The sequence below is a fragment of the Streptomyces sp. NPDC028305 genome (genome assembly GCF_055569495.1).
Window position 1 is genome coordinate 331,083 of sequence record NZ_JBVHTN010000004.1, and the last position, 56,424, is coordinate 387,506.

52 protein-coding genes (2 of these 52 running past the window's edge) are annotated in these 56,424 nt (G+C 69.9%); 27 read left to right on the forward strand and 25 right to left on the reverse strand.

Annotation, left to right across the window (positions count from 1 at the left end):
* From ACZ4WQ_RS17755 to ACZ4WQ_RS17775, 5 genes are all read right to left on the reverse strand, one after another.
* Positions 1–745 carry the 5' portion of an MAB_1171c family putative transporter gene (locus tag ACZ4WQ_RS17755; protein ID WP_398371098.1) on the reverse strand. It extends 497 nt beyond the left edge of the window, so only the first 745 of its 1,242 coding nucleotides appear in the window; its start codon is at positions 743–745; its stop codon lies off the left edge, out of view.
* Positions 742–1,320 (reverse strand): ParH-like protein, encoded by a 579-nt coding sequence (locus ACZ4WQ_RS17760; RefSeq protein ID WP_352129652.1) that lies wholly within the window; start codon positions 1,318–1,320, stop codon positions 742–744. The genes ACZ4WQ_RS17755 and ACZ4WQ_RS17760 overlap by 4 nt, the downstream gene beginning before the upstream one ends.
* 37 nt (positions 1,321–1,357) lie before the next feature.
* Positions 1,358–1,789, reverse strand: coding sequence for an XRE family transcriptional regulator (locus ACZ4WQ_RS17765; RefSeq protein ID WP_398371101.1), 432 nt, complete (start codon positions 1,787–1,789; stop codon positions 1,358–1,360).
* Positions 1,790–1,903: 114 nt separating this feature from the next.
* The gene (locus ACZ4WQ_RS17770; protein ID WP_398371103.1) at positions 1,904–3,538 is read right to left on the reverse strand and encodes an FAD-binding oxidoreductase; all 1,635 of its coding nucleotides are present in this window, start codon (positions 3,536–3,538) and stop codon (positions 1,904–1,906) included.
* Between the two features lie 53 nt (positions 3,539–3,591).
* Positions 3,592–4,491, reverse strand: a complete 900-nt coding sequence (locus ACZ4WQ_RS17775; protein ID WP_311727564.1) for a LysR family transcriptional regulator — start codon at positions 4,489–4,491, stop codon at positions 3,592–3,594.
* Between the two features lie 94 nt (positions 4,492–4,585).
* Here ACZ4WQ_RS17775 and ACZ4WQ_RS17780 point away from each other — a divergent pair, with 94 nt between their 5' ends.
* Entirely contained in the window at positions 4,586–4,927 is a 342-nt protein-coding gene (locus ACZ4WQ_RS17780; protein ID WP_358845229.1) for a DoxX family protein, read from the forward strand.
* 114 nt (positions 4,928–5,041) lie between these two features.
* Positions 5,042–5,857, forward strand: coding sequence for a nitrilase-related carbon-nitrogen hydrolase (locus ACZ4WQ_RS17785; RefSeq protein WP_398371106.1), 816 nt, complete (start codon positions 5,042–5,044; stop codon positions 5,855–5,857).
* 15 nt (positions 5,858–5,872) lie between these two features.
* On the opposite strand, the gene ACZ4WQ_RS17790 is transcribed toward ACZ4WQ_RS17785, so the two are convergent.
* On the reverse strand, positions 5,873–7,294 hold the full coding sequence (locus tag ACZ4WQ_RS17790) for a M1 family metallopeptidase (protein ID WP_398371108.1): 1,422 nt from the start codon (positions 7,292–7,294) through the stop codon (positions 5,873–5,875).
* A gap of 290 nt (positions 7,295–7,584) precedes the next feature.
* Here ACZ4WQ_RS17790 and ACZ4WQ_RS17795 point away from each other — a divergent pair, with 290 nt between their 5' ends.
* From ACZ4WQ_RS17795 to ACZ4WQ_RS17820, 6 genes are all read left to right on the forward strand, one after another.
* Positions 7,585–8,337, forward strand: coding sequence for a GntR family transcriptional regulator (locus ACZ4WQ_RS17795; protein ID WP_311727569.1), 753 nt, complete (start codon positions 7,585–7,587; stop codon positions 8,335–8,337).
* A gap of 464 nt (positions 8,338–8,801) precedes the next feature.
* Positions 8,802–10,475, forward strand: a complete 1,674-nt coding sequence (locus ACZ4WQ_RS17800; protein ID WP_311727570.1) for an APC family permease — start codon at positions 8,802–8,804, stop codon at positions 10,473–10,475.
* Positions 10,476–10,695: 220 nt separating this feature from the next.
* Positions 10,696–10,881 (forward strand): SPOR domain-containing protein, encoded by a 186-nt coding sequence (locus ACZ4WQ_RS17805; protein WP_352129668.1) that lies wholly within the window; start codon positions 10,696–10,698, stop codon positions 10,879–10,881.
* Between the two features lie 59 nt (positions 10,882–10,940).
* Positions 10,941–11,333 (forward strand): (deoxy)nucleoside triphosphate pyrophosphohydrolase, encoded by a 393-nt coding sequence (locus tag ACZ4WQ_RS17810; RefSeq protein WP_311727572.1) that lies wholly within the window; start codon positions 10,941–10,943, stop codon positions 11,331–11,333.
* Positions 11,334–11,471: 138 nt separating this feature from the next.
* A complete protein-coding gene (locus ACZ4WQ_RS17815; RefSeq protein WP_311727573.1) occupies positions 11,472–11,927 on the forward strand; it encodes an ATP-binding protein in 456 nt (151 codons plus the stop codon).
* 169 nt (positions 11,928–12,096) lie between these two features.
* Positions 12,097–14,871: a SpoIIE family protein phosphatase gene (locus ACZ4WQ_RS17820; protein WP_311727574.1), complete on the forward strand. Its 2,775-nt coding sequence runs from the start codon at positions 12,097–12,099 to the stop codon at positions 14,869–14,871.
* A 33-nt stretch (positions 14,872–14,904) separates the two neighbouring features.
* Here ACZ4WQ_RS17820 and ACZ4WQ_RS17825 read toward each other — a convergent pair whose 3' ends face one another.
* From ACZ4WQ_RS17825 to ACZ4WQ_RS17840, 4 genes are all read right to left on the reverse strand, one after another.
* The gene (locus tag ACZ4WQ_RS17825) at positions 14,905–15,678 is read right to left on the reverse strand and encodes a succinate dehydrogenase/fumarate reductase iron-sulfur subunit (protein WP_385345461.1); all 774 of its coding nucleotides are present in this window, start codon (positions 15,676–15,678) and stop codon (positions 14,905–14,907) included.
* On the reverse strand, positions 15,675–17,636 hold the full coding sequence (locus tag ACZ4WQ_RS17830) for a fumarate reductase/succinate dehydrogenase flavoprotein subunit (protein ID WP_358845223.1): 1,962 nt from the start codon (positions 17,634–17,636) through the stop codon (positions 15,675–15,677). Before ACZ4WQ_RS17830 ends, ACZ4WQ_RS17825 begins: the two co-directional genes overlap by 4 nt.
* Before the next feature lie 17 nt (positions 17,637–17,653).
* Positions 17,654–18,499, reverse strand: a complete 846-nt coding sequence (locus ACZ4WQ_RS17835) for a hypothetical protein (RefSeq protein WP_358845222.1) — start codon at positions 18,497–18,499, stop codon at positions 17,654–17,656.
* A gap of 141 nt (positions 18,500–18,640) precedes the next feature.
* The gene (locus tag ACZ4WQ_RS17840; protein ID WP_311727578.1) at positions 18,641–18,925 is read right to left on the reverse strand and encodes a hypothetical protein; all 285 of its coding nucleotides are present in this window, start codon (positions 18,923–18,925) and stop codon (positions 18,641–18,643) included.
* Between the two features lie 321 nt (positions 18,926–19,246).
* Between ACZ4WQ_RS17840 and ACZ4WQ_RS17845 the strand changes: the two genes are divergently transcribed.
* From ACZ4WQ_RS17845 to ACZ4WQ_RS17880, 8 genes are all read left to right on the forward strand, one after another.
* Positions 19,247–21,277, forward strand: a complete 2,031-nt coding sequence (locus ACZ4WQ_RS17845) for an ABC transporter family substrate-binding protein (protein ID WP_385345458.1) — start codon at positions 19,247–19,249, stop codon at positions 21,275–21,277.
* Between the two features lie 93 nt (positions 21,278–21,370).
* The gene (locus ACZ4WQ_RS17850) at positions 21,371–22,033 is read left to right on the forward strand and encodes a hypothetical protein (protein WP_361183411.1); all 663 of its coding nucleotides are present in this window, start codon (positions 21,371–21,373) and stop codon (positions 22,031–22,033) included.
* A 146-nt stretch (positions 22,034–22,179) separates the two neighbouring features.
* Positions 22,180–24,075 carry a translational GTPase TypA gene (typA, locus tag ACZ4WQ_RS17855; protein WP_311727581.1) on the forward strand — a complete coding sequence of 632 codons (1,896 nt, stop codon included), beginning with the start codon at positions 22,180–22,182 and terminating at the stop codon, positions 24,073–24,075.
* A 518-nt stretch (positions 24,076–24,593) separates the two neighbouring features.
* Positions 24,594–26,240 carry a peptide ABC transporter substrate-binding protein gene (locus tag ACZ4WQ_RS17860; protein ID WP_311727582.1) on the forward strand — a complete coding sequence of 549 codons (1,647 nt, stop codon included), beginning with the start codon at positions 24,594–24,596 and terminating at the stop codon, positions 26,238–26,240.
* Between the two features lie 158 nt (positions 26,241–26,398).
* A complete protein-coding gene (locus tag ACZ4WQ_RS17865) occupies positions 26,399–27,325 on the forward strand; it encodes an ABC transporter permease (RefSeq protein WP_311727583.1) in 927 nt (308 codons plus the stop codon).
* Positions 27,318–28,283: an ABC transporter permease gene (locus ACZ4WQ_RS17870; protein WP_311727584.1), complete on the forward strand. Its 966-nt coding sequence runs from the start codon at positions 27,318–27,320 to the stop codon at positions 28,281–28,283. Before ACZ4WQ_RS17865 ends, ACZ4WQ_RS17870 begins: the two co-directional genes overlap by 8 nt.
* An 11-nt stretch (positions 28,284–28,294) precedes the next feature.
* A complete protein-coding gene (locus ACZ4WQ_RS17875; protein ID WP_311727585.1) occupies positions 28,295–29,353 on the forward strand; it encodes an ABC transporter ATP-binding protein in 1,059 nt (352 codons plus the stop codon).
* Positions 29,346–30,491, forward strand: coding sequence for an ABC transporter ATP-binding protein (locus ACZ4WQ_RS17880; protein ID WP_358845216.1), 1,146 nt, complete (start codon positions 29,346–29,348; stop codon positions 30,489–30,491). The genes ACZ4WQ_RS17875 and ACZ4WQ_RS17880 overlap by 8 nt, the downstream gene beginning before the upstream one ends.
* A gap of 70 nt (positions 30,492–30,561) precedes the next feature.
* On the opposite strand, the gene ACZ4WQ_RS17885 is transcribed toward ACZ4WQ_RS17880, so the two are convergent.
* Positions 30,562–30,879, reverse strand: coding sequence for a hypothetical protein (locus ACZ4WQ_RS17885; RefSeq protein ID WP_398371116.1), 318 nt, complete (start codon positions 30,877–30,879; stop codon positions 30,562–30,564).
* 493 nt (positions 30,880–31,372) lie between these two features.
* Between ACZ4WQ_RS17885 and ACZ4WQ_RS17890 the strand changes: the two genes are divergently transcribed.
* Both ACZ4WQ_RS17890 and ACZ4WQ_RS17895 read left to right on the forward strand, forming a co-directional pair.
* Positions 31,373–32,263, forward strand: a complete 891-nt coding sequence (locus ACZ4WQ_RS17890) for a helix-turn-helix domain-containing protein (protein WP_398371118.1) — start codon at positions 31,373–31,375, stop codon at positions 32,261–32,263.
* Between the two features lie 11 nt (positions 32,264–32,274).
* The gene (locus ACZ4WQ_RS17895) at positions 32,275–32,472 is read left to right on the forward strand and encodes a DUF397 domain-containing protein (protein ID WP_311727590.1); all 198 of its coding nucleotides are present in this window, start codon (positions 32,275–32,277) and stop codon (positions 32,470–32,472) included.
* Positions 32,473–32,485: 13 nt separating this feature from the next.
* Here ACZ4WQ_RS17895 and ACZ4WQ_RS17900 read toward each other — a convergent pair whose 3' ends face one another.
* Entirely contained in the window at positions 32,486–32,767 is a 282-nt protein-coding gene (locus ACZ4WQ_RS17900) for a hypothetical protein (RefSeq protein WP_398371120.1), read from the reverse strand.
* A gap of 56 nt (positions 32,768–32,823) precedes the next feature.
* Positions 32,824–33,642, reverse strand: a complete 819-nt coding sequence (locus ACZ4WQ_RS17905; protein WP_398371121.1) for an MmyB family transcriptional regulator — start codon at positions 33,640–33,642, stop codon at positions 32,824–32,826.
* 120 nt (positions 33,643–33,762) lie between these two features.
* Here ACZ4WQ_RS17905 and ACZ4WQ_RS17910 point away from each other — a divergent pair, with 120 nt between their 5' ends.
* Positions 33,763–34,776: an NAD(P)-dependent alcohol dehydrogenase gene (locus tag ACZ4WQ_RS17910; protein ID WP_398371122.1), complete on the forward strand. Its 1,014-nt coding sequence runs from the start codon at positions 33,763–33,765 to the stop codon at positions 34,774–34,776.
* Positions 34,777–34,953: 177 nt separating this feature from the next.
* Here ACZ4WQ_RS17910 and ACZ4WQ_RS17915 read toward each other — a convergent pair whose 3' ends face one another.
* Both ACZ4WQ_RS17915 and ACZ4WQ_RS17920 read right to left on the reverse strand, forming a co-directional pair.
* Complete coding sequence (locus ACZ4WQ_RS17915) at positions 34,954–36,105, reverse strand: epoxide hydrolase family protein (protein WP_398371124.1); 1,152 nt, start codon at positions 36,103–36,105, stop codon at positions 34,954–34,956.
* A gap of 87 nt (positions 36,106–36,192) precedes the next feature.
* On the reverse strand, positions 36,193–37,026 hold the full coding sequence (locus ACZ4WQ_RS17920) for an NAD(P)H-binding protein (RefSeq protein ID WP_311727594.1): 834 nt from the start codon (positions 37,024–37,026) through the stop codon (positions 36,193–36,195).
* 91 nt (positions 37,027–37,117) lie between these two features.
* Here ACZ4WQ_RS17920 and ACZ4WQ_RS17925 point away from each other — a divergent pair, with 91 nt between their 5' ends.
* The 7 genes from ACZ4WQ_RS17925 to ACZ4WQ_RS17955 all read left to right on the forward strand — a co-directional run bounded on the left by ACZ4WQ_RS17925 (position 37,118) and on the right by ACZ4WQ_RS17955 (position 44,637).
* Positions 37,118–38,008 carry an AraC family transcriptional regulator gene (locus ACZ4WQ_RS17925; RefSeq protein ID WP_398371126.1) on the forward strand — a complete coding sequence of 297 codons (891 nt, stop codon included), beginning with the start codon at positions 37,118–37,120 and terminating at the stop codon, positions 38,006–38,008.
* 116 nt (positions 38,009–38,124) lie between these two features.
* Complete coding sequence (locus ACZ4WQ_RS17930) at positions 38,125–39,789, forward strand: peptide ABC transporter substrate-binding protein (protein WP_398371128.1); 1,665 nt, start codon at positions 38,125–38,127, stop codon at positions 39,787–39,789.
* Between the two features lie 3 nt (positions 39,790–39,792).
* Positions 39,793–40,716 carry an ABC transporter permease gene (locus ACZ4WQ_RS17935; RefSeq protein WP_311727597.1) on the forward strand — a complete coding sequence of 308 codons (924 nt, stop codon included), beginning with the start codon at positions 39,793–39,795 and terminating at the stop codon, positions 40,714–40,716.
* The gene (locus ACZ4WQ_RS17940; protein ID WP_311727598.1) at positions 40,709–41,716 is read left to right on the forward strand and encodes an ABC transporter permease; all 1,008 of its coding nucleotides are present in this window, start codon (positions 40,709–40,711) and stop codon (positions 41,714–41,716) included. Before ACZ4WQ_RS17935 ends, ACZ4WQ_RS17940 begins: the two co-directional genes overlap by 8 nt.
* Before the next feature lies 1 nt (position 41,717).
* Positions 41,718–42,776: an ABC transporter ATP-binding protein gene (locus ACZ4WQ_RS17945; protein ID WP_398371131.1), complete on the forward strand. Its 1,059-nt coding sequence runs from the start codon at positions 41,718–41,720 to the stop codon at positions 42,774–42,776.
* Complete coding sequence (locus tag ACZ4WQ_RS17950; protein WP_398371133.1) at positions 42,748–43,809, forward strand: ABC transporter ATP-binding protein; 1,062 nt, start codon at positions 42,748–42,750, stop codon at positions 43,807–43,809. Before ACZ4WQ_RS17945 ends, ACZ4WQ_RS17950 begins: the two co-directional genes overlap by 29 nt.
* A 45-nt stretch (positions 43,810–43,854) precedes the next feature.
* Positions 43,855–44,637 carry a GNAT family N-acetyltransferase gene (locus tag ACZ4WQ_RS17955; RefSeq protein ID WP_311727602.1) on the forward strand — a complete coding sequence of 261 codons (783 nt, stop codon included), beginning with the start codon at positions 43,855–43,857 and terminating at the stop codon, positions 44,635–44,637.
* A 14-nt stretch (positions 44,638–44,651) separates the two neighbouring features.
* Here ACZ4WQ_RS17955 and ACZ4WQ_RS17960 read toward each other — a convergent pair whose 3' ends face one another.
* From ACZ4WQ_RS17960 to ACZ4WQ_RS17975, 4 genes are read right to left on the reverse strand one after another with little or no spacing between them, the layout of a single operon-like run.
* The gene (locus ACZ4WQ_RS17960) at positions 44,652–45,854 is read right to left on the reverse strand and encodes a Gfo/Idh/MocA family protein (RefSeq protein WP_385345428.1); all 1,203 of its coding nucleotides are present in this window, start codon (positions 45,852–45,854) and stop codon (positions 44,652–44,654) included.
* Between the two features lie 41 nt (positions 45,855–45,895).
* Positions 45,896–47,239, reverse strand: coding sequence for an ABC transporter substrate-binding protein (locus tag ACZ4WQ_RS17965; RefSeq protein WP_398371136.1), 1,344 nt, complete (start codon positions 47,237–47,239; stop codon positions 45,896–45,898).
* Positions 47,240–47,249: 10 nt separating this feature from the next.
* Positions 47,250–48,167 (reverse strand): carbohydrate ABC transporter permease, encoded by a 918-nt coding sequence (locus ACZ4WQ_RS17970; RefSeq protein WP_311727605.1) that lies wholly within the window; start codon positions 48,165–48,167, stop codon positions 47,250–47,252.
* A gap of 19 nt (positions 48,168–48,186) precedes the next feature.
* Positions 48,187–49,143 carry a carbohydrate ABC transporter permease gene (locus ACZ4WQ_RS17975; RefSeq protein WP_398371139.1) on the reverse strand — a complete coding sequence of 319 codons (957 nt, stop codon included), beginning with the start codon at positions 49,141–49,143 and terminating at the stop codon, positions 48,187–48,189.
* 167 nt (positions 49,144–49,310) lie between these two features.
* Here ACZ4WQ_RS17975 and ACZ4WQ_RS17980 point away from each other — a divergent pair, with 167 nt between their 5' ends.
* A complete protein-coding gene (locus ACZ4WQ_RS17980; protein ID WP_385345423.1) occupies positions 49,311–50,471 on the forward strand; it encodes an ROK family protein in 1,161 nt (386 codons plus the stop codon).
* Between the two features lie 3 nt (positions 50,472–50,474).
* On the opposite strand, the gene ACZ4WQ_RS17985 is transcribed toward ACZ4WQ_RS17980, so the two are convergent.
* The 6 genes from ACZ4WQ_RS17985 to ACZ4WQ_RS18010 form a co-directional block, all read right to left on the reverse strand.
* Positions 50,475–50,864, reverse strand: coding sequence for a cupin domain-containing protein (locus ACZ4WQ_RS17985; protein WP_358844520.1), 390 nt, complete (start codon positions 50,862–50,864; stop codon positions 50,475–50,477).
* A 40-nt stretch (positions 50,865–50,904) separates the two neighbouring features.
* Positions 50,905–51,783 (reverse strand): phage baseplate protein, encoded by an 879-nt coding sequence (locus tag ACZ4WQ_RS17990; protein WP_468022281.1) that lies wholly within the window; start codon positions 51,781–51,783, stop codon positions 50,905–50,907.
* A gap of 281 nt (positions 51,784–52,064) precedes the next feature.
* Positions 52,065–53,204: an ABC transporter ATP-binding protein gene (locus ACZ4WQ_RS17995; protein ID WP_385345417.1), complete on the reverse strand. Its 1,140-nt coding sequence runs from the start codon at positions 53,202–53,204 to the stop codon at positions 52,065–52,067.
* An 11-nt stretch (positions 53,205–53,215) separates the two neighbouring features.
* On the reverse strand, positions 53,216–54,277 hold the full coding sequence (locus tag ACZ4WQ_RS18000; protein WP_468022282.1) for an ABC transporter ATP-binding protein: 1,062 nt from the start codon (positions 54,275–54,277) through the stop codon (positions 53,216–53,218).
* A 13-nt stretch (positions 54,278–54,290) separates the two neighbouring features.
* A complete protein-coding gene (locus ACZ4WQ_RS18005; RefSeq protein WP_311727614.1) occupies positions 54,291–55,268 on the reverse strand; it encodes an ABC transporter permease in 978 nt (325 codons plus the stop codon).
* A 151-nt stretch (positions 55,269–55,419) separates the two neighbouring features.
* On the reverse strand, positions 55,420–56,424 hold the 3' portion of the coding sequence (locus ACZ4WQ_RS18010; RefSeq protein ID WP_311727615.1) for an ABC transporter substrate-binding protein. Its footprint extends 795 nt past the window's final position; the window shows 1,005 of its 1,800 coding nt (coding positions 796–1,800); the start codon falls outside the window, past its right edge — the gene reads right to left on this strand; the stop codon is at positions 55,420–55,422.

Consider the following 56,424-nt stretch of genomic DNA (forward strand, 5'->3'; position numbering starts at 1 on the left):
GCCGGCGCAGCGGGGCGGTGATCCGGTCGCCCCATCGAGTGGCCGTGGCGCCGGCCGTGGCGAGGACGGCGGTGACCATGCCGAGAGTCGTGGAAACGACGTCCTCGCCCAGGCCCTGGCTGCCCTGGGCGAGGTTGGCGGCGGCGTCGTCCAGAGCCCACAGGGCCCACACCGCCGCGGTGGCCGTGGCCAGCGTGGCCAGCCTCAGGCCCGTGCGCAGCGAGCCCGGTGGCGTGCGCCGCGTCTGCCGGATGACGGCTTGCGCGAGGACGTACAGGCACCAGCAGGAGTAGCCGGCGAAGAGGACGTTGTACGAGGCGAGGACCCAGCCGCGGCCGGGCGCGGCCACCGCCGACGCGCCGACGGTGGTGACGCCGGCGCCGAGGAACAGTCCCAGCGCCGCGGCCTGGACGAGGACGGCGGCGCGGATGCGGCGCCGGCGGCATAAGGCTTTCCGTTCGGCCGCCGGCGGATCGATGGTCAGCGCGATCAGTACGAGGAAGGCGGCGGCGGCGACGTTCAGCTGGTACGTGAGGAGCAGCTCGGCATCGGGCGACGGAAGCAGCCGGTCCAGCGAATCCATCACCGCCGGGGCGTTGAGCAGCATCGCCGTTCCCGCGCACAACGCGAACCCGGCCACGTCGCGGTGGGCCGGATCCACTCTCCCGCCGCGGGTGGTCACGAGGCGGTGCACGGCGAACACCAGGAAGACGAGGGCGGCGAGAGACGCGGTCAGGTTCGTCACGGGTGCCGCCGCCGGTGCGCGTTGCGGGGCGAGTCCCGGTGCTGTCCGCGTGGGCCGAACAGCGAGTGCAGCCGGGCCTGTTCCGGGTCGGCCGACGACGCCTTGGCGTGTCCGGCCCGGTCGAGCTGAGCCGCACGGCTCAGGATGAGCGACGCCACCAGCTCGGCCTCTTCCTCCTGCGGCTCGCTGTAGACGGTGCGTCCGAGAACCCGCTGGACCAGCGAAGGCGGCAGATGGGGCAGTAAGACCTCGACGGCCGAGGACACCGCGGGAGACGTCTCGTGATGACCGCACAGCAGGTGGGCCACTTCGTGCAGCTGGATGTGCTGCTGGTGGAGTGGTGTGGTGTCCGCGGGGAAGAGGATGCGGTCGGCGCGGTCGGTGGTGACGAGCAGCCCGCACGGAAGATGCGGTCGGGCCGCGACCGGTACGAGCTCGATCGGCCGGCCCCGGGCCTGTGCCAGCATGCCGATGAACGTGGCCGTGTCGAACGGGGTCGGCAGGTCGAGGTCGTCCACCAGACGCCGACATCGTTGCCACAGGTCCTTGCTGCTCAGGCCGCTGCGCACGCGCATCCTCTTCCCCCGGTCGCTGTGTGGCCGTTGTCGCGGGTCAGCCCTCGGTGCGGTCCGCGCCCTCACGGCGGGCGAGGACGTCGATCATGTCGCTGATCGTGCTGACCGCCTCCGGCGAGAGGTTCACCGCGCGCAGCGCCATGCTCCGGACCCCGGCGTCCCGCAGGGCTCCCAGCAGCTCCAGGTCCTTGGCGATGGCCGCTCCCTTGTCGTCGTCGAAGAAGTACGCGACCGGGACGTCGAAGAACTGGGCGAGCGCTTCGAGGTGCCGCTTGGTGGGGTTGTCGCGGCGGCCCGTGCGCAGCTGCCACAGGTAGGTGGTGGAGAAGCTCTCCCCGGTGACCTCCCGGCAGGCGCGCGCGACCTCCTCGTGGCTGAACTGTTCGCGGTTGGGGCGCCGGACGATGCGGAACAGCGCGTCGATCTTGTCCGCGAGAGTCGTCGGCGCGGACGGATCGGTGTCGCTCACGTGCGACTCCCTTCCACCACGGGGTCAGCCTGAATGAAGCACCCACGAAAACACGTCCATCTTAGCTTGTGTCCGCGGCGGGGGCTGACCTGGGACACCGAGTGGCCGGCCGGTTCAGGCCGGCTCGATGGACAGGCTGTGGCGGAAGGCGTTCGTGGGGTCGTACTTCGCCTTCACCTGCTGGAGGCGCCGGTAGTTGTCCTTGTAATAGAGGTGGTGCCACGGCGTGTCCGAGGTGTTCCAGGCCGGGTTCCGCAGGTCGGCGTCGGGGTAGTTGATGTACGCCCCGTCGTTGATCTCATCCGGGACGGGGACCCCGCCCGTGCCGGCGTACATCGCCCGGTAGAAGTTCCTGACGCCCGCCTCGAACGCGTCGGTGTCCGAGGGGTTGGCCCAGGCCGTCACATACCCGATCTTGAAGCGGGCCCCCCGGTGGGCATACGCGGTGGCGTCGGGGGCGATGTCTCCCACCCTGGCGCCGTACGTCGACAGCGTCATCACGCCCGGTACGCGGCCCGGGTCGGGGTCGGTCATATGCGAGAACGCCACCTCGGTCTGGGCGCGGCTGAGCGTCTTCTTCGCGTAGGCCGACTTCATCTTCGTATAGCGGCGGCTCACGCCCTCCCCGGTGCCGATCAGCGCGGCCTGGAGCCAGGGCACTTCCTTCCGCAGCTGGGTGAGGGAGTAGGCCGCGGTGCCCGCGCTGATCGCGTCGAGGTGGTCGCGCATCAGCCGCTCGGCGTTCGACTCGGCGGAGACCTGGCCCATGATGTACGGGGCGCCGAGCACGGACGGCATCAGGAGGAGGTCGGAGTGCAGCGCGGCGGCGGGTGAGCCGGAGTCGCTGTTGGCCTCGACCCAGGCGCCGTGGTTCTCCAGCAGCCGGGTGAACGCCGCCCGGTCGAGGTCCTGCCAGCGCCACGCCGCCCTGAACGTCAGCACGTGCCGCGGCGGGGCCGGCAGCAGCCGTGCCGGGTCCGAGCCGCCGGCGCCGGGGGAGCGGAACCAGTAGCGGGTCACCACTCCGAAGTTGCCGCCGCCGCCCCCGGTGTGCGCCCACCATAGATCCCGGTGCGGGTCGTTGTCCTCGCGGGTGGCCACGACCGTGCGCACCCGCCCGCCGCCGTCCACGGTGACGACCTCGACCCCGTACAGGTGGTCGACGGTGAGCCCGTGCAGCCTGCTCAGCGTGCCGAAGCCGCCGCCCTGTACATGCCCGCCCGCGCCCACCGAGGGACACCAGCCGCCCGGGATGGTCACGCCCCAGCCCAGGTACAGCCTGCGGTACACCTCCCCGAGCGTGGCGCCCGTCTCGACCGCGAAGGCGTTGCGGTCCGGGTCGAAGGAGACGGCCGTCATGCCGGACATGTCGATGACCATCCGGACCTCGGGATTGTCGACGAAGTCCTCGAAGCAGTGTCCGCCGCCGCGCACCGCGACGCGCAGGCCACCGCGTACCGCGTCCCGCACCGCCTCCTCCACGTGTTCGGTGCTGCCCACGACGCGCACGTGATCGGGCGATCCGGTGAAGCGCGCGTTGGTGCCGCGACGCACCAGCTCGTAGTAGCGCCGGTCTTTGCTGCCGACCCGCACGGGGCCGAGCGGCGGCGGGCAGGTGGCCCCCTGGCCGGGCGCCTCCGTCGCACTCGCGGTCCCGGCGGCCGGGATCCCGATCCCGATCCCGATCCCGGTACCGACACCGACCGCCGCCGCCGAGCGCAGCATGGAACGTCTGGTCTGCTCCCGCATGGTCCCCACCCCCTGGATAGGCGCCAAAGGTGCCTGAGCGCCGTTAAGCGGATCTAAAACCGGGTGGCGGCGGAGGCCAGGCAGCAGCTGACGAAGTCCTGGACGACCGGGTTGGCGTCGTCGGCCGGGGCCCAGGCGACGGCGACCTGGCTGGGGCTGACTCCGGTGACGGGGCGGTAGACGACGCCGGGGCGGGCGTAGAAGCGGATGGCGGATTCCGGGGCGAGGGCGATGCCGTAGCCGTTCGCGATCGCGCTGAGCCAGTCGTCGGGCTGGTCGGTGACGGCGCCGATGCGGACCGGGTGGTTCTCGCGTTCGTCGGCGGCCAGCCAGTAGTCGCGCCATGGGCCGGATTCGGCGGGGGCCGCCACGAAGGGTTCGTCCCACAGGGCCCGGAAGGGGATCACGTCGCGGGCGGCCAGGGGGTGTGCGGCGGCGAGGGCGACGCAGCGGGGTTCGGTGAAGAGGAGCGCCGTGCGGAGCGCGTCCTGGCCGGGGAAGGGCAGCCGCACCAGGGCGACATCGGCCTCTCCGTCGGCGAGCCCGGCCGAGGGGTTGGCCCAGGAGGCCTGCCGCAGCTGCGCCCGCCAGCCCGGTCGGCGGCGGGAGAACCCGGCGACGATGAGCTGCGTCGCCTCGTTGGCCCCGCTGGCCACGAAGCCGACGCGCAGCACGCGGGCGGCCCGGCCGGCGGCGGCCTTCGTCTCGCGCAGGATGCCGTCCCACTCGGCCAGCAGAGCGGGCGCCCGCTCTGCCAGCGCGCGGCCCGGTTCGGTGAGGGCCATGCCGGACCGGGAGCGGGTGAACAGGGCCGCTCCGAGCTGGTCCTCCAACTGCTTGATCTGCTTGGTCAGCGCGGGCTGGGAGACGAACAGCCGCCGCGCGGCACGGGTGAGGTTCCCTTCCTCCGCCACGGCGACGAAGTACCGCAGCAACCGCGTGTCGATATCCATGCCGCCAGGTTATGGACACGGGTATTGGACGGCGCTCCGAGCCTTGACGAGGCTGGTCAGCGGGGGGCAGGGACGGGAAGGGGTGTAAGGAATCATGGGGTACGCGGCCGTTACCGTCGCCGCGATCGTGGCGAACGCCGGGATCGCGGTGGCAGACCTGGCGAAGGCGGAGTTCGTGCTCGCCAACTCGGCGGAGGTGGGTGTTCCGCGGACCTGGATCCCCTGGCTCGCGGTGCTCAAGGCGGCCGGGGCCGCCGGGCTGCTGCTCGGGCTTCTGGGGGTCCGGTTGATCGGGGTCGCCGCCGCGGTCGGGCTCGTGCTGTTCTTCGTCGGTGCCGTCGGCGCGCATGTGCGCAAGCGCGTCTTCCACAACATCGCGTTTTCCGTGGGATATCTGGGGCTGGCCGTCGCGGCTCTGGCCGCTGCCCTCATATAGCCGCCACGGGGCTGCGACCTCGGCGGGCTGCGGGTCGGCGGGAGGGCTGGGAGAATGTCACTGATGTCGCCGTCCCCTCGCATCGGCGGGACGGTCCACGGAAGGGGGCGACCCGTGCGCGCCTCTCTGGTCCAGCTCGAGGTCTCGGACACGGAATCCGCCGACGACCGCCGGGCCCGCGCCGCCGCGTTGGTCCGCGACCGGGCCGGTGACGACCTCGTGGTGCTGCCCGAGCTCTGGCCGACCGGCGCCTGGGCCTACGACGACTGGCGGACGGGCGCCGAGCCCATCGGCATCGACGGGCCGACCCTGCGCGCCATGTCGGCGGCGGCCAGATCCGCGGCCGTCTGGCTGCACGCGGGGACGGTGGTGGAGCGCGACGGCGGCGCCCTCTACAACACCGCGCTGGTCTTCGACCGGACGGGGGCGCTGCGCGGCACGTACCGCAAGATCCACCGCTATGGCTTCGACACCGGTGAGGCCGCCTGGATGGCCGCCGGGCGGGACGTCGTGACGGTCCCCACCGACCTCGGCGAGCTAGGCCTCGCCACCTGCTACGACCTGCGGTTCCCCGAGCTGTTCCGGGCACTGGTCGACGCCGGTACGGAGATCCTGGTCGTGCCCGGCGCATGGCCCGCCGGGCGCCGCGAGCAGTGGCGGATCCTGGTCCGTGCCCGCGCGGTCGAGGAGCAGGCCGTCGTCCTGGCCTGCTGCGCCGCGGGCACCCACGGCGGGATGGAGCAGGCGGGCGGCAGCCTGGTGGTCGATCCATGGGGCGCGGTGCTCGCCGAGGCCGGGGCGGGCGAGGAGGTCCTCACCGCCGAGATCGACACGGACGCGGTCGCGGCGATCCGGGCCGAGCTCCCGGTTCTGCGGGACCGCGTCCTCGCCATCCCGGCCCCCGGGGCGGGGCGCTCCGGGCCCGGCTGAGCGTCGGTGTGCGCGTCACGGCTTCTTCGGCTTGCCGTCCCCGTACAGCCAGATGTCGAAGAGGCCCTGGAGGTCCTTGCCCGATTTCTTCTCGCACAGCGCGATGAACTGCGCGGTGTCGGCGTTGCCGTGGCGGTGGTCGCGGGTCCAGGCGCGCAGGATGGCGAAGAAGGTCTTGTCGCCGACGGCCTCGCGCACCTTGTGCAGCACCATCGCCCCGCGTCCGTAGACGGGCGGGTCCGAGACCTGGCCGGCGCTGGGCGGGGCGGCGGGCGGGAAGTCCCAGATGCCCTCGCTCTCGTCGTCCGTGCCGTCGTAGAAGTCGTCGAAGATCTCCTGGGCGGTGCGGCCGTTGTGGTCCTCCTCCCACAGCCACTCGGCGTAGGTGGCGAACCCTTCGTTGAGCCACATGTCCTTCCAGGTCCGGGGCGTGACGGAGTTGCCGAACCACTGGTGGGCGAGCTCGTGCACGATGAGCGGCTCGCTCGGCGGGGAGGGGTAGAGCGGCTTGGTCTGGGTCTCCAGGGCGTAGCCGAGGTCGGGTACGTCGGCGACGATCGCCCCGGTGGAGGAGAAGGGGTAGCGGCCGAAGGTCCGGCTCTCCCAGTCGATGACCTCGGTGACCTGGTCGGGGACTTCGGCGGCGCGGTCGGCCAGCTCGGGGTCGATGGCGACGTACTGGGGGAGCGTGCCGTCGGTGGTCGTGGTGTGGATGTCGAAGTCGTCGATGGCGACGGTGGCCAGATAGCTCGCCATGGGTTCGTCGGTGCGCCAGTGGAAGGTGGTGCGGTCGTGGTTCTCGCTCCGGCGGGTCAACTCGCCGTTGGAGACGGCGGTGTAGCCCTGGGGGACGGTGATGGTGATGTCGTACGCGGCCTTGTCGGAGGGGTGGTGGTTGCCCGGGAACCAGGCCATGGAGCCGGTGGGCTCGCCGACCGCCAAGGCCCCGTCGGCCGTCTTGATCCAGCCCTCTTCCGAGCCGTCGGGGTCCTTGATGGTCCTGGGCTTGCCGTCGTAGACGACCGTGGTCTTGAAGGCGCGGCCCTTGGGGAGGGCGGCGGCGGGGGTGAGCGTCAGCTCGGTGCCGGAGCGCGCGGTCCTGGCGGGCTTGCCGTCGACCCTGGCCTCGCGGACCCGCAGCCCGGCGAGGTCCAGGTGGAAGGAGGTCAGGGCGCGGGTGGTGCGGGCGCTGATCTCGGCGGTGCCCTTGAGGCGGCCGGAGTCGGGGGCGTAGTCGAGGGTGAGGCGGTAACGGGTCACGTCGTAGCCGCCGTTGCCGAGTTTCGGGAAGAGCGGATCGCCGACGCCGGCGGCGCCGGGCTTCGTCCCGGGGACGTCGTCGGCGGTGTCCCGGGCTCCCGAGCCGCCGGTGCAGGCGGCGCACAGCAGCAGGGCGAGGGCGGCGGGCAGTGGCCGCGGGGAGGGACGGGTGCGCACGGCGGGGCTCCTGAGGGACTGGCGGATGAAACCTTTAACGGCACTGAACGGCACTGAACGGCACTGAACAGCACTGAGCGCCGGGCGGGCGGCGGTGTACGGGCGGTGTACGGCGGTGTGCGGAGATGTTTCGGGCGTTGATCGCCATTGATAGCGGCCTGATGCGCCGTTGTCGAAGTAAACGTCTCTGAGCTGCGGTTCACCACTTCTGGTGAAGCTCTGGCCTGTAGTTGCGTACGACAACCCTCGGTTGCGAAGCTGTTGCCGACTGTCAACCACTGGGAGCGCACGTGGCCTTTGGTGACCAGCCCGCATACCTCCGAGTCGCCGACGACCTCCGGAAGAAGATCACCACCGGCGAGCTGCCACCGCATACCCGTCTCCCCTCCCAGGCCCGGATCCGCCAGGAGTACGGGGTCTCCGACACCGTCGCCCTCGAGGCGCGCAAGGTGCTGATGGCCGAGGGCCTGGTCGAGGGGCGCTCCGGCTCGGGCACCTATGTCCGCGCGCTTCCCGTCCCGCGCCGGCTGATCCGCACCGGCTACCGCGACCGCGGCAGGTCCAACCCGTTCCGCCAGGAGCAGGCCGACGACCGGATCATCGGCACCTGGGAGTCGAGCAGCGAGCGGGAGGAGGCCGGGCGCGAGACCGCCCGGCGGCTGGGCATCGCCCCCGGCGAGCGCGTCATGCGCACCCGCTATGTGTTCCGGGCCGCCGGGGACGCGGTGATGATCTCCACGTCCTGGGAGCCGCTCGCCGTCACCGGCCGCTCGCCCGTGATGCTGCCCGAGGAGGGGCCGCTGGCCGGGCGCGGCGTGGTCGAGCGGATGGCGGCCATCGACCTGGTGGTGGACAACGTGACGGAGGAGGTCTCCGCGCGGCCCGGCCGGGCGGAGGAGGTGCTGACGCTGGGCGGGGTACCGGGCCACGCCGTCCTCGTCATCTCGCGTACGTACTTCGCGGGCGGCCGCCCCGTCGAGACGGCCGATGTGGTGGTGCTGGCCGAGCGGTACCGCGTCGCGTACCACCTCCCGGTGAAGTGAGCGGAAACATTCCTCAACTCCAGTTATCGGATAAGGGTTTGAGCTGAATTTGAGCTGGGTGGAATTTGAGGTAGATTTGAGGTCCGTGGCCGCTGCATGAAAAGCGGCACATCGTACGCAACTCGCGTCACCCAGCCATCCGGGCCCATTCGCGGTATCTGTGCACGAACATTGAGGAAGAGTCGTCGCTTCCCCGGTGGGTTATAGGCGATTGCGGGCGGGATCAATAAGTCCCGTGCCCGGCCGGTAAAGATCCCGCGAAGGGCCCCCCAAACCCCCCTTGACTTATGCTTCTCATGGATTTTACCAGTGATTGACCTGCGTCGATACGGTCAAGAGCGCATCCGTGAGAGGTGGACCTCAAACTCAGCTCAAACCCGCGAAGAACCCCTTCAATTCGCTTGTACGATGACGCGCGTTTGCATCAGGTACAGCTATCGGGGACGAAGGGAGTGTCAGGGACGTTGAGCACTGAACAAGGTTCCCACTCGCATTACAAAAGGTCGCTCGGAACGGTGTCGCTCACCGCGGTCGGCCTCGGTTCCATCATTGGCTCCGGCTGGCTCTTCGGTGCCGAGCGAGCCGCGTCGCTGGCCGGCCCCGCCGCAATTCTCGCGTGGGTGATCGGTGCCGCGGTGGCACTGACCATCGCGCTGACCTACTCCGAACTCGGCTCGATGTTCCCCAAGGCCGGCGGCATGGTCCGGTACGGGCAGTACTCGCACGGCTCGCTCGCCGGCTATCTGGCCGCCTGGGCCAACTGGATCGCCATCGTCTCGGTGATCCCGGGTGAGGCCACGGCCTCCATCCAGTACATGAGCTCCTGGGACTTCGGCTGGGCGAAGCACCTGTACGACGGGAAGGAGCTGACCGGCACCGGCGTCATCCTCGCCTCCGTCCTGCTGGTCTTCTACTTCTTCCTCAACTGGTTCGCGATCACCCTCTTCGCGAAGACCAACACCGCGATCACCGTCTTCAAGCTGGTCGTCCCGGCGCTGACCGCGGGCGCTCTGCTGCTGGCCCACTTCGACAGCGGCAACATCAGCGGCAACGGCGGCTTCACCCCCAACGGCTGGAGCTCGGTGTTCACCGCCGTCGCGGTCTCCGGCATCGTCTGGGCGTACAACGGCTTCCAGTCCCCGCTCAACATGGCGGGCGAGGCGCGCAACCCCGGCAAGTCCCTGCCCAAGGCCGTCATCAGCTCCATCCTCATCTCGCTGGTGATCTACGTCGCCCTCCAGGTCGCCTTCCTGGGCGCGGTCCCGGCCGCCGACCTGGCGCACGGCGGCTGGAAGGAGCTGTCCTTCAACTCCCCGCTCGCCGACCTGGCCACCGCCTGGGGCCTGAACTGGCTGGCGCTGCTGCTGTACGCGGACGCCTTCATCTCCCCGTCCGGCACCGGCATGATCTACGCGGCCACCACCTCCCGCATGATCCACGGTGTGCAGGAGAACGGCCATCTGCCCAAGATCTTCGGCCGGGTCGACCCCAAGACCGGCATCCCGCGCCCGGCGCTGCTGCTCAACCTGGTGATCGCCTTCGCGTTCCTCGCGGTCTTCCGCGGCTGGGGCTCGCTCGCCGAGATCGTCTCCGTCGCGACCGTCATCTCGTACATCACCGGCCCGGTCGCCGTGATGTCGCTGCGCCGCCTCTCCCCGAACCTGCCGCGCCCGGTGAAGCTGCGCGCGATGCCGATCGTCGCGCCGGTCGCGATGGTCTTCGGCTCGCTCGTCCTGTACTGGGCCCGCTGGCCGCTGACCGGCAAGGTCATCTTGATCATGGCCATCGGTCTGCCGATCTGGGCCTGGTACGAGCTGCGCAAGCCGTGGGCCGAGCTGAAGCCGCACCTCATGGGGGGCGCCTGGATGGTGTCGTACCTGCTGGTCATGGCGCTGGTCTCGTTCCTCGGCAGTAAGAAGTACGGCGGCCGCGGCGATCTGGCCGACGGCTGGGACTTCCTGATCGTGGCCGTGATCGCTCTGCTCTTCTACGCCTGGGGCGTGGGCAGCGCATGGCGCAACCCGTCCCTGGTGCAGGCCGAGCAGGAGCTGGTCGCCGCCGAGGCCGAGACCGCGAACGCGGAGGGCACGGACGACGCGGGCGACGACCGTCGCGAGAAGGCCGCCGCGGGCGTCTGACACGATGCGGTCCGGACGAGGGTGTCGCCTCGGCGAGGCGACACCTCGACCGGCCACACCGCCGATGACCGGCCGCGTGGCCGGATGAGTACCTCGTTGTAAGAAGGCGTATCCGGTGCGTGAAGGTTGGGCGTAGGCTCGGGCATATGCGGATCGGGAATTCCTTACCGGAGTCACGGAGGCGTGCGTGGGGGCGCGCCAGATTGGAGGGGGCGGACCGATGAGTGACACCAATGCCGTCCTGCCATGGCTCGTCATCCGCCAGGACGACAACGGCAATCGCTATCGCGTCGGCCGTTACGCCACCAAGACCGAGGCCCAGGAAGTGGCCGACCGGCTCGATTCGCGGACCGAGGAGCGGCTCTACGTCGTCGAGCGGACCGAGGCCTCCCGCCAGGTCCGCTGAGCCGTCCCGCTCCCCCTGTACGCCTCCCCTCGCGCCTTTGCTCCCGTAGGGTGCGGCACATGACGGTGCGCGTGGTGGTGGGCGGAGCGGTGTTCGACCAGGGGCGGCTGCTGGCCGCGCGGCGCAGCGCCCCGCCCGAGCTCGCCGGCCGCTGGGAGCTGCCCGGCGGCAAGGCCGAGCCGGGCGAGACCCCGCAGCAGACCCTTGTCCGGGAGCTGCGCGAGGAGCTGGGCGTCGAGGTACGGCCGCTGGAGCGGCTGCCCGGCGAGTGGACCCTGAAGCCGGGGTACGTCCTCCAGGTGTGGACCGCGGAGCTGTGCTCCGGCGAGCCGCGCCCGCTGGAGGACCACGATGAGCTGCGCTGGCTCCCGCCCGACCGCGTGAACGAGGTCGACTGGCTGGACGAGGACCGCCCGGCGGTGGCCGAGGCGATCCGCCGGCTGCGCGCCTGAGGACTTTCCCCCACCCCACCCCACCCCACCCCTTCCCGCGGTCGCGGAAGCCTTCAGGGCGGTGACGGTACCGGGCCCGGATATCGGGTATGTACTGATTAACCTCCCTGAATCCGCACATTCCGGCGGGGATTGCACATGTCGGGGGAAGTGATCGGCGTGACGGACAGCTCAGGAGCGCCCGGCTCCGGGTCCGGCGGGCCCGGCTTCGTCGAGTGGGTGTTCCCCGCCGACCCCGTGGCCGTGCGGGTGGTCCGCTCCCGGGTGCGCCAGGCGCTGGACGGCTGGGGTCTGACGCCGCTTGGTGATGTGACAATGTTGCTGGTGAGCGAGTTGGTCACCAATGCGCTGCGGCATGCCAGCGGTCCGATCGGCGTTCGTATGTACGCCCTTCGCGAACGCGCCGCGGCCGACCCGGTCCTGCTGGTCGAGGTCTCCGACCCGCTCGCCGACCCGCCGCGCGAGCGCGTGGCCGCCCTGGAGGATGAGGGTGGCCGCGGGCTCCAGTTGGTGGCTGGCAGCGCGCTGCGCTGGGGCTCCCGGCGGGACGGCGCTGGGAAAACGGTGTGGTTCGAGCTGGCTCTGCCCGGTTAAGAGTGTGAGAGAGCACTGATCTTGAGCGCTTGTCAAAAAGCCGGGACGGAACCTGAACGCGGGCTGAGATAGTGCTGTGATCGTGAAGACCGTACTCCGGATGGCCGAGGTGCTGGATACTCGCTATCTGAGAGCCGGTCGGAGCACCTGAGCCGGAGGGGACGGGCGCATGAGCGAGAAGCCAGCGGGGGCGGACATCCCCGAGGAGGCGGTTGGTTCGCAGATGTCGCCGGATTCGCGTACATCCTCATCGTCAGATTCGTCCGCCTCGCGCGCGAAGCCCTCTTCGTCTCTTGTGCCCGTTCCATCCCGATTGCCAGCACTGTCATCCAGTTCGCACGAACCCTCTCTTTCGTCCGCTCCGACGGTGTGGCAGAGCAGCCCGCCCGGCTCGATTTACGACTACATCCGGGTCGCCTCGTTCTCGCTGGGGCCCGACGGCCGGATCGCGCAGTGGAGCCGGCGCGCCACCGAGCTCCTCGGGCTGACCGCCGAACAGGCCATCGGCAAGGACCCGGTGGAGGCGTTCGTGCCGCCGGAGCTGCACGAGGCCAGCCGCCGCACGGTCGCGGACATCCTCGACGGCAGAGAGTGGACGGGTCTCGTCCCGTATCACAACCCCCGGGCGCCCCACGGGCATGGCATCGCCGAGGTCTATGTGATGCCGGCGGAGACCGAGCACGGTGAGCGCTCCGCCCTGTGTATCGCCGTGGATGTGACGGCCCTGCGCGGGCTGGAGACCGACCTCGCCGCCTCGCAGGCCGTTTTCGGTCAATCTCCGCTCGGTTTCTTTCTCTTCGGTACCGATCTGCGCATGCTCCGCGTCAATGAGCGGTTTGCGACGGTTTTCGGCCGCCCCGCCGAGTCGTACCGCGGCGCCTCCGCGTACGACCTGCTGCCGCGCGGCGAGGCCGACCGGCTCGCCGCCGCCCTGCGCCAGGTGCTCGACAGCGGGCAGTCGCTGACCGACATGCCCATCGTGGGCACCGTGCCCGGCAACCCCGAGCGGCGCCGCTGGTCGGTCTCGCTGTACCGGCTGCACAGCGGCTCGGGCCGCCCCATCGGCGTGGCCGGTCTTGCCACCGATGTGACCGGCCGCCGCCGCGCCGAGCAGGAGGCCGCGGGCGTACGCCGCAACCTGGCACTGCTGAACGAGGCCGGGGCCCGAATAGGCACCTCCCTCGACCTGGAGACCACCGCGCGCGAGCTGCTGGACGTGGCCGTACCGCAGTTCTGCGACCTGGCCTCCGTCGACCTCTACCAGGGGCTGCTCTCCGGCGACGAGACCCCGCCCGGACTGGCCGACGGCAGCGCCGAGTTGCGCCGCGTCGCCTTCGCCAGCGCCGTCTCGGACGGCCCGGTCGCCTTCGGCGACAGCTACCGCGCAGGTAGCGACGGAGAGGGCGGGGCCACCGAGCCCGTCCAGGTCGGCGAGGTGCACCGCTACCCCTTCAACTCGCCCTGCGCCGTGGCCCTGCGCACCGCCCGGGCCCGCGTCGTCCCCGGCCGCGACAGCGCCGAGAGCCTCGAACTGGGCACGATGCTCCAGTCCACCCTGGTGGTGCCGATGGTCGCGCGCGACACGGTCGTCGGCCTCGCCCAGTTCTCCCGCACCAAGGGCAGCGAGCCCTTCGGCGAGCGGGACACCGCCCTCGCCGTGGAGCTCGCCGCCCGCGCCGCCGTCTCCATCGACAACGCCCGCCTCTACCGCAGGGAGCACGAGCGCGCGCTGATACTTCAGCGCAGCCTGCTGCCGCCCGGCGACCCCGAGGCAGCCGGGCTCGACATCGCCTGCCGCTATCTGCCGGGCAACGCGGCGACCGAGGTGGGCGGCGACTGGTTCGACGTCATCGAACTGCCCGGACACCGCACGGCCCTGGTGGTCGGCGATGTGATGGGCCGCGGCCTGCGCGCCGCCGTCGCCATGGGCGAGCTGCGCACCGCCGTACGGACGCTGGCGCTGCTCGACCTGGAGCCCGCCGAGGTCCTCTCCGCGCTCGACGAGATCGCCCGCGGGCTCGGCGCGCCCGGCGGCTCGCACGGCGGCGGGCGGTCCGGCTCGCGCGCCCGCGGCGGCAGAGCCGCCGACCTCTCCGAGGTCTACCTCGCCACCTGCGTCTACGCGGTCTACGACCCGGTCACCCGCCGCTGTACCTTCGCCAACGCCGGCCACCCGCCCCCCGTCCTCGTCGAACCCGGCGAGTCCGCCCTGCTGATGGACGTACCGCCCGGCATGCCGCTCGGCGTCGGCGGCGAGCCGTTCGAGGAGATCGAGGTCGAACTCCCCGACGGCGCGCTGCTCGCCCTCTACACCGACGGCCTGGTCGAGTCCCGCGACCACTCGCTGGACGAGGGCCTCCAGGCCCTGCGCGCGTCCCTGGACATCCCTGACGGCTCGGACGGGGCAAAGGCCGTGGCGGGCTCCCTGGAGGACGTCTGCGACCACGTTCTGTCCACCCTGGACACCCACCACGGCGAGGACGACATCGCCCTGCTCATGGCCAGGATGCAGGGCCTGTCGGCGGAGTCGGTCGGCGACTGGCAGCTGCCCAGCGAGCCCAAGTCGGTCGGCCGCGCCCGCGAACTGGCCCGGGAGCAGCTGGAGTCCTGGGGCATGGACGAACTGGTGGACACCACCGAGCTGCTGGTGAGCGAGCTGGTCACCAACGCCCTGCGGTACGGCGAGGGTGAGATCCGGCTGCGCCTGCTGCTGGACCGCACGCTGGTCTGCGAGGTCTGGGACAGCGGCCTGGTCCAGCCCCGGCGCCGGCGCGCCCGCGACACCGACGAGGGCGGGCGCGGGCTCCAGCTGGTCGGCATGCTCAGCGCGGGCTGGGGCAGCCGGCGCACCCCGCACGGCAAGACGGTCTGGTTCGAGCTGGCGCTGCCGAACGGGCAGTCGTCCACCCCGGACTCGGTCGAGGCGCTGCTCAGCATGTGGTGAAGCCCGGGCCGGCATCCCGACCCGGGCCCGGTATCAGGACGAATCGCGGCGGCGGATCTTGTTGCCCAGCCACACCAGCGGGTCGTACTTGCGGTCCACCGTCCGCTCCTTGAGCGGGATCAGCGCATTGTCCGTGATCTTGATCCCCTCGGGGCAGACCTCGGTGCAGCACTTGGTGATGTTGCAGTAGCCCAGGCCGTGCTCCTCCTGGGCCGCGCGCTTGCGGTCGAGCCCGGTCTCGGCCGCCGCGTCCAGCGGGTGCATGTCCAGCTCGGCGACGCGCATCAGGAACCGGGGCCCGGCGAAGGCCTCCTTGTTCTCCTCGAAGTCGCGCACCACATGGCAGGTGTCCTGGCACAGGAAGCACTCGATGCACTTGCGGAACTCCTGGGAACGCCCCACGTCCTCCTGCCACATCCGGTACTCGCCCGGCCCCAGGTCCTCGGGCGGCACGAAGGACGGCACCTCGCGCGCCTTGGCGTAGTTGAACGACACATCCGTCACCAGGTCCCGGACGACCGGGAAGGCCCGCAGCGGGGTGATGGTGAGCGTCTCGTCGCGGCCGAAAACCGACATCCGGGTCATGCACAGCAGCCGGGGTCGGCCGTTGATCTCGGCGCTACAGGAGCCGCACTTGCCCGCCTTGCAGTTCCAGCGGACCGCCAGGTCCGGGGCCTGGGTCGCCTGGATCCGGTGGACGATGTCCAGAACGACCTCCCCCTCATTGACCTCGACGTGGAAGTCCTTCAGACCGCCGCCTTCCACATCGCCCCGCCACACCTTGAAGTGGGCCTCGTACGCCGTCACTGGGTGAGCTCCTCGTCCGTCAGGTACTTCGCCAGCTCGTCCTTCTCGAACAGGCCCAGCAGATCGGGGCGGATGGGCGGGGTGTTGCGCCGCTCCAGCCGGATCTGCCCCTGCCGCGCGTCCGGTGCCGCCAGCCCGCCCGAGGGGTCGGAGAGCCGGCAGACCAGGTTGACCGGCCGCCACTCGCGGTCCATCTCCGGATAGTCGTCGCGGGTGTGCCCGCCGCGGCTCTCGGTCCGCTCCAGCGCGGCGCGCGCCACGCACTCGCTGACCAGCAGCATGTTGCGCAGGTCGATGGCCAGGTGCCAGCCGGGGTTGAACTGCCGGTGCCCCTCCACCCCGGCGCGCCGCGCCCGCACCCGCAGATTGGCCAGGCGGTGCAGCGCCTCCTGCATCTCGCCGGCCTTCCTGATGATGCCCACCAGGTCGTTCATGGTCTGCTGGAGCTCCTGGTGGAGCGAGTACGGATTCTCGGCCGGAACCGTGGACGGGGGTGCGAGCTGCGGATCGCCGCCCTCGGCGCTGAACGGGCGCAGCGCCTCGGCCGCGGCCAGGTCGATCTGCGCGTCGTCCGGTTCCGGCCGCCGCTCGGCCGCGGCCGCCTCCTCCGCGTACCGGGCCGCGTGCAGCCCCGCGCGCCGGCCGAAGACCAGCAGGTCGGAGAGGGAGTTGCCGCCCAGCCGGTTGGAGCCGTGCATCCCGCCCGCGACCTCGCCCGCGGCGAACAGTCCTGGCACTCCGGTGGCGGCCGTGGTGTCCGGGTCGACGTCCACGCCGCCCATCACGTAGTGGCAGGTCGGGCCGACCTCCATGGGCTCGGCGGTGATGTCGACGTCCGCCAGCTCCTTGAACTGGTGGTGCATGGAGGGCAGCCGCCGCTTGATGACCTCGGCGGGCATCCGGGTGGAGACATCGAGGAAGACCCCGCCGTGCGGGGAGCCCCGGCCCGCCTTGACCTCGGAGTTGATGGCCCGGGCGACCTCGTCGCGCGGGAGCAGCTCGGGCGGGCGGCGGTTGTGGTCCGGGTCCTCGTACCAGCGGTCGCCCTCGTCCTCGGTCTGGGCGTACTTCTCCTTGAACACATCCGGGATGTAGTCGAACATGAAGCGCTTGCCCTCGCTGTTGCGCAGCACCCCGCCGTCGCCGCGCACCGACTCGGTCACCAGGATGCCCTTGACCGAGGGCGGCCAGACCATGCCGGTCGGGTGGAACTGCACGAACTCCATGTTGACCAGCGGCGCCCCGGCCAGCAGCGCCAGCGCGTGGCCGTCTCCGGTGTACTCCCAGGAGTTGGAGGTCACCTTGAAGGACTTGCCGATGCCGCCGGTGGCCAGTACCACCGCGGGGGCCTCGATGAGGAAGAAGCGGCCGGACTCGCGCTCGTAGCCGAAGACCCCGGCGACCCGCTCGCCCGCCTCGTCCTTGAGGACGCGGGTGACCGTGCACTCCTGGAAGACCTTCAGCCGCGCCTCGTAGTCGCCGAACTCGGCCTTGTCCTCCTGCTGGAGGGAGACGATCTTCTGCTGGAGGGTGCGGATCAGCTCCAGGCCGGTGCGGTCCCCGACATGGGCGAGGCGGGGGTACTCATGGCCGCCGAAGTTCCGCTGGGAGATCTTGCCGTCGGAGGTGCGGTCGAAGAGCGCGCCCCAGGTCTCCAGCTCCCAGACCCGGTCCGGCGCCTCCTGCGCGTGCAGCTCCGCCATCCGCCAGTGGTTGAGGAACTTCCCGCCGCGCATGGTGTCCCGGAAGTGCACCTGCCAGTTGTCGCCCTCGTTGACATTGCCCATGCTGGCGGCGATGCCGCCCTCGGCCATCACGGTGTGGGCCTTGCCGAAGAGCGACTTGCAGATGACAGCGCAGCGCTTGCCCTGCTCCCGCGCCTCGATCGCGGCCCGCAGCCCGGCGCCGCCGGCGCCGACCACGACCACGTCCCACGACTGCCGTTCGACTTGCGTCATGTTGTTGGGCACCTCTCCTAGAAAAAGCGCGGGTCGTCGAAGGCGCCGCTCGCGAGCAGATAGACATAGAAGTCGGCCACGGCCACGCTCACCAGCGACGCCCAGGCCAGCTGCATATGGCGCGCGTTGAGCTTGCTGACCCACCCCCACAGCCGATAGCGCACCGGGTGCCGGGAGAAGTGCTTGAGCCGGCCGCCGACGATGTGCCGGCAGGAGTGGCAGGAGACGGTGTACGCCCAGATCAGCGCGATGTTGACGAGCAGCACCAGGGTGCCGAGGCCCATGTGGCCCCACCGGCCGTGCTCGTCGCGGAAGCCGAGCACCGTGTCGTAGGTGAGGATCCCGGCGACGATCACCGCGAAGTAGAAGAAGTAGCGGTGGATGTTCTGGAGGATCAGCGGGAAGCGGGTCTCGCCGGTGTACTTGGCGCGGGGCTCGGGGACCGCGCAGGCCGGGGGCGAGGCCCAGAAGCCCCGGTAGTAGGCCTTGCGGTAGTAGTAGCAGGTCAGCCGGAAGCCCAGCGGGAAGATCAGGATCAGCAGGGCGGGGGACAGGCCCCACCACGCGCCGAAGATCTCCCAGTTCGCGCCGCCCTTCATGGGCACGCAGTTCTGCGCGATACAGGGCGAGTAGAAGGGCGAGACGTACGGCTCGGCGTAGTAGTCGTCTCCGGAGAAGGCCCGCCAGGTCGAGTAGACGATGAAGGCGAACAGCCCGGCGGCGGTGGCCGCGGGCGCGAGCCACCAGCGGTCGGTCCGCAGATGGCGGGCCGGGACGGCGGCTCGCGAGGGCGTGTGTACGCCGTGCGCGGCGGGGTCCTTTCCGGAGGTCGTACGGGCCTGGGGGTCGGTGCCTGTGGCCAAAGGGAACTCCGTGTGGAGTGTGTGCGGGCGGGATGGGATGGCGGGGCGGCGCTCACGCGGTGTGGGCGGCGGGACGGTGGGCGTAGGCGCCCGCCCGGCGGGTCACCTCGCGTCGCGCACCGGTCACACAGCGTACGCGCCTCAGGGTGCGTGATGGTCGCGTACGCCGAGTCCCTCGTCGTCGACGTCCAACCAGAGCGCACTGTTGTACGGCGCGTCGGGAACCAGCACCATCTCGGGGCGCGACCGCTCGCCGGGGGCGGACTCGCGGAGCAGGGCGAGGCTCTCGCGCAGGTGGTCCGCGTCGGTACGGACGCGGCGTATCTCCAGGCCCTGGGTGCCGACCGACTGCTCGAGCCGGGTGACGGAACGGACCAGGTCGTCGAGACAGCGTTGGACGGCCGTCAAGTCGTCGTTCAAGGACATGGCTAGCCCTCACTTCCGCGGTTGCGGTTGGCGACGCTCATGCGACAGCGAGTGTTGCGCGTCATGGTCACGGTTGGGAAGGGATCTGTCGCGATTCGCGGAGCCACCGGGGCGATCGCCCCCTCGCGCGCGGGGGCGTGCGCCCACCGGATTGACCCGGACGAGTGATCCTTTCCCCTCCATGGCCGTCTCGGCGTGCTGTTCCCTGAACCGTCGCTTTGAGTGAGGAGTATATGCGATGAGTGTCACAATATGCCAAATGTGCATAATCCCGGCTCACCCGGTCCATCCGGGCGCTCAGGCCCACCGGAGGTACGCGTCATGTCCATCGCCAAGCGCCGCCGCGTCGCGCTGTTCGCCGCGGGAGTGCTGCTGCCGCTGCCCTGGGTGAGCGGATGCAGCTCCAGTGATGACGACAGCTCGCCCACCGCCGCCCGGCGGGACGTGGCCCCGGCCGCCCGCGACAAGGTGGCCGGCACCGGGACGCTGCGCTGGGCCCTGGACGCGGCACCCGGGACGTTCAACGTCTTCCAGACCAACGCCGACAGCGGCACCCAGCGGATCGCCGGCGCCGTGCTGCCGTCCCTGTTCACCCTGGACGGCCGGGGCAGCCCGCAGCGCAACCCCGACTACCTCGAGGCCGCCGACGTGGTGGACCGCGAGCCCAAGCAGGTCGTGCGCTACAAGCTCACCCCCGAGGCGGTCTGGAGCGACGGGCGCCCGATCGGCGCCGAGGACTTCGTCGCCCAGTGGAAGGCGCTGCGCGGCGCGGACGGCGCGTACTGGACGGCCCGCAACGCCGGGTACGACCGCATCGCCAAGGTCGCGCGCGGTGACGGGGAGCACGAGGTCGAGGTGACCTTCGCCAAGCCGTACGCGGACTGGCGCTCGCTGTTCACTCCGCTCTACCCGAAGAGCGTGATGAGCACCGCGGCCGCCTTCAACGACGGCAGGCGCCGGGGCCTGGCGGTCAGCGCCGGCCCGTTCATGATGCGCAGCAACACCGGCGGCACCAAGAACGTCACGCTGGTGCGCAACCCCCGCTGGTGGGGCGATCGGGCCCGGCTCGACAAGCTGGTCTTCAAGACCGTGCCGGCCAAGGAGCGGGCGGCCGCGCTGCTGGCCGGGCAGGTCGATCTGGCCGAGGTCGACCGGGCGACGGCCGAGCGGATCCAGGACGTGGGCGAGACGCCGAAGAAGAAGGACGGGAAGAAGGAGAAGCAGGCCGCGGCCGAGCCCTCGGCCCAGCACGGAGCGGCCCAGGACCAGCCCCCGCGGGAGGACCCGGCCGACCTGGCGGCGGACGGCCGGGACGCGGCCGACTCGATGCGCGCCTGGGCCGAGGAGAACGGCTCGAAGAAGGCGCGGGCCGAGGCGGCGGCCCTGCGCAGGTTCACCGTGCGCAAGGCCCTGGAGCCCGCGTACACCCAGCTCGCCCTGAACGGCACCAAGGGCCCGCTCGCCGACGAGCGGGTGCGCCGCGCGGTGGCCCGCGCGATCGACCGCAAGGCCCTCGCACGGCTGGTGCTGGCCCCCATGGGCCTGCCGGACAAGCCGCTCGGCAACCATCTGCTGATGGCAGGCCAGCAGGGCTACAAGGACCACAGCGGCGCCATCGGCGGCCAGGACACCCACGCCGCCCAGTCCCTGCTCGCCGACGCGGGCTGGCGCGCCGCGTCCGCCTCGGAACGGCGGAAGGCGCTCGGCGCCGGGACGGACGACCAGGGCCACGACAAGGCGCGGGACGGCGGCCGCGGGGCGGGCCCCGACGCGGGCGACGCGGGCCGCTCGGGCAAGACCGGGCGCGCCGCCGCGGCGGTCGTACGCAAGAACGGCCGGCCGCTGGAGCTGCGCTTCGTGGTGCCGACCGGCTCCGGCACCGCCCCGCTGGGCACGGTCAGCCGGCGCATCGCGCGGATGCTGGAGGCGATCGGGGTGCGCACCCGGATCACCAAGGTCTCGGGCAGCGGCTACTTCAAGGACCACATCGCCTCGGGCAACTACGACCTCGCCCTCTACTCCTGGCCCGCCAGCGCCTACCCCGCCACGGACGGCCGCCCGATCTACGCCAAGCCGCAGCCCGCCACCGACGGCTCGCTGGTCGTCGAGCAGAACTACACCCGGGTCGGCACGGACCAGATCGACCAGTTGTTCGACCAGGCGGTCGCCGAGCTGGACGCCGGCTCCGCCCGGGCCCTGGTCAGCCGCGCGGACGCGCGGATCTGGGCGGCGGCCGGGTCGATCCCGCTCTACCAGCGCCCGCAGCTGGTCGCGGCCGGGAAGAAGGTCGTCAACGCGGGCGCCTTCGGCTTCGCCACCCCGCGCTACCAGGACATCGGCTTCCGGAAGTAACCCTCAGGGCTGTCTCAACTCCCTTTTCCTGTAGGCCGGTCGACGTGAAGTATGGTGCGTGATCACGACACCGGCTACACGGGGGAGGACGATATGAAGCGCGGATTGACCACGGGGGTCGCGGCCGTAGCGATCATGGCAGGGGCCGCGGGCTGTACGTCGGGCGGCTCCGATGGGGCCGCCCGCGGCGGCTCCCAGAACACTGCGGCCAAAGGGCAGAACATCGCGGCCCCAAAGGCGTGCGCCGACGGCACGTACACCTGGCTGAACGTCTCCCGGCGCCCGGTGGTGACCGACTTGGCGGTCGGCACTCGGAGCGAGAAGGGCGGCAAGGTCAGCACCCGTGGCCTTGAGACGGTGGCCCGCTACACCGTGTCTGTCCGGACACAGGGCGCGACCCTGTCCGAGAAGCAGTCGATCCACAGTCTCGCCCGGCAGGTCAAGCCGGTCGTCCCCCTGGCCGACCGGATCGGGCAAACGACCGCGTACGACAAGGACCAGGAGAAGGACAAGGACTCCTCCTCCGGCGAAGGAGCGCCCGGCCGTTATGTCACGGCCCGCGCGTTCGACCTGGTCGAGGCCGATTTCCGCTATGCCTGCGGGGACAAGACGGTCAGCTCCGGTCACGTGGTGACCTGGAGGATCAATGTTTCGATCTCCTTGGAGTGCGGCGAGAAGCTGGACAAGAAGGCGAGCGGCGGCGCGCGCGAGGCCGCCAGGCTGGGCTGCCGCGAAGGCGACCGCGCCCGGGCCTGAGCACGGCCCACCGGCCGTACGTGGGCGGGGCGCCCGTTACCTCCCCGCCCACGTACCATGGGGTGAGGCCGTGGCGTGATCTGCCCGGCGGGCGGGCGTACCGGACCGGGCGCGCCGCCATCCACGATTCCGGGAGAAGCGCCGCAGTGCCCACGCGCCACGACATCCGTAACGTTGCCATCGTCGCCCACGTCGACCACGGCAAGACGACCCTCGTCGATGCCATGCTCAAGCAGGCCGGCGCGTTCGCCGCCCACCAGCACGTCGACGACCGGGTCATGGACTCCAATGACCTGGAGCGCGAGAAAGGCATCACCATTCTCGCGAAGAACACCGCCGTCAAGTACCACCCGGCGGGCGGCGGGGACCCCGTCACCATCAACATCATCGACACCCCCGGCCACGCCGACTTCGGCGGCGAGGTCGAGCGCGGCCTGTCCATGGTCGACGCGGTCGTGCTGCTGGTGGACGCCTCCGAGGGCCCGCTGCCGCAGACCCGCTTCGTGCTGCGCAAGGCGCTTCAGGCCAAGCTGCCGGTCATCCTGTGCATCAACAAGACCGACCGCCCGGACGCCCGGATCGACGAGGTCGTCAACGAGACGTACGACCTCTTCCTGGACCTGGACGCGACCGAGGAGCAGATCGAGTTCCCGATCGTCTACGCCTGCGCCCGTGACGGCGTGGCCTCGCTGAACAAGCCGGAGGACGGCACCGTCCCGGCCGACAGCGACAGTCTCGAGCCGTTCTTCTCCACCCTCCTGGGGACCATCCCGGCCCCCGAGTACGACGCGAGCGCCCCCCTCCAGGCCCATGTCACCAACCTGGACGCGGACAACTTCCTCGGCCGTATCGCGCTGCTCCGCGTCGAGCAGGGCGAGCTGAAGAAGGGCCAGACCGTGGCCTGGATCAAGCGGGACGGCTCGATCTCCAACGTCCGGATCACCGAGCTGCTCATGACCGAGGCGCTCACCCGCAAGCCCGCCGAGGTGGCCGGTCCCGGCGACATCTGCGCGGTCGCGGGCATCCCGGAGATCATGATCGGCGAGACCCTGGCCGACCCCGAGAACCCGATCGCCCTCCCGCTGATCACGGTCGACGAGCCGGCCATTTCGATGACCATCGGGACCAACACCTCGCCGCTGGTCGGCCGGGGCCCCGGCGGCAAGGGCGCCGACAAGTCGGTCGTGAAGGACCGGAAGGTCACCGCGCGCCTGGTCAAGGACCGCCTGGAGCGCGAGCTGATCGGCAATGTCTCGCTGCGCGTCCTGCCCACCGACCGCCCGGACGCCTGGGAGGTGCAGGGCCGGGGCGAGCTGGCGCTGGCCATCCTGGTGGAGACCATGCGCCGGGAGGGCTTCGAGCTGACCGTCGGCAAGCCGCAGGTGGTCACCCGGGAGGTCGACGGCAAGGTCCACGAGCCCATCGAGCGCATCACCATCGATGTGCCCGAGGAGCACATGGGCGCGGTCACCCAGCTCATGGGCACCCGCAAGGGCCGGATGGACAACATGTCCAACCACGGCTCCGGCTGGGTCCGCATGGAGTTCATCGTCCCCTCCCGCGGCCTCATCGGCTTCCGTACGGAGTTCCTGACCCAGACCAGGGGCACCGGTATCGCGCACTCCATCCACGAGGGCCACGAGCCGTGGTTCGGGGAGCTGAAGACCCGCAACAACGGCTCGCTGGTGGCCGACCGCTCGGGCGCGGTGACCGCCTTCGCGATGACCAACCTCCAGGAGCGGGGCACGCTGTTCGTCTCCCCGGGCACCGAGGTGTACGAGGGCATGATCGTCGGGGAGAACTCCCGCTCCGACGACATGGATGTGAACATCACCAAGGAGAAGAAGCTCACCAACATGCGGTCCTCGACGGCGGATGTGACCGAGTCCCTGGTCCCGCCGCGGCAGCTGTCGCTGGAGCAGTCCCTGGAGTTCTGCCGCGACGACGAGTGCGTCGAGGTGACCCCGGAGACGGCCCGTATCCGCAAGGTGGTGCTGGACCAGAAGGACCGCGCCCGGACCGCCGCCCGCGCGAAGCGGTAAGGCCTGCGCGAGGCGGTAACGCCGCGCGCGACCGCCCGTAAACGCAATATCGAAAACAATACCGGCCGATTACCCTACGTAATCGGCCGGTATGGCGTCTGCGCTATTCGGCGGCCCGGACTCTCGGCCTCTTTGGTCGGGGTCCGGGCCGCTGCCATGTCAGCAACTTGCCAGTCAAGCTCTTATCCGACAACCAGTGTCCGATTATCGGTGAATGCGCTCCGCATGATGTGTTAACAGTCCGTTTCGCGTGTGTCTGTCTGCGGCAGTTTTGTCCGGATTTCGAAGCTCCGCGCGTAGATCTCGTGACCAAAGCGAGACCCTTAAAGTGTGGTTAACGGGACTGCCGTGCTCAATTATTGGGTCCGTTGGGCTCGGGTCGATGGGTCACGCGCTGTGGGGAGCGCCGGCCTACGAGCACACGGGGGGTTCCGGTCCCTTTCGCTGTCAGGGGTGTCAGCGTGTCTCCGGCGGCCCCTTTTTTCGTAGTGACAGTGGACTCCTGAGGAGGCTTACCCATGCGCGGTGCGATGAGCGCCAAGTGGGTCGCGATGGCCGCGGTTGTGGCGCTGGCCGCAACCGCCTGTGGTGGCGGCGACGACAAGGACAGCGGCAGCAAGGACATGAACAAGGGGACGGCGGACCCGAACGGGATCCTGACCGCCCAGCTGAGCGAGCCGCAGAACCCGCTTCAGCCGGCGAATGCCAAGGAGAGCCAGGGCAGCCGCGTCATCCGCTCGGTCTTCTCCCAGCTGGTGGGCTATGAGCCGGGCACCGGCAAGCTGACCTACGTCAACGCCGAGTCCGTCACCCCGAACAAGGACTCCTCGGTCTGGACCGTCAAGCTCAAGCCGGGCTGGAAGTTCCACAACGGCGAGGCCGTGACCGCCCAGTCCTACGTGGACTCGTGGAACTGGTCGGCCAACGTCAAGAACAACCAGACCAACTCGAGCTGGTTCCAGGACATCAAGGGTTACGCGGATGTCCACCCGGCGAAGGGTGACCCCAAGTCGGACAAGATGTCCGGTCTGAAGGTCGTCAACGACAACGAGTTCAAGATCGAGCTGGCCAGCTCGGTCTCGTACTTCGCCTACAAGCTCGGCTACGACGTCTGGTCCCCGCTGCCCAAGGAGTTCTTCAAGGACCCCAAGGCCGCCGGTGAGCACCCGATCGGCAACGGTCCCTACAAGTTCGTCTCCTGGGACCACAAGAAGATGATCAAGGTCCGGAAGTTCGCCGACTACCAGGGCCCGGACAAGCCCAAGAACGGCGGCATCGACTTCGTCAACTACACCACCGCCGACGCCGCCTACTCCGCGCTGCGCTCCGACACCCTCGACTGGATCGAGCAGATCCCCACCACCGCGCTCACCAACTACAAGAGCGACCTGGGTGCCCGCGCGATCGACCAGGAGTACTCGGCGGTCCAGTCGATCGTCCCGGCCTTCTACACCAAGCAGTTCAAGGACATCGACCCCAAGGTCATCCAGGGTCTGTCGATGGCGATCGACCGCAACACGATCACCAAGACCGTGCTGCACGGCTCGCGCACCCCGGCCGACAGCTATGTCGCCCGCGGCGTGCTCGGCTACAAGCCGGGTGCCCTCAAGGAGCAGGTCACCTACGACCCGGCGAAGGCCAAGGAGCTGGTCAAGGAGGGTGGCGGCGTCCCGGGTAACAAGATCTCCATCCAGTACAACGCCGACCAGCCGCACAAGGAGTGGGTGGACGCGGTCTGCAACAGCATCCGCAAGGCCCTCGACATCGAGTGCGTGGGCGACTCCAAGCCGGACTTCCAGACCGACCTGAACGCCCGTGACAAGCACCAGGTCAAGTCGATGTACCGCGGTGGCTGGGTGCTCGACTACCCGGTCAACTCCAACTTCATGCGTGACCTGTACGGCACCACCTCCGCCGGTAACACCAGCGGCTACTCCAACAAGGAGTTCGACAAGCTGAGCAAGAAGGCCGACGAGGCCCCGACGCTCGACGAGACGGTGAAGCTGTACCAGCAGGCGGAGCAGCTCCTCGCCAAGGACATGCCGGCGATCCCGCTGTGGTTCTACAAGGTCAACAGCGGCCAGTCCAAGAACGTCCTCGGGAAGATCCCGTACGGCCAGGACGGTGACCCCATCTTCACCGACGTTCAGGTGAAGAAGAAGTAAGCATCGGGACCGCCTGCCGGTGTCGCCGCTCCCCCTCACCCCGGGGAGCGGCGGCACCGGCTCGCAGGCGTCAAGGCCCCGCCACTTGTCCCCCCACCCGGTGGCTGTAGACGAGACGAGACGAGGCCTTCGCCGCCCCCCAACGGCATGGAGGCATAATGGGGCGCTACGTCCTCAGACGACTGCTCCAGATGATCCCGGTGTTCATCGGGACGACTCTGTTGATTTTTCTCATGATCCACGTCCTCCCCGGCGACCCCATCAGGGCGATGTGGGGCGACAAGGCGGCGGACCCCGCGCAGGTCGTGCAGCTGCGCCACAAGTTCGGGCTGGACAAGCCCCTGTGGCAGCAGTACGTCGACTACATGGTCAACCTGTTCAAGGGTGACTTCGGCGAGACGTTCGGCGGCCGCCCCGTCCTCGACGAGATCACCCAGGCGTTCCCGGTGACCCTCCGCCTCGCGGCGGTGGCCCTCACCATCGAGATGATCGTCGGCATCGGGCTCGGCGCCTGGGCCGGGCTCAAGGCCGGCAAGGCCGTCGACACCGGCGTGCTGATCTTCACGCTCATCGTCATCGCGATGCCGGTGTTCGTCCTCGGTTACCTCGCCCGGTTCCTCTTCGCGGACGAACTCCAGTGGCTGCCGCCCAACGTCCAGGACTCCACCAGCCTGGAGCAACTGCTGCTCCCGGGCTTCGTCCTCGGGATGCTGTCCATGGCGTATGTGGCCCGGCTGACCCGCACCACCTTCGCGGAGAACCTGCGCGCCGACTACATGCGCACCGCGCTCGCCAAGGGCCTGCCGCGCCGCCGCATCGTCGGCGTCCACCTGCTGCGCAACTCGCTCATCCCGGTGATCACCTTCCTCGGCACCGACGTGGGCAGCCTCGTCGGCGGCGCGGTCGTGACCGAGGGCATCTTCAACGTCCAGGGTGTCGGAAACCTGCTGTACACCGCGCTCGTACAGCGTGAGGGCGTCACGATCGTCGGCATCGTCACGGTCCTCGTTCTCATCATCCTGCTGATCAACCTGCTGGTCGACCTGCTGTACGCGGTCCTGGACCCGAGGATCCGTTATGCCTGACGTGACCGAGACCAAGACCGAGACGGCGATCGACGCGGTGGCCCCGCCGGCCGAGCCGGCCGCGGCCCCGGCCGCCGGACCCGCCCCCCAGGGCAAGCCGCGCTCCCTGTGGGGCGACGCCTGGTACGAACTGCGCCACCGGCCCATGTTCTGGATCTCGGCGGTCCTGCTGGTGCTGCTGATCGCCATCGCCGCCTTCCCGGGGCTGTTCACCGGCGCCGACCCGCGCGACGGCGACCTGACCAACCACTTCCTGACCAAGCCGGAGCTGACCCACTTCTTCCAGGCCGACTGGTTCGGCTACGACGGCCAGGGACGCTCCATCTACGCGCGTGTCATCTACGGCACCCGAGCCTCGGTCCTGGTCGGCCTCGGCACCACCCTCGTGGTGACGATCGTCGGCGGGCTGCTCGGCATGCTGGCCGGCTACTTCGGCGGCTGGATCGACACGATCATCTCCCGGATCACCGACATCTTCTTCGGCCTGCCGTTCCTGCTCGGCACCATGGTCGTGATGAACGCCTTCACCGAGCGCAAGGTGTATGTCGTCGTCGGCGCCCTGGCGTTCCTCGGCTGGACCACCATCGCGCGGGTGACGCGCAGCTCGGTGATCACGGCCAAGCAGGCGGACTACGTGGTGGCGGCGCGCGCCCTCGGCGCCGGTACGCCCAGGATCCTGCTGCGCCATGTGCTGCCGAACGCGATCGCCCCGACGATCGTCGTCGCGACGATCGCCCTCGGTGCGTACATCTCCGCCGAGGCCACGCTGTCCTACCTGGGCCTGGGCCTCGCCGACCCGACGGTCTCCTGGGGTGTCGACATCTCCTCGGCCAAGGACGCCATCCGGGACAATCCGCATGTGATGCTGTTCCCGGCGGGGATGCTGAGCCTCACCGTCTTCGCGTTCATCATGCTCGGCGACGCGGTGCGCGACGCCCTCGACCCCAAGCTGCGCTGAGGAGGGCGTACGTGACCACCATCGAGAAGACCACGAGCGCCCCCGCGGCGCAGACCGAGGGTGACGACGCCACCCCGCTGCTGGAAGTCCGCGATCTGCACGTGGAGTTCCACACCCGGGACGGCGTCGCCAAGGCCGTCAACGGCGTCAACTACAGCGTCCGGGCCGGCGAAACCCTCGCCGTCCTCGGCGAGTCCGGATCCGGCAAGTCGGTGACCGCCCAGGCGATCATGGGCATCCTCGACATGCCGCCCGGCAAGATCCCGCAGGGCCAGATCCTGTTCCGCGGCGAGAACATGCTCACCATGTCCAATGAGGAGCGCCGCAAGATCCGCGGCCGGAAGATCGCCATGATCTTCCAGGACGCGCTCTCCTCGCTGAACCCGGTGCTCTCCGTCGGCTACCAGCTCGGCGAGATGTTCCGCGTTCACCAGGGCCTGTCCAAGAAGGCGGCCAAGGCCAAGGCCATCGAGCTGATGGACCGGGTGCGCATTCCGGCGGCGAAGGAGCGGGTGGGGGACTATCCGCACCAGTTCTCCGGCGGTATGCGCCAGCGCATCATGATCGCCATGGCGATGGCGCTGGAGCCGGATCTGATTATCGCCGACGAGCCCACGACCGCCCTGGACGTGACCGTCCAGGCCCAGGTCATGGATCTGCTCGCCGAGCTCCAGCGCGAGTTCAACATGGGCCTGATCCTGATCACCCATGACCTGGGTGTGGTCGCCGACGTCGCCGACAAGATCGCGGTGATGTACGCGGGCCGGATCGTCGAGACCGCCCCGGTCCACGAGCTCTACAAGCGCCCGTCCCACCCGTACACCCAGGGGCTGCTGGACTCGATCCCGCGCCTGGACCGCAAGGGCCAGGAGCTCTACGCGATCAAGGGCCTGCCGCCCAACCTGCTCAAGATCCCGACGGGCTGCGCCTTCAACCCGCGCTGCCCCAAGGCGCAGGACATCTGCCGCACCGACGTCCCTGTGCTGGAGCCGGTGACAGAGCAGGACGGCACCCCGCTGCCGGGCCGCGGCAGCGCGTGCCACTTCTGGAAGGAGACGATCCATGGCTGAGACCGACAAGAACGACGAGGCCATGGACGCCACCCCCAACGTCACCGAGGTGGAGGTGGTCGAGGCGGCCACCGAGGAGGCGGCCGTGGCCGCCCTCGACGCCCCGGTCGAGCGCGGCGAGCCGATCCTTCAGGTGCGAAACCTGGTCAAGCACTTCCCGCTGACCCAGGGCATCCTGTTCAAGCGGCAGATCGGCGCGGTCAAGGCCGTCGACGGCGTCTCCTTCGACCTCTACCAGGGCGAGACCCTCGGCATCGTCGGCGAGTCCGGCTGCGGCAAGTCCACGGTCGCCAAGCTGCTGATGACCCTGGAGACCGCCACGGCGGGCGAGGTCTTCTACAAGGGCCAGGACATCACCAGGCTGTCCGGGCGTGCCCTGAAGGCCGTGCGGCGCAACATCCAGATGGTGTTCCAGGATCCGTACACCTCGCTGAATCCGCGGATGACGGTGGGCGACATCATCGGGGAGCCGTTCGAGATCCACCCGGAGGTGGCCCCGAAGGGCGACCGGCGCCGCAAGGTCCAGGAGCTGCTCGATGTCGTGGGTCTGAACCCGGAGTACATCAACCGGTATCCGCACCAGTTCTCCGGCGGTCAGCGCCAGCGCATCGGGATCGCGCGCGGTCTGGCCCTCAACCCGGAGATCATCATCTGCGACGAGCCGGTCTCGGCGCTGGATGTGTCCGTCCAGGCACAGGTCATCAACCTGATGGAGAAGCTCCAGGACGAGTTCAACCTCTCCTACCTCTTCATCGCCCACGACCTGTCCATCGTGCGCCACATCTCCGACCGCGTCGGCGTGATGTACCTGGGCAAGGTGGTCGAGATCGGCAGCGACACCGCGATCTACGACCACCCGACCCACCCGTACACCCAGGCCCTGCTGTCCGCGGTCCCGGTCCCCGACCCGTCCTCGCGCGAGGGCCGGGAGCGGATCATCCTGGCCGGAGACGTCCCCTCCCCGGCCAACCCGCCCTCCGGCTGCCGCTTCCGCACCCGCTGCTGGAAGGCCGAGGACCGCTGCGCCAAGGAGGCCCCGCTGCTCGCCATCCCCGAGCGCTTCGCGGGCACGGACTCGCCGGCGGCGCACGAGTCGGCGTGCCACTTCGCGGAGGAGAAGGACGTGGTCCACGCCTAGCGTTCCCGTCTCGGGCCACGACGAGGGCCGCCCGGACCGTACCGACGGTCCGAGCGGCCCTCGCGGTCGTTCAGGCCCCGCCGCTCACCTCACGGCGGGCCGCGTCCAGCAGCCTCCCGATCTCGGCCGAGGCCCGGCGGGCGTCCTCGATCCCGTCCGCCTGCCCGACGGCGCGCTCCAGCTCCTGGAGCCGCCGAGCACGGTAGGGGTGGCGTCGCAGCGCCACGAACACGTCCCAGCGGTGCAGGAAGGTGCGGGTGGGCACGGTGCTGTCAGCCTTCGCCGCCTCCCGCTTGGCATGGTGGAGTTCGGCCTCGAACCGGACGGACGCGCTGGGCGCCAGAGCGCGAACAGCGACCCGCAGGGCCTGCTCCGAGAGCGGAGGCATGGGCGACAGCGCCGTGTCGACTTCGGCCAATGGTCATCCAGTCTGTCGTCGCACCGGGCGGGCACCGGCTGCGGCAGGTCGTCGCCGGAGTCCCACACGGTGACCCGGAAGTCGGGCGGCGCGGGCTCCCAGTCCATGCTGACGTACGCGTCGGTGGTGGTGTTGCGGTACGCGTTGGTCACCAGCTCGGACACGAGGAGTTCGGCGGTGTCGACGATGCAGTCGAGGCGGGCCGCCTTAAGGACGCAGCGGATGGTGGCCCGGACGACGCCCACGGCTCGGGGGTCGTGCGGGATGAACAGGCCGTAGGACCAGGGCTCTTCGGGCGTGCGCATGGGGCAGCCTCCGGGTGAGTGCCTTCTGTGACTGGCGCCATACGTAAGGTAGCGACTCGATGCGTATACATACAACCCAGTTGGCTGGATGGTGGTTACGGAGTGGACGCATCCGCCTGCACCACGCAACACTCGCCACAGGTGAAAGGGGAATCCGCATGGGGCTCAGGGCCGATCCCACGTATCGGCAGCGCCGGTTCGGCATCGAGGTGCGCAGGCTGCGTGAGGCGGCGGGGCTGACCGTTGGCGAGGCTGCGCAGTTGCTGGGAATGCGTCAACCGCACCTGAGCAACGTCGAGGCGGGTCGGACGAGCCTGTCGGCCGAGCGGCTTCAGAAACTGGCTGAGGTGCTGAGGGGTATGTATACCTATCCCGTTGACGCCCTGCTGGCGCTGGGTCGGGAGTCCGGTAAGGGGTGGTGGAGCGACTACGGCGGTACTGTCGGCGCGACTCACTTGGACCTGGCCGAGCTGGAAGCCGGGGCCGCCACCCTGCGCAACTACGAGCTGCTGTTCATCCCAGGGCTGCTCCAGACCTTCGAGTACGCCACCGCCGTCCACCGCAGTGTCTTCTCCCCTGCCGCGAACGAGGTACGGGAGACGGCCGTCGAGTTCCGGATGCGGCGCCAGCATGTCCTCACCGGGGCCCAGCCCCCTCGGTTGCACGCCATCATCCATGAGGCGGCGCTGCGCGTGCTGTACGGAGGCCGGGCGGTGATGCGTGATCAACTCTTGCGGCTGATCGAGGTGTCACGGCTGCCGAATGTGATGATCCAGGTGATCTCGCTGGACGACGAAGGTCGTAGCGCGTTCAGCCACCCGTTCATGCTGATCGAACCGGACGCGGTGGAACTGGGGACGGCGCTGGTCGACCAACTGGGCAAGACCCAGTACCTTGACGACCGTCGATCGTTCGCCGAATACGGGCGGTCGTTCGCCGAACTGAGCGAGCTGGCCCTGCCGCCCATCGACGCCGAAGCCGCACCCGAGGGCCGTACGGTGAAGGACTCGCTCGGGCTCATCCAGCACGTCCTGTATCCCCTGCTCTAGGAGACGTCCGCATGTCCACGCTTCAGTGGCGCAAGTCCAGCTTCAGCTCCGGGGACGCCGCCAACTGCGTGGAACTCGCCGCCGACCCCACGGGAACTCCCCACCTCCGGGAGAGCGACGACCCGGAGGTCGTCATAGCCACGACCCCGGCCGCGTTGCGTGCGCTTCTGCGGGCCGCGAAGGCGGGGGAGTTCGACCGGATGATCTAGTGCCCGGCGGCGGTCACTTCATGTAGCAGACCTTGTGGCCCTCGATCCAGATCTTGTAGGTCTTGCCGTTGTGGGTGACCGTCTTGGTCTTCGCCTTGACCTCCTTACACTGTTTGCCCGACATGGTGGGCGAAGGCGTGGGCGAGGGCGTGTCCTGGGCGGAGACCGTCTTGGCGTGTGTCACCGACGCGGCGGGCGTCGCGAAAGCGGTACTCGTGGAGGCCACCGCCGCTCCGCTGGCCAGCAGGGCCGCCGCAGCACCGGTCGCCAGGGTGCGTACGATCGAGTTCCGCATCACTGTCACCTTCTCGGATCGATTCTGAACTGCCTTTGTTTCAATTCTTCGCTCGCTCACGGCGAGGACGCACGTCGATCACCCCGGTGCCGCTCCCCGCGGATACGCAGCAGCTCCGCCGTGGCCTGGTCCGCGGGCAGAAACGCCTCCAGGTGGAGTTCGGCGAGCGTGATGTCCGTCGCGGTGGCGAAGGAGGTCAGCGTGGTGATGAGGCGTAGCTCGCCGTCCGCCGACGTCAGTCGCATGGGAACGGAGAAGCCGAGGTGGTCAGGGCCGACGGGGGCCTGGGGGACGTAGGTGGCCAGCTCGTCGGTGAACGCGTCGAGGCGGGGGTCCGGGCTGCGCCGGGCCCGGGCGCGGAGGTTCTCGATGACGTGGCGGCCCCACTCGGGGAGGTTGCGGACGCGGCGGGCCATGCCGTCCGGATGGAGCATGAGCCGCAGCATGTTGACCGGGGGCACGAGCAGTTCGGGGGCCGCGTCCTCGGTGAAGACCTCGACGGCGTCGTTGGCCGCGACCACGCGTCCGTACGGGGCGATGACGAGCGCGGGGTAGGGCAGATGACCGTGCAGGATCTGCTCGAGGGCCGTACGGACCGGCCGTAGCGCGGTCTCGTCCAGGCCCGACTCGGCGAACACCGGGGCGTAACCGGCCCTGCCGAGCAGGTCGTTGCGCTCCCGCAGGGACAGGCGGAGCGACTCGGCGAGCCGGATCAGGATCGCGCGGCCCGGCTGGGAGCGGCCGCTTTCGATGAAGCTCAGGTGGCGTTGGGTGGTGTCGGCCAGCGCGGCCAGTTCGAGCTGGCTGAGCCGGCGCGCCCGGCGCCAGCGTCTCAGCTCGGCGCCGACGCCCGACTGCTCGACGGTGTTGTTCACCCGGGTAGTTGTATCCGGAGGTCGTGGCATGCGGCGATTCCCTGGAGGGAATTGCCGCATCGCGGGCCGCCTCGCAGGATCGCTCGGCACAACCACTGAGCGACTGCGAAAGGCCGTTTGATGAAGAGCTACCGCCTTGTTCCGGGCCATGGCCTCGCCGGGCTGACCGTCCAGGACCGGGACGAGCCCGAGCCGGGGCGTGGTCAGGTCGTGGTCAGGATGCGCGCGAACTCGATCGGTTTCCGCGATCTGATGGTGCTGGCCGACAACTATCCGCTGCCGATCACGCCCGGCGTGGTGCCCGGCTGCGAGGGAGTCGGGGAGGTCGTGGCCGTCGGCGAGGACGTGGGGCGGGTGAAGGCGGGCGACCGGGTGGCCGCCGCCGTCTTTCCCCGCTGGCTCGACGGCCCGTTCCGGCGCGACAACGCCGCACAGCTCGGCACCATGATCGACGGGGTGCTGACCGAGTACGCGGTGCTCAGCGAGGACGGCGTCGTGCCCATCCCGGAGCATCTGTCGTACGAGGAGGCCGCGACGCTGCCGTTGGCAGCGGTGACCGCCTGGAACGCCCTGACCACGGGCGGCGCGCCGCGCCCCGGCTCGACCGTGCTGACCCTCGGCTCGGGAGCCGTCTCCCTGTTCACCCTGCGGTTCGCGAAGCTGGCCGGCGCCCGGGTGATCGTGACCACCTCCGGCGCGGCCAAGGCCGAGCGGCTGCGGGAACTCGGCGCCGACGAGGTGATCAACTACCGGGAGAGCCCGCAGTGGTGGCAGGACGTACGCGCCCTGACCGATGACCACGGCGCCGATCGCGTCGTCGATCCGTCGGGCCCACTGGAGCAGTCACTCAAGTCCGTCGCGGTCAGCGGCGAGGTGGCGCTCGTAGGCCGATGGCTGTCCGGGGCCGAGGGGGCCAAGCCCCTCGACCCCGCGGTCCTGTTCGGCGCGGGCGCGGTGCTGCGGCGGGTCGCCACGGGGAGCCGGGCCCATTTCACCGAGCTGAACCGGGCCGTCGCGGCGCATCGGGTGCGTCCGGTGATCGACCGGGTGTTCCCGTTCGACGAGGTACCGGACGCCTTCCGGTACGTCCAGTCGGGCGGCGGCTTCGGGAAGGTCGTCATCAGCCACGGCTGACCCCGGCGGACGGAGGCGCGTTACCCCTGCGGTGCGTGGCGTCGGCGTCCTCGGTGACTTTTGCGTCCGAAGCCTGAGGTTGCGGTGAGTATGGGACAGCGACACGCCATGGCGTCGGCGCGTCGCTGTCCCATACTCACCGCAAAGTCACTGGCATTGGGCCTGGAAGGACAGCCGTCAGCGCAGCGAGCGGAAGAACGCCCGTACATCGCCGATCAGCAGCTCCGGCACCTCCATCGCCGCGAAGTGGCCGCCCGCGTCGAACTCCGACCAGTGTGTGATCGCGTGGTACGGCTCGGTGAGGCGGCGGATGGCGCCGTCGCCGTGGAAGACCGCCACACCCGTGGGGATCTTGGACCGCTCCGGGACAGTGCTCCACACCGACGCCGCCTCCTTGTAGAGCCGGGCGGCAGAACCGGCCGTGTTGGTGAACCAGTAGATCGAGACGTTGGTCAGCACGGCGTCGCGGTCGAGCGCGTCCGGCTTGTCGCCATGGGCGGCGAACCAGTCGAGGTTCCAGGCGAGTTGGCCGGAGGGGGAGTCGGCGAGGCCGTAGGCCAGGGTCTGGGGACGGGTGCCCTGGATGGCGGCGTAGCCGGAGAGATCGCGGCGCCAGCGGCGGGTACCGGCCAGGCGGGATTCCTCCGCCGGGGTGAGCCCCTCCAGTTGGACCGTGTCGCCCGAGGGGATCGGCACCAGCGCGTTGACGTGCACGCCGATGACCTCGGCCGGGGCCACCCGCGCCACCTCGGGAGAGATGAGCGAGCCGAAGTCGCCGCCCTGCGTTCCGTAGCGCTCGTAGCCCAGGCGCCGCATCAGCTCGCTCCAGGCGGTGGCGATGCGGCGGATGTCCCAGCCGGGTTCGCGGGTCGGGCCGGAGAAGCCGAAGCCGGGGAGGGACGGGACGACGAGGTGGAACGCGTCGGCGGGGTCGCCGCCGTGGGCGCGGGGGTCGGTCAGCGGGCCGATGATCTCCGTGAACTCGGCGACCGAGCCGGGCCAGCCGTGGGTGATCAGCAGCGGCAGGGCCGTCGGCTCGGGGGAGCGGATATGGAGGAAGTGCACCCGCTGGCCGTCGATGTCGGTGGTGAACTGCGGAAACGCATTGAGCCGCGCCTCCTGCGCCCGCCAGTCGAACTGCTCGGCCCAGTAGTCGGTCACCTCGCGTACGTAGTCGAGCGCCACGCCGTAGGACCAGCCGACGCTGGGGAGCTCATCGGGCCAGCGGGTACGGGCCAGGCGCTCGCGCAGGTCGTCGAGGTCGGGCTGGGGGATGGCGATGCGGAAGGGGCGGATGGCGGGGTGGTCGCCGTGCGCGGTGTCGTTCATGGGGCGCACGGTAGGGCCCCTTGAGGACGGCTGACGTCCTCAAGGGGCCTGCCCCCGGCGCGCGTCAGCACACGTGCGCCCCCTTGGCTACGCCCACGCCCCGGCCGCGGCGGCCTGCGCGGCGTAGGCGCCGAAATCGATCGGTTCGCGTCCGAGGACGCGCCGTACCCCGTCGCCGGGCTCGGTGAAGTGCCCGGCGCGCATGATGGCGAACAGCGCGTCGAGCTCCCTGACGGCCTCCTCCGGGAACCCCTCGGCCAGGAGCTCGGCCCGGTACTCCTCCGGCGTGAGCTCCACGTAGCGCATGGGACGGCCCGCCGCCTCGGCGATCGTCGCCACGGCGGCCTCGAAGGTGAGCGCCCGGGGCCCCGAGAGGTCGTACACCTGGCCGTGATGGCCGTCCGTGGTCAGCACGGCCGCCGCCACATCGGCGATGTCCTGGGCGTCGATGAACGGCTCCGGCATGGAGCCGATCGGCAGCGCCAGCCGGCCGTCCCGCAGCGGGGCGTGCCACACGTCTTCGTCGAAGTTCTGGCTGAAGTTGTTCGGGCGGAGGATCGTCCACCGCGCGCCGGAGTCGCGCACGGCCTGCTCCGCGGCGGCCATGCCCTGGAAGGCGTCGGCGGAGACCTGCTCGATCCCGCGGCCGGACAGCGCCACGAAGCGGCCGACGCCCGCCTCGGTCGCCCGCTTGACGAAGACCTGGGCCAGGGCCGGGTCCTCGGGAGCCATGAGATAGACCGCCGAGGCCCCGTCCAGGGCGGTCGGCCAGGTGTCCTGGTCGGACCAGTCGAACCGCACCTCGCCTGAGCGGGAGGCGGCCCGGACGTGCTCGCCCGCCGCCCGCAGCGTGTGCACCAGGCGGCGGCCGGTCTTGCCCGTCCCGCCCAGGACCAGGATCTCGTTTGCGTGTGTCGTCATGGTCAGCAAGTCAACCGGCCGGGGCGCGGGCTGGGGATGGCCGGTCGTACACGGGGCATACGCGATCGTCCAGACGGTTATCGTGAGGCACATGGATCCGTTCGACGATCTGCTGCGGGGTGTCCGTGCCGACGGGGCCGGCTTCCGGCGGACGGAGCTGTCGCCGCCGTGGGCCCTGCGGTTCACCGATGCGGCGTCCCTGACGCTGTGTGTGCCGCTGCGGGGCGAGGGATGGATCTCCTCCGAGCGTCCCGGAGAGGGCGGGGAACCGCGGCCGGTGCGGGTCGGTGACACCGCGATCGTGCGCGGGCCGGGACCGTACGTCCTCTCCGACCGGCCCTCGTCGGCCGGACCGGCCGGTCGCACGGTGCTGCTGGTCGGGACGTACCAGGTGCGGTCCGAGGTGTCACAGCGGCTGCTGGGGGTGCTGCCGCCGGTGCTGGTGATGCCCGGCAACGACGGCTGCGCGTCGCTGCTCGACTTCCTGGACGCGCAGGTCGCCGCCTGCCCGCCGGGGCAGCAGGTGGTGCTGGACCGGCTGCTCGACTGGCTGCTGGTGTGCGCGCTGCGCGAGTGGTCCGAGCAACCGGAGGCTGTGCCGCCGGGCTGGTTCCGGGCGTTGGACGACGAGGTGATCGGCCCCGTGCTGCGGGCCATGCACGCCGCGCCGGACCGGCCGTGGACGCTCGCGGCCCTGGCCGGCGAGGCGGGGGTGTCGCGTACGGCGCTGGCCGGCCGGTTCGCCAAGCTGGTGGGCAAGCCGCCGCTGACCTATCTGACCGACTGGCGGATGGCCTTGGCCGCCGATCTGCTGACCGGGTCCACCGCGACGGTCGCCGCGGTGGCGCGCCAGGTGGGATACGCGGACGCGTTCGGCCTCAGCGCGGCCTTCAAGCGGATCCACGGGGTCAGCCCCAGCGAGTACCGCAGGACCTGCCGTACGGACGCCGACTGCGTCGGCGCGGAGTGCTCACAGGGCTGAGACCGCCCTTCTCCTCCTGGAGAACACGGACGGACCCCTCCCGGATGCGGAAAGTCATCTCATGGGATGCCATATGGGCCTAAGCCGGAACTCGGATCCGCCCTCGGGAGGCACCCATGCGCATCGCCACACGCGCTCGGCGCCTTCGGCGTGGATCGGGGGCCGCCCGCGTGCCGGTGGGCCCCGCCGTGCCGGTTCTCGGCCTGCTGGTGCTGGCCCTGGCCGCGACGGGCTGCGGCGGCGGGAACGCACCCAAGGGCGTCGTACGGTCCTCCTGGGGCGACCCGCCCAACCCGCTGGAGCCCGCCAACACCAATGACGTCCAGGGCGGCAAGGTCCTGGACATGGTCTTCCGGGGGCTCAAGCGGTACGACCCCGTCACCGGCGAGGCGAAGAACGCCATGGCCGAGCGGATCCTGACGAGCGACCAGCGGAACTTCACGGTCACCATCAAGGACGGCTGGACGTTCGGCGACGGCGAGAAGGTCACCGCCAAGTCCTTCGTGGACGCCTGGAACTACGGCGCCCTGCTCGACAACAAGCAGCGCAACGCCTACTTCTTCGAGTACGTCCAGGGCTACGACAAGGTCCACCCGGCGACCGGCCACCCCACCGCGAAGACCCTCTCCGGCCTGCGCGTCAAGGATGCGCGGACGTTCACGGTCAAGCTCACCCAGAAGTTCTCCAGCTGGCCCAAGACCCTGGGCTACAACGCCTACGCCCCGCTGCCCCGCGCGTTCTTCGACGACCACGCCGCCTGGCTGCGCAAGCCCGTCGGCAACGGCCCGTACGAGGTGGTCTCGTACGACAAGGGCTCGGCCATGAAGCTGCGGGCCCGGGACGGCTACCCCGGCCCCGACAGGCCCCGCAACAAGGGCGTCGAGCTGCGCGTCTACACCGACAGCAACACCGCGTACACCGATCTCCAGGCGGGCAATCTCGACCTGGTGGACGATGTGCCCGCCGCCCAGCTGAAGTTCGTCCGCTCCGACCTCGGCGACCGCTACATCAGCCGGCCCGCCGGGATCATCCAGACCCTCACCTTCCCGATGTACGACCGCCGCTGGCGGGGGCCCGGCTCGGCCAAGCTGCGGCGCGGCATCTCCATGGCGATCAACCGCGCGCAGATCACCGACCGGATCTTCCACGGGACCCGGACCCCGGCCAGCGACTGGACCTCCCCGGTCCTGCGCCGCCAGGGGGGCTACCGGCCCGGCCTGTGCGGCGGCGCCTGCGATTACGACCCGGCGCGGGCCAGGGCGCTGATCAAGGCGGGCGGCGGGCTGCCCGGTGGCCGGATGACCATCACGTACAACGCCGACACCGGCTCCCACAAGGACTGGGTCGACGCCGTCTGCAACAGCGTCAACACCGTGCTGGGCAGCGACCGGGCCTGCGTCGGCCGGCCGGTCGGCACCTTCGCCGACTACCGCAACAAGGTGGCGAACCAGCGGATGACCGGCCCGTTCCGGGCGGGCTGGCAGATGGACTACCCGCTGATCCAGAACTTCCTCCAGCCGATGTACTACACCGACGCCTCCTCCAACGACGGCCACTGGAGCGACACCGGCTTCGACGAACTCGTCGACCGGGCCAACGCCGAGTCCGCGGACGGCCGGGCCGTCGCCACCTTCCAGGACGCCGAGAAGATCCTCGCCGCGCAGATGCCCGCCATCCCGCTCTGGTACCAGAACGGCAGCGCGGGCTACTCGTCCCGGCTCTCCGACGTGGCCCTCAACCAGTTCAGCGTCCCGGTCTACGACCGGATCGAGGTGGGCTGAGCCATGGGCCGTCATGTGCTCCGGCGGCTGCTCCAGATGATCCCCGTGTTCCTGGGCACCACCTTCCTGATCTTCTTCATGGTGTACGCGCTGGGCGACCCCGTCGCCGCGCTCTTCGGCGACAAGGCCCCCGACCCCGCCACCGCCGCCCGCATCCGCAAGGACCTCTACCTCGACGAGCCGCTGTGGCGGCAGTACGCGCACTACATGGGGCAGGTCTTCACCGGCCACTTCGGCACCGCCTTCGACGGCCGCCCCGTCACCGAGCTGATGGCCGAGGCCTTTCCCATCACCCTCCGGCTCACCGTCGTCGCCGTCCTCTTCGAGACGGCCCTCGGGCTCACCCTGGGCGTCGCGACCGCGCTGGGCCGCGGGCGCGGCCTGGACAGCTCGGTCCTGCTGCTGACCCTGGTCGTGGTCTCCGTCCCGACCTTCGTCAGCGGCTCGGTGCTCCAGTATCTGATCGGGGTGAAGTGGGGCTGGACCACGCCCTCCGTCGCCCCGGAGGCGCCGCTGGACCAGCTGCTGCTGCCCGGCGTCGTCCTCGGCCTGGTCTCGCTCGCGTACACCACGCGGCTCACCCGTACCTCCATCGTCGAGAACGCCCGCGCCGACTATGTGCGCACCGCCGTCGCCAAGGGGCTGCCGCGACGCCGGGTGGTCGTGCGCCATCTGCTGCGGAACTCCCTGATCCCGGTGGTGACCTTCCTCGGCACCGACATCGGCGCGCTCATGGGCGGCGCCATCGTCACCGAGCGGATCTTCAACATCCACGGCGTGGGATACCAGCTCTACCAGGGCATCCTGCGCCAGAACTCCCCGACGGTCGTCGGCTTCGTGACCATCCTCGTGATCGTCTTCCTGCTGGCGAACCTGCTTGTCGACCTCCTCTACGCCGTGCTCGACCCGAGGATCCGGTATGCCTGAGCCCTACGACACCCCCCAAGCGATCGTCCCGCCCGGCGGCGGCGCGCCGGCCCTGGCCGGGGCCGACACCGCGACCCTGGCGGGCGCCCCCGCCCCGGCCCCCGTGGTGCCCGCGGGCCGACGCGGCCGGGGCCGCCACGGCGGGCGGGCCGCCGCGCCCCACAGCCTGTGGTCCGACGCCTGGCGGGACCTGCGCCGCAACCCGGTCTTCGTGGTCTCCGCCCTGGTCATCGTCTTCCTGGTGCTGATCGCGATCTGGCCGCAGCTGATCACGGACGGCAATCCGTACCGCGGCGACCTGTCCAAGGCGCAGGACGGCCCGGCGCCCGGCCACCCCTTCGGCTACGACCTCCAGGGCCGCGACGTCTACACCCGCACCGTCTACGGGGCCCGCGCCTCCATCACCGTCGGCATCTGCGCCACCGCGGGCGCGGCCCTGCTCGGCAGCGTGCTCGGCGGGCTGGCCGGGTACTACGGCGGCTGGTGGGACGCCCTGCTGTCGCGGATCGCCGACGTGTTCTTCGGCATCCCGATCCTGCTGGGCGGCCTGGTCTTCCTGTCCGTGGTCACCAGCGGGTCGGTGTGGCCGGTGGTCGGCTTCATCGTGCTGCTGGGGTGGCCACAGATCTCCCGGATCGCGCGCGGCACCGTCCTGACCGCCACCCGGCAGGACTACGTCCAGGCGGCGCGGGCGCTCGGCGCGAGCGACGCCCGGACGCTGCTGCGGCACATCGCGCCCAACGCCGTGGCGCCCGTGATCGTCGTCGCCACCATCGCGCTCGGCACGTACATCGCGCTGGAGGCGACCCTGTCCTTCCTGGGCGTGGGGCTCAAGCCGCCGACCGTCTCCTGGGGGATCGACATCTCGTCCGCCTCCACCCAGATCCGCAACGCCCCGCACATGCTGCTGTGGCCCGCCGGAGCGCTGAGCGTCACGGTGCTGGCGTTCATCATGCTCGGCGACGCGGTGCGCGACGCGCTCGACCCGAAGCTGCGCTGAGATGAGCCGCGTCGAAGAACCGCCCGCCGTGCCGCGGCTGCTGGACGTACGGGACCTGCGGGTCGAGTTCCGCACCCGGGACGGCGTCACCGAGGCCGTGGGCGGGGTGACGCTGGGCGTGGACGCGGGCCGGACGCTGGCGGTGCTGGGCGAGTCGGGGTCGGGCAAGTCGGTGACCGCCCAGGCGATCATGGGCATCCTGGACTCCCCGCCCGCCCTGGTGACCGGCGGGAAGATCTTCTTCCAGGGGCGGGACCTGCTGGCGATGGGGGAGGAGGAGCGCCGCCGGGTGCGTGGCGCCCGGATGGCGATGATCTTCCAGGACGCGCTCTCCGCGCTGAACCCGGTGCTGTCGGTGGGCGCCCAGCTCGCCGAGATGTACGAGGTCCACCAGGGCCTGTCGCGCCGCGCCGCGCGCGCCAGGGCCGTCGAACTGATGGACCGGGTGCGGATCCCGGCGGCGAAGGAGCGGGTGGGGGACTATCCGCACCAGTTCTCCGGCGGTATGCGCCAGCGCATCATGATCGCCATGGCGCTGGCGCTGGAGCCGGATCTGATCATCGCCGACGAGCCCACGACGGCGCTGGACGTGACCGTCCAGGCCCAGGTCATGGAGCTGCTCGCGGAGTTGCGCCGCGAGTACGACATGGGTCTGATCCTGATCACCCATGACCTGGGCGTGGTCGCCGACGCCGCCGACACGATCGCCGTGATGTACGCGGGCCGGATCGTCGAGACCGCGCCCGTACGCGACCTCTACCGGCGCCCCGCCCACCCGTACACGCGCGGGCTGCTGGACTCGGTGCCGCGCCTGGACGCCCGCGGGGGCGCTCACGGGGGTCGCGAGCTGTACGCGATCAAGGGCCTGCCGCCCGGCCCGGCGGACCTCCCGCCCGGCTGCCCCTTCACCCCGCGCTGCCCCCGCGCCCAGGACGTCTGCCGCACCGAACGGCCGCCGCTGTACGAGGTGACGTACGGGGACGGGCCCGTGGGCCGGGCCAGCGCCTGCCACTTCTGGAAGGACGAGCTCGATGCCCGCGACGCCATCGCAGCCCCCTGAGCCCGCCGCCGAGCCGCTCCTGCGCGTCCGTGACCTGGCCAAGCTCTACCCGCTCACCCAGGGCGTCGTCTTCAGGCGCCAGGTCGGCGCGGTCAAGGCCGTCGACGGCGTCTCCTTCGAGCTGCGGCGCGGCGAGACGCTCGGCGTCGTCGGCGAGTCCGGCTGCGGCAAGTCCACCCTCGCCAGGCTGCTGGTCAATCTGGAGCGGCCGACCGCGGGGGAGATCCGCTACCGGGGCGAGGACGTCGCCAGGCTGTCGGGACGGGCGTTGAAGGCCGTACGGCGCAATATCCAGATGGTGTTCCAGGATCCGTACACCTCGCTGAATCCGCGGATGACGGTGGGCGACATCATCGGGGAGCCGTTCGAGATCCACCCGGAGGTGGCCCCGAAGGGCGACCGGCGCCGCAAGGTCCAGGAGCTGCTCGATGTCGTGGGTCTGAACCCGGAGTACATCAACCGCTATCCGCACCAGTTCTCCGGCGGTCAGCGCCAGCGCATCGGGATCGCGCGCGGTCTGGCCCTCAACCCGGAGATCATCATCTGCGACGAGCCGGTCTCGGCGCTGGATGTGTCGGTGCAGGCGCAGGTCGTCAATCTGCTGGCGCGGCTCCAGGAGGAGTTCGCCCTCTCCTATCTCTTCATCGCCCATGACCTGTCCGTCGTCCGCCATATCTCCGACCGGGTCGCGGTGATGTATCTGGGCCGCTTCGCCGAGACCGGTACCGACACCGAGATCTACGACCACCCGACCCACCCGTACACCCAGGCCCTGCTGTCCGCGGTCCCGGTCCCCGACCCGACCTCGCGCGAGGGCCGGGAGCGGATCATCCTGGCCGGAGACGTCCCCTCCCCGGCCGACCCGCCCTCCGGCTGCCGCTTCCGCACCCGCTGCTGGAAGGCCGAGGACCGCTGCGCGGTGGAGGTGCCCCGCCTCGCGGTGCCCACGGCCTTCCAGCGTTCGGGCGGCCCGGCCGCACACCCCTCGGCCTGCCACTTCGCCGGGGAACGCCTGCCCGCTCCCAGCCGCTGACGACCCGCCCTCCTGATCCCGCGCCGGGGCACCTACGATCCCCCCATGCCATCGAGCGATCTCCATCGGGCCACGGCCTTCCGGCTCGCCTTCGCCCGCCGCCAGGCCGCCGAGGTGCGGGAGGTGCCGGGGGGCTTCCTGGTGCTGGACGAGCGCTACGCCCGCTCGTACGAACACAACCAACTCCACCTCGACGGGCCCGTGTCCCCCGCCGAGGTCTCCGGCCTCGCCGAGGCGGCCATGGCCGATCTGCCCCACCGCCTCATCACCGTCCACGACGACGCCTTGGGTACCGCCTGCGCCGCTCATCTCACCCGGGCCGGCTATGAGCACGCCACCGAGCTCGTCATGACTCACACGGGCCCCACTCCGCCCCCGGCCCCGGCCCGCGCCGAGTCCCTGGACCTGCCGGCCCTCGCGCCCGCGCTCGCCCGCCAACAGCGCCTTTGGATGCCGGACGCCGACGACGAGACGATCCGCCAACTCGTGGAGCGGCGCGCCGCCCGGCTCCGCGGAGCCGAGCGGGTCGAGTTCCTCGGCGTGTACGCCACGGGCGGCGACCTGGCCTCCTGGGCCGACCTCTACCTGGCCCCGACGGACGGCGTCGCCCAGGTCGAGGACCTGGTCACCGCCGCCCCCCACGCCCGCCGCGGCCACGCGGACACCCTCCTGGCCGACGCCCTCCACCGCTCCGCCGCCGCGGGCTGCACCCTCCGCTTCCTGATCGCGGACGCCGACGACTGGCCGCGCCACTGGTACGCCCGGCGTGGCTTCACGGTGGTGGGCCGCGCGCATGTCTTCACCCGCCACCGGGCCGCCACGCCGTGAGCCGTGCGGACCGACTACGCCTCGGGCGCGTCCCCGAAGTCCGGGATATCCAGCCTGACGCCGCCCTGGAGCGCGGACTGGTGCGCGACGATGCCCGGCAGGGTGTAGCGGGCCGCGACCCAGGCGTTCACGGACGGCAGTGTGCGGGTGTTGACCGCGGTCACGAAGTCGTCCACCAGGAAGTGATGGCTGCCCTCATGGCCGTTGTGCAGATGGTCGAACGCCCTCGGCAGCCGCGACCGGTCGTGCACCGGCGCGGAACCCGAGGTGAAGGCGGCCCGCAGGGCCGGGGCGATGTGCTCGAGCGACGGATCGTCGGGCGCCAGCGTGGGCTTGGGCTCCAGCAGCTCGGTGATGTCCTTCACCCCCTCCTTGTCCTGCCAGAAGCTGACGGTGGCGAGCTGCTCCATGCTGGCCTCCGTACCGAAGAACCGGAATCGTGATTCCCGTATGTGCGAGGGATAGCCGACTCGCCGGAACTCGTTCGTACGGAACGACCCGCCGCCCGCCACCTCGAACAGCGCGGTGGCATTGGAGAAGTCGTTGCCGAACTGGCTGATCTCCCGGTCGAACACGCCGTCCCCGCGGTCGTCCTTCACCCCGATCGCGGACACGCTCACCGCATGCGTCTGCCAGGCGCCGAGCACCCCGCCGACGGAGTGCGTCGGGTAGAGCAGCGGGGGATAGCTGGCGGTCGCCTTCCAGTTCTCGCCGCCGCTGTACTGGTAGGCCTCGTAGAAGCCGAGATCCATGTCGTGGACGTAGTCGCCCTCCGCGTAGAAGAGCCGGCCGAAGGCGCCCTCGGCGATCTGATCGCGGGCATGGACGGTCGCCGGGTTGTACTGGCTGGTCTCACCCATCATGTATGTCAGCCCGGTGGCCCGTACGGCCTCGATGATCGCCGCTATCTCCTCGGTGCTGATCGCCATGGGGACGGCGGAGTAGACGTGCTTGCCCGCGTTCAGGCCCTGGAGCACCAGCGGACCGTGCGTCCAGCGCTGGGTGAAGATGGCGACCGCGTCGACCGCCTCCGACTCCAGCATCGCCTCGTACGAGGGGAAGGTGCCCGTCAGCCCCTGTGCGGCGGCGAGCTGTTCCGCGCGTTCGGGCAGCAGATCGGTGACGTAGATGTCGCTGACGCCGGGATGGGCCTGGAACAGCGTGGCGAACTGGCCGGAGAACTGGCCGGCGCCGACGATGCCGAGCGAGAAAGTCATGTGGGGGTTGCCCTTTCGGTGGTCGGGGATCAACGGGGGCCTCACTGGCCGAGGATGAAGTTGATCTGGTCGTTGGTCTTGTCGAGGCCGCTCACGGGCGCGTCGTTGGCGTAGACGTCCTGCATGGCGGGGCGTATCAGCGCGTACACGTCCGCCGCGTAGTCGGTGATCGGGAAGGAGAAGGTGGTGGAGTCCTTCTTGTCGGCGACCGCCCTGGTGAAGGCGGTGACGTCGATGCCCTTCTTCTTGTAGGCGGCGACCGCGGCGTTCGTGCCGTCGGGAGTGGCGGGGAAGACGATGCCGTACCCGCCGACCGTCTTCTGGCACTCGTTCGAGGACAGGTACTTCACCCATTTCTCGGCGCCCCGCTTGTTGCGGGCGTTCTTGGTGATCGAGTCGGCGAGGCCGTTCATCATCGTCGCCCGCTTGCCGGTGGGACCGGTGGGGGTGAAGGCGGTGCCGATCTTCACGCCCTTGAAGCCGTAGTACGTGGAGATCATCCAGGCGCCGTCGAAGGCGGTCGCCGCCCTGCCCGAGGCCACCTGGGCGTTGGCGGGGTTCGCGCCCTGGCTGTAGTCGGTGAACGGGGCGAGATAGCCCTTCTTCGCCAGCCCGAAGTACCACGTGATGACCGACTGGAAGGTTTTGCTGTCGTACTGGTACTTCGTGCCCCACCGCTTCTTGTCGGTGTAGGACCATCCGGCGGAGGCGGCGAAGTTGCTCCACTGGGTCTGCCCGTCGCCGTCGCCCGCCCCTCCGGTGGCCAGGCCGTACACCTTGACGTGGCGCTTGTCGAAGCCCGGTTCGTCGCCGCGCCTGCCGTTCCTGTCGATGGTGAGGTGGGCGATGGCCTTCTCGAAGGTGCCGCCGTCCTTCGGGTTCCAGGAGAGGCTGTTCAGCTCTTCGGGGGTCAGCCCGGCCGCTTGGGCCATCTTCTGGTTGTAGAACAGGGCGACGGTGTCCCAGTCCTTCGGGGATCCGTAGCGGTGGCCGTCCTGGCCGACCCAGCTGGACGCCAGCCCCGGCTGGTAGTCGGCCTCGTCGATGCCGAGGTCGTCCAGCGGCTGAAGCACGTCGAGGTCGGCGAACTGCCCGAACTTCTGGATGTGGTCGGTGAACACGTCAGGCTGTGTGCCCGCGATGAAGCTCGCGGTGAGCTTGGTCCAGTAGTCGTCCCAGCCCATCTGGGTGATCTTGATACGGAGGCCCGGGTTCTGCTTCTCGAAGTCCTTGGCACAGGCCTGGTAGGCGGGCAACTGGTTGGCGTCCCACAGCCAGTACGTCACCGTGTTCCCGGACGACCCGGCCGAGTCGCCCTTCGCGCAGCCTGTCAGCAGGGACAGCGTCAGCGCCCCGGCCAGCGCCACCACCTTACGAATTCGCATCACGGTCCCCTTACTTGATCCCGGTGAAGCTGATGGAGCTGACGATGCGGCGCGCGAACAGGCCGAAGAGCACCAGCATCGGGAGCGCGGCGATGAGCGTCGCCGCCATCAGACCGGACCAGTCGGTGCCGGTCTGCGGCGTCTGCGCGCGGAAAATGGCCAGCGCCACGGTGAGCACCCGGGAGCTGTCGCTGTAGGACACCATCAACGGCCAGAAGTAGTCGTTCCAGGAGGTGATGTACGTCAGCACGGCCAGGGTGAGGACCGGGGTGGACGCCATGGGCAGCAGCACCCGGAAGAAGACGCGGACCTTGCCGGCGCCGTCGAGCAGCGCGGCCTCCTCGACCTCGCGGGGCACGTTCATGAAGAACTGCCGCAGGAAGAACACCGCGAACGGGGTCATGAACATGGTCGGCAGTGCGATCCCGAGCAGCGTGTCCACCAGCCCGAGTTGCTTGATGAGCACGAAGTTCGGCAGCAGGGTGAAGATCGCGGGCACCATCAGCCCGGCCAGGAAGAGGCCGAACACCTTGTCCCGGCCCCGCCATCGCAGGCGTGCGAAGGCGTACGCGGCCATGGACGAGAAGAAGATCTGGCAGACGGTGATCAGCGTCGAGACGATCACCGAGTTCAGCAGATAGCGCCAGAACGCCAGCCCGCCGCCCGAGCCGCCCTGGGCGATCGCCTCCTGCGTGGACTGGAGGCCCAGGGCGCGTGCGAAGCCGCCGCCGGTGAGGTCCACGGGCAGCGGGTCGCCGGGGTGGGCGACGAGCGCGCTGTTGGCGGACAGCGCGGTGCGCAGGATCCAGTAAAAGGGCAGCAGGGTGATGAGCACGATCGCGGCCATCACCGTCCAGGCCAGGGCCCGCCCGAGGGAGGGCCTGCGCCGGACGCGCCGTACGGTGGTGGTCGTTGCCACGGCAGCCATGTCGGATCTCTCCCTTCCGTCAGCCGAGGTCGGATTGGCCGGCCCGGGTGACCCGGTACTGGATGACGGTGATCGCGCTGAGGACGACCAACAGGGCGACGGACATCGCCGAGGCGTAGCCGAACTGGAAGCGGCCGAAGGCAGAGCCGTAGATGTAGTACTGGAGGACGTTGGTCGCGTTCGCCGGACCGCCCGCGGTTGTCACGGCAACCGTGTCGAACACCTGGAACGAACCGATCACCGTCATGATCAGGACGACCGCGAGGACCGGCCGCAGCAGCGGCATGGTGATCCGCCAGAACATCCGCCATTCGCTCGCGCCGTCGACCCTGGCCGCCTCGTACATGTCGTTCGGGATCGCCTGGAGGCCGGCGAAGAGCAGGAGCGCGGTGTAGCCGACGTGCCGCCAGACGTTGATCAGGGCGATGGTGGGGATCGCCCAGGTCTCGTCGGCGAGGAAGGGAATGCGGTCGAAGCCGAGGCTCTGGAGGATCTCGTTGCCGATGCCGAGCTGGTTGTCGAGCATCCACAGCCAGACGATGCCCGCGACCACGTTCGACATGAGGTACGGGGCCAGCACGATGCCGCGCAGCACCGCCGACTGCGTCAGCCGCTGGAGCAGCACCGCGATCACCAGCGCAGACACCGTCTGGACGCCGATGTTGATGACCACGTACTCGACGGTGACCTTGAGCGAGTCCCAGAAGATCGGGTCGTGGACCATGCGCACGTAGTTGTCCAGGCCGACCCACTCGGCCGGGGTGAGCAGGTTGAAGCGGGTGAAGCTCAGATAGATGCCCCGCAGCGTCGGCCAGAGCAGGAAGACCAGAAAGCCCAGCAGGGCGGGGGCGATGAAGAGGGCCGCGAGGGCTCCGTCTCCGCGCTCCCGGGCCTTGCGGGCTTTGAGTTTCGGTGTGACTCCGTCGGCGCCGCGCAACGGCAGACGCGAAGGAGGGCTGCTGGAGGCGACGGTCATCGGAGACTCCCTCGTCTGCGGCGTCCTCAGGTTGAGGGCACTTACTTTTGATGCAAAAGAATCCACGCGTCAAGAGCCGTGCAAACTTGTTCTGTGCCCGGATCCTTCGGCGTAGAGTGACGCCATTACTTCCTTGGTGAAAAAAATCTTGTGGGGGTCCGACCTTCATGACGACACGTGCGGCGAGTTGGCCACCGCTGAGTCCCGGTGAGCGCGCGGTGGCGATCGAGGTGCTGGTGCACGGCCCGCTGTCACGCAGCGAGATCGCCCGCCGGCTGAACCTCTCGGCGGGCAGCCTCACCCGGCTGACCAAGCCGCTGATCGAGTCGGGTCTGCTGATCGAGTCGGCCGAGGACACGACGCTCGCGGAGGTACGGCAGGGGCGGCCCTCACAGCCCTTGGACGTGATCCCCGAGTCCCGCTACTTCCTCGGGTTCAAGATCACCGGGGACCGGGTGTACGGGGTCGTCACCACCCTGCGCAGCGAGGTCGTGGCCCGTTACGAACGGCCGCTGACCACACACGACCCCGCCGAGGTGGCCGACCTGCTGCATGAGATGACGGACGAGCCGGCTCGTGCGTTTCCCCGCCTGGCGGGGATCGGCATCGGCGTCGGAGGCAGCGTCCGGGACCGCTCCGCCGTCGTCGATTCGCCCTTCCTCGACTGGGCGGATGTGCCGCTGGCCGAACTGGTCGAGAAGCGCACCGGACTGCCGGTGGTCGTCGAGAACGACGTGGCGGCGCTGGTGGAGGCCGAGACCTGGTTCGGCGCGGGGCGGGGCCTGGAGCGGTTCGCGGTGCTCACCATCGGGGCGGGTCTTGGCTACGGGCTGGTCGTCGGCGGCAGGCGGGTGGCCTCCTCGGAGGACGGTGCGGGCGTGGGCCGGCGGTGGATCGTCAACCCCTACGGACCGCTCACCCCCTATGGCGATCGGGGCAGCGCCATCTCCCTGCTCACCATCCCCAGCATCCGCTACCAACTCCAGGCCGCGACGGGCCGTGAGATGACCTACGAGGAGATCCTCGCCCTCGCCGCCGAGGGCGAGCCCATGGCGGCCCGTGTCGTGGACGAGGCCGCCCGGGCCCTGGGCACGCTCGTGGCCCAGATCGCCAACTTCGCGATGCCGCAGAAGATCCTGCTGGCAGGTGAGGGGGTGAGCCTGGTCGATGTGGCCGGCCCGGCGGTGGAGGACGCCATCCTCGCGGGCCGCCACCCCCAGGCCGACCCGGTCAACCTGGAAACCAAGGTCTCCGACTTCCATGACTGGGCCCGTGGCGCCGCGGTTCTGGCCATCCAGGTGCTGGTCCTGGGGTCGGCTGAGGTCTGACGGTCAGCCGCGCGGCTCCGCCGTGTCCGACGCGTCCACCGCGTAGCCGGGCACGGACGGCCAGCGGACCGTCAGCACCACCGACTCCTCCTCCGCCAACCAGGAGTGGTCGACGCCGTGGCCCCACACGACGTAGTCGCCCTGCTGCTCCAGGAGCACGCTGCGGCCGGGCAGCTCGACGCGGAAGCGGCCGCTGATGAGGACCAGCAGAGCCGTGCGTTCCTCGCCCCGCACCCATTGGGCCCGCTCGTCACCCGGCGGGTGGATGCCCCACTTGATCTCCACGGCGTCGCTGTGGCGAGGATCGCCGGCGTCCTTGAAGTGGCCGAGGATCCATCCCCGGTCCAGCGGGGCGTCCTTGCCCGCGTTGCCCACGTACACGCTGTCGTTCACGCGCTCGGACGCTACCAGCCAGGCTTACGGTTCGGGCGACCTACCCGGCGAGGTCGCTCTTGTAGAAGACGGTCGCCCGGAACTGGTCAGGACTGCCACTGATCTTGCTGGAGAAGCCGAACGCGAGGCGCGGGCCGCCCGACGATCGCCAGATCGCCATTCCCTGGGGTTCGCGACCGGGCAGCGACTCGCCCGCTCTCGTCCGGTACACCTCCTCGAACGAACCCCCGGTCTTGTTCATGTCGAGACGGACCAGGTAGGACGGCTCGGCCGGGTCCGAGGGGGTCGCGGGCGCACCGCCGTAGGAGAGGTACGCGTACTGGCCGTACGAGGTCACGCCCTGGAAGAGGTCGGAGTCGGAGAGACCGAGTTGCGCGTTGGTCGGGAGGGCGCGCTTGGCAAGGATGGGAGTGCTGTCGCTGATGCCCTTGTTGATGACGGCGGGGAGGTCGAACAGCGCGAGGCGCCACGGGCTCGTCGTCCCCATGTACCGGACGAGCAGCCGGTTGGTGTAGGGATCGATCGACGGTCTCGGACAGTCCCGGAAATCGGAGAGGCCGATCGGGAATTTCCAGACCCCTGCGTCCTCGGCGTAGTCGAGCTCGCCCCCGTCGCTGTATTTGATGCGGCAGATCGTGTGGCTGTTGGCGGCCGTATCGGGGGACAGGCTCCGCCAGTCGCCCGCGAGCCACACATACGGAGAGCCGGACGTGTCCGGCTGGATCCCCATCGACGAACCGTGGTCGAACCCGTGGAGCGCCATGGCACCCAGCACCTTGCCGCTCAGGTCGGTCCTGGTCATCCAGAGGTCGCCGTTCGTGCTCCCGACCTTGGTCTGTACGAAGTAGATGTGCCCGTGGACGTGGTCGAAGGCGAAGGACTGCATCGCCCAGTAAGGCTGGTGAAGCGTGGCCCGCACAACGGGATCGCCGCCGGCCCCCTCGAATACGAAGCGCTGCGATGTCGGGACGGTCGCGGACGCCGATTCAGCCGCGAATAAGGAAAGGCCGCCGCTCGCTGCGGCGGCTGCTAACCCTGTTCCGGTTCGGAAGAGCGTGCGACGGCTTACGGCAGACGCTCCGCCGGTTTGGGTACTTTTACGCAAGGACATCACCCTGTCGGTCGTTCGGTCGATTTGGTCGATCACGATCTGGTACTTCACCAGCCGCGCCAAGCGCCGTCGATCAGGCATCGGTGCGCTCAGTCCTTGTGGATGTCCTCCGCCGCTATCAGGGCCGGGTCGAGGATGACGTCCTGCTCGCGGGCCTCGGTGGTCGGGTCCTCGGGGAAGTGGCAGGCGGACAGATGGCCCTCGCGGTTGCCTTCGAGGCGGATCAGCGGGGGCTCTTCGCGGGCGCACTTGTCCTGGGCCTTCCAGCAGCGGGTGCGGAAGCGACAGCCGGAGGGCGGGTCGATGGGGGAAGGGACGTCGCCGGCGAGACGGATGCGCTCGCGGCGGGAGGTGGCGCTCGCCCCGGAGCCGTCGGCCTCGCCGTCGTCCTCGCCCTCGTCCTCGGCCAGCAGAACGGCCTCGGGGACCGCGGACAGCAGAGCGTGGGTGTAGGGGTGGCGGGGGCGGAGGTAGATGGAGTCGCGGTCGCCGACCTCGACGATCTTGCCGAGGTACATGACCGCGACGCGCTGCGAGAAGTGGCGCACCACGGCCAGGTCGTGGGCGATGAAGAGGAAGGCGATGCCCAGCTCGCGGCGGAGCTCCTGGAGGAGGTTGACGACCTGGGCCTGGATGGAGACGTCGAGAGCTGACACCGGTTCGTCGGCGACGATGAGCTTGGGTTCGAGGGCGAGCGCGCGGGCGACGCCGATGCGCTGGCGCTGGCCGCCGGAGAACTCGTGGGGGAAGCGGTTGTAGTGCTCGGGGCTCAGCCCGACGATCTCCAGCAGCTCGCGCACCCGGGCCTCGCGGCCGCCCGGCGGCCTGATGCCGTTGATCTCCATCGGCCCGGAGATGATCGCGCCCACCGTCTGCCGGGGGTTCAGCGAGGAGTACGGGTCCTGGAAGATCATCTGGATCTCGGAGCGGATCGGAGCGAGCTGTTTTCGGTCCGCGTGGGTGATGTCCTGGCCCTGGTAGGTGATGGTCCCGGCGGTGGGCTCCACGAGCCGGGTCAGCAGCCGGCCGGTGGTGGACTTGCCACAGCCGGACTCGCCGACCAGGCCGAAGCTTTCGCCCGCGCGCACGGTCAGGTCGATGCCGTCCACCGCCTGGACGGCGCCCACCTTCCGCTTGAAGGGGAAGCCACCCATGATCGGGAAGTGTTTGGTCAGCTTCTCGGCGACGAGGAGGGGTTCCCCGGACGCGGGCGACGCGTTGCTGCTCATGTCCGTGACTCCTAAGCCAGCCGGGGCTTGATCTGCTCGATGAAGATGGTCTGTTTGCGCTCGGCGGCCAGATGGCAGGCCGCGCCCCGCCCGTCCGGGAGCGAGGGGCGCTCGGTGGCGCACCGGTCGCCGCCGACCTCCTCGGTGTAGGCGCAGCGCGGGTGGAAGGGGCAGCCGGGCGGCGGGGCGAGGAGGCTGGGCGGGGCGCCGGGGATGGGGCTGAGCGGCTCGTCGACGGCGGAGTTCAGACGGGGCATGGAGCCCAGCAGCCCCCAGGTGTACGGATGCCCGGGGGAGCGGAGCACCTCGCGGACCGTGCCCCGCTCCACGGCCCGGCCGGCGTACATCACCAGCAGGTCGTCGGCGGTGTTGGTGACCACGCCCAGGTCATGGGTGATGAGGATGATCGCGGAGCCGAACTCCTGCTGAAGATCCTTGAGCAGGTCGAGGATCTGGGCCTGGACGGTGACGTCCAGAGCGGTGGTCGGCTCGTCGGCGATGAGCAGATCGGGGTCGCAGACCAGGGCCATGGCAATCATCGCGCGCTGCCGCATACCGCCGGAGAACTGGTGCGGATAGTCGCGCACGCGCAGCTTGGCGTTGGGGATGCCGACCTTCTCGAGCATCTCGATGGCGCGGTCCCACGCCTCGCGCTTGGAGGCCCCGGTGTGCTTCCGGTAGGGCTCGGCGATCTGGCGGCCGATCGTGTAATAGGGCGAGAGGGCGGTGAGCGAGTCCTGGAATATCATCGCCATCTTGTGGCCGCGCAGCTTCTCCAGCGCGCGCTCGGGCGCCCGGGTCAGCTCCTGGCCGTCGAGCACGATCTCGCCGCGGATCTCGGTGTTGCGCGGGTCGTGCAGACCGAGGACGGCGAGGTTGGTGACGGACTTGCCGGAGCCGGACTCGCCGACGATGCCGAGGGTGCGACCGCGCTCGAGGTCGAAGGAGAGGCCGTCCACGGCCTTGACGACGCCGTCCTCGGTGGAGAAGCGCACATACAGGTCGCGCACGGACAGGAAGGCGTCGCCCGCGGCGGGGGCCGGGGTGGCCTCGGACTTGGTCAGGGTGGTCACGTCGGTCGTACTCCTAGGCGAGGCGCACGCGCGGGTCGATGACGGCGTACAGCGCGTCCACGATGATGTTGGCGATGACGATCGCCGTGCAGCTGAAGAGCATCACGCCCATCAGCATCGGGAGGTCCTTCTCGGTCACCGACTCCACGGCGAGCCGGCCCAGGCCGTGCAGGGTGAAGGTGAACTCCGTGATCATCGCGCCGCCGAACAGCGAGCCGAGGTCGATGCCGACGATGGTGATGATCGGGGCGATCGCGCCGCGCCAGGCGTAGCGGAAGAAGACCGTACGGCCCGACATCCCCTTGGCGCGCGCGGTGCGCACATGCTCCTCGCCCAGCTGCTCGACCATCTGGGAGCGCGTCATACGGCTGTAGTTGGCGATGAAGATGATGGAGAGCACCAGCCAGGGCAGCAGCAGCCCGCTGAACCACTTGGCCGGATTATCGGTGAACGGGGTGTACTCGGGCCGGTCCACCAGGCCCCAGGTGTCGACCAGCAGCCACAGCGCGATGACGCCGACGAAGTAGATCTGGAGCGAGTTGCCGATCAGCGACAGGGAGCTGAAGAACTTGTCGGCGAAGGTGCCCCGCTTGGCCGCGGCGATCATGCCGATGGAGACCCCGATGAGCAGGAAGACCGCGGCGCCGCCGACGGCGAGCGAGAGCGTGGTCGGGTAGCGGTCCATGATGGTCTCCCAGACCGGCTGGGAGTTGGTGAAGGAGTACCCGAAACAGGGGGCCGGGCAGTGGCCGACCTCGAAGTCCCGGCCGGCGAAGATGCCGACCAGATAGTGCCAGTACTGGACCGGGACCGGCTGGTCGAGGCCCAGGTTCTTGTTGATGAGGGCGATGGCGTCCGGGCCGCAGTTCTTCCCGCAGGCCAGCTGCGCCGGTTCGGAGGGCAGCGCGAAGAAGAGGAAGAACGTGATCGCGCTGATCAGGAGGATGATGACGATCGCGCCGAGGGAGCGGCGTACGAGGAAACGAAGCATGGCGTCGCGGGTCTTCCGGTACGGGCGCCTTGGGCGACCAGGGCGGGTCGGAGAGGCGGCGCCGTCCGCCACCCGCGGAGGGTGACGGACAGCGCGCCCTGGGGCTGGTGCGGTGATCACGCGGCGGAGCCGCGTGGCGATCGCGGTTGTGCTACTTCACATACACCCCGGTCGGGTCCGCGGTTCCATATACCGGCTGGTATTTGATGCCGCCGAGCCCCGAACCCCAGATGTTCCACTGGCGGTTGTAGAAGAGCGGGACGGCCGGCACATCGTCGGTGAGGATCTTGTTGGCGAGCGTGACCCACTCACCCGACGCCTTCTCCACGTCCGTGATCTTCAGGATGCGGGCGATCTCGGAGTCGACCTCGGTGTTCCTGAGGTGCCAGTAGTTCTGCGAACCGTCGGCGACGGCCTTGCTGTCGAACAGCGGCGGGATCACGGTCGAGCCGACCGGCCAGTCGGCGCCCCAGGAGGCCCGGTAGATGTCGAAGCCGTTGTCGACCTTGGAGATCTCGGTGGAGAAGTTGTTGGAGTCGATCTCCTTCTTCTGCACCTTGAACCCGGCCGCCTGCAGAGCCTTGACGACGACCACGGAGACGTTCTGGTACTCGGTGGTGTTGGGGTAGGCGTAGACGATCTCCTGACCCTCCTTGCCCGCCTCCTTCAGCAGCTCCTTGGCCTTCTTGGTGTCGCCGCCCTCGTTCCCCTTCTTCGTCTTCTCGAAGGGGTCGAATTCCTTCCACCCGGCGAGCGAGGGAGCGAGCAGGTTGCCCGCGACCTGCCCGGCCCGCTTGCCGCCGAACTGGCCGAGGATCTGGTCGTTGGGCATGGCGTAGGCGAGGGCCTGCCGGACCTTCTTGTCCTTGATCCGGTCCATGTTGATGGCCATGTAGTCGACGTACGGCTGCACCTCGAGGAAGGTGCGCGCCTTGGCCCCCGCGTCCTTGGCCACTTCCTGGGCGGACTCGACGGTGACCGCGTTGGTGAAGGACATCGCCTGCTTGTCGCTGCCCCGGTCGGCCAGCAGCCGGCGGGCGGACTCGGGCTCCTGGACGCCGAAGCGGATGTCGAACTTCTCCGGGTACTGGTGGCGGACCGCGTCCGTCTTCGGGTCCCATTGGTCGTTGCGCACCAGGGTCAGCGACTTGTCCGG

Bases quoted from the DNA above. Each gene is read 5' to 3' on its own strand.
- ACZ4WQ_RS17760 (WP_352129652.1), bottom strand. From the start codon at position 1,320: ATGCGCGTGCGCAGCGGCCTGAGCAGCAAGGACCTGTGGCAACGATGT.
- ACZ4WQ_RS17770 (WP_398371103.1), bottom strand. From the start codon at position 3,538: ATGCGGGAGCAGACCAGACGTTCCATGCTGCGCTCGGCGGCGGCGGTC.
- ACZ4WQ_RS17775 (WP_311727564.1), bottom strand. From the start codon at position 4,491: ATGGATATCGACACGCGGTTGCTGCGGTACTTCGTCGCCGTGGCGGAG.
- ACZ4WQ_RS17780 (WP_358845229.1), top strand. From the start codon at position 4,586: ATGGGGTACGCGGCCGTTACCGTCGCCGCGATCGTGGCGAACGCCGGG.
- ACZ4WQ_RS17805 (WP_352129668.1), top strand. From the start codon at position 10,696: ATGAGTGACACCAATGCCGTCCTGCCATGGCTCGTCATCCGCCAGGAC.
- ACZ4WQ_RS17810 (WP_311727572.1), top strand. From the start codon at position 10,941: ATGACGGTGCGCGTGGTGGTGGGCGGAGCGGTGTTCGACCAGGGGCGG.
- ACZ4WQ_RS17815 (WP_311727573.1), top strand. From the start codon at position 11,472: ATGTCGGGGGAAGTGATCGGCGTGACGGACAGCTCAGGAGCGCCCGGC.
- ACZ4WQ_RS17820 (WP_311727574.1), top strand. From the start codon at position 12,097: ATGAGCGAGAAGCCAGCGGGGGCGGACATCCCCGAGGAGGCGGTTGGT.
- ACZ4WQ_RS17830 (WP_358845223.1), bottom strand. From the start codon at position 17,636: ATGACGCAAGTCGAACGGCAGTCGTGGGACGTGGTCGTGGTCGGCGCC.
- ACZ4WQ_RS17840 (WP_311727578.1), bottom strand. From the start codon at position 18,925: ATGTCCTTGAACGACGACTTGACGGCCGTCCAACGCTGTCTCGACGAC.
- ACZ4WQ_RS17845 (WP_385345458.1), top strand. From the start codon at position 19,247: ATGTCCATCGCCAAGCGCCGCCGCGTCGCGCTGTTCGCCGCGGGAGTG.
- ACZ4WQ_RS17850 (WP_361183411.1), top strand. From the start codon at position 21,371: ATGAAGCGCGGATTGACCACGGGGGTCGCGGCCGTAGCGATCATGGCA.
- ACZ4WQ_RS17860 (WP_311727582.1), top strand. From the start codon at position 24,594: ATGCGCGGTGCGATGAGCGCCAAGTGGGTCGCGATGGCCGCGGTTGTG.
- ACZ4WQ_RS17865 (WP_311727583.1), top strand. From the start codon at position 26,399: ATGGGGCGCTACGTCCTCAGACGACTGCTCCAGATGATCCCGGTGTTC.
- ACZ4WQ_RS17870 (WP_311727584.1), top strand. From the start codon at position 27,318: ATGCCTGACGTGACCGAGACCAAGACCGAGACGGCGATCGACGCGGTG.
- ACZ4WQ_RS17880 (WP_358845216.1), top strand. From the start codon at position 29,346: ATGGCTGAGACCGACAAGAACGACGAGGCCATGGACGCCACCCCCAAC.
- ACZ4WQ_RS17885 (WP_398371116.1), bottom strand. From the start codon at position 30,879: ATGCCTCCGCTCTCGGAGCAGGCCCTGCGGGTCGCTGTTCGCGCTCTG.
- ACZ4WQ_RS17890 (WP_398371118.1), top strand. From the start codon at position 31,373: ATGGGGCTCAGGGCCGATCCCACGTATCGGCAGCGCCGGTTCGGCATC.
- ACZ4WQ_RS17895 (WP_311727590.1), top strand. From the start codon at position 32,275: ATGTCCACGCTTCAGTGGCGCAAGTCCAGCTTCAGCTCCGGGGACGCC.
- ACZ4WQ_RS17900 (WP_398371120.1), bottom strand. From the start codon at position 32,767: ATGCGGAACTCGATCGTACGCACCCTGGCGACCGGTGCTGCGGCGGCC.
- ACZ4WQ_RS17910 (WP_398371122.1), top strand. From the start codon at position 33,763: ATGAAGAGCTACCGCCTTGTTCCGGGCCATGGCCTCGCCGGGCTGACC.
- ACZ4WQ_RS17915 (WP_398371124.1), bottom strand. From the start codon at position 36,105: ATGAACGACACCGCGCACGGCGACCACCCCGCCATCCGCCCCTTCCGC.
- ACZ4WQ_RS17920 (WP_311727594.1), bottom strand. From the start codon at position 37,026: ATGACGACACACGCAAACGAGATCCTGGTCCTGGGCGGGACGGGCAAG.
- ACZ4WQ_RS17925 (WP_398371126.1), top strand. From the start codon at position 37,118: ATGGATCCGTTCGACGATCTGCTGCGGGGTGTCCGTGCCGACGGGGCC.
- ACZ4WQ_RS17930 (WP_398371128.1), top strand. From the start codon at position 38,125: ATGCGCATCGCCACACGCGCTCGGCGCCTTCGGCGTGGATCGGGGGCC.
- ACZ4WQ_RS17935 (WP_311727597.1), top strand. From the start codon at position 39,793: ATGGGCCGTCATGTGCTCCGGCGGCTGCTCCAGATGATCCCCGTGTTC.
- ACZ4WQ_RS17940 (WP_311727598.1), top strand. From the start codon at position 40,709: ATGCCTGAGCCCTACGACACCCCCCAAGCGATCGTCCCGCCCGGCGGC.
- ACZ4WQ_RS17945 (WP_398371131.1), top strand. From the start codon at position 41,718: ATGAGCCGCGTCGAAGAACCGCCCGCCGTGCCGCGGCTGCTGGACGTA.
- ACZ4WQ_RS17950 (WP_398371133.1), top strand. From the start codon at position 42,748: ATGCCCGCGACGCCATCGCAGCCCCCTGAGCCCGCCGCCGAGCCGCTC.
- ACZ4WQ_RS17955 (WP_311727602.1), top strand. From the start codon at position 43,855: ATGCCATCGAGCGATCTCCATCGGGCCACGGCCTTCCGGCTCGCCTTC.
- ACZ4WQ_RS17960 (WP_385345428.1), bottom strand. From the start codon at position 45,854: ATGACTTTCTCGCTCGGCATCGTCGGCGCCGGCCAGTTCTCCGGCCAG.
- ACZ4WQ_RS17965 (WP_398371136.1), bottom strand. From the start codon at position 47,239: ATGCGAATTCGTAAGGTGGTGGCGCTGGCCGGGGCGCTGACGCTGTCC.
- ACZ4WQ_RS17970 (WP_311727605.1), bottom strand. From the start codon at position 48,167: ATGGCTGCCGTGGCAACGACCACCACCGTACGGCGCGTCCGGCGCAGG.
- ACZ4WQ_RS17975 (WP_398371139.1), bottom strand. From the start codon at position 49,143: ATGACCGTCGCCTCCAGCAGCCCTCCTTCGCGTCTGCCGTTGCGCGGC.
- ACZ4WQ_RS17980 (WP_385345423.1), top strand. From the start codon at position 49,311: ATGACGACACGTGCGGCGAGTTGGCCACCGCTGAGTCCCGGTGAGCGC.
- ACZ4WQ_RS17995 (WP_385345417.1), bottom strand. From the start codon at position 53,204: ATGAGCAGCAACGCGTCGCCCGCGTCCGGGGAACCCCTCCTCGTCGCC.
- ACZ4WQ_RS18005 (WP_311727614.1), bottom strand. From the start codon at position 55,268: ATGCTTCGTTTCCTCGTACGCCGCTCCCTCGGCGCGATCGTCATCATC.